A 41,065-nucleotide genomic window follows, 5' to 3' on the forward strand; every position below is an offset into this window, starting at 1 on the left:
TGGCCCGTGATCAGCAGGTACGGATAGGACTTGTCGTCGCGAAACAGGATGTTGTAGCGCGGCTTCAGGCTCTTGATGAGGTTGTTTTCCAGGATCAGCGCTTCGGCTTCCGAGCGCGTCACCGTGACCTCCAGCCGCGCCACCTTCGCCACCATCTGGGCGATGCGCGGGCTGGCCAGGTTCTTCTGGAAATACGACGAGACGCGCTTTTTCAGGTCGCGCGCCTTGCCGACATACATGACCTCGCCGGCCGCATCCAGGTGCCGGTACACGCCCGGCAGATGCGGCAGGTCAGCCAGGAACGATTTGAGATTGAAGTCGTCGGGCATTCTGATAACGGCTTTCCGCCTGCAGGGAGTCCCAGTCCAGCGCGTCGAAACGCGGCATCAGGCGGCGGATACGGGCCACGGACTCGGGGGCGTGGTCGACCTTCAGGCGGGCCAGCAGCTCGTCGGCCAGGTCGGGCCGGTTGCACACCAGCACCATGTCGCAGCCAGCGCCCAGCGCGGCATTGGCTCGCGCCAGGATGTCGCCGGCAACCGAGGCGCCTTCCATGGTCAGGTCGTCCGAGAACACCACGCCGTCATAGCCCAGGCGGGTACGCAGGATGTCCTGCACCCAGCGCTTGGAAAAGCCGGCGGGATGCTTGTCGACCTTGGGGTAGATGACGTGGGCCGGCATCACCGACGGCAGCACGGCGTCGCCCAGCCAGGCGTACGGCGCGGCGTCGTCCTTCAGGATGCGCTCGAGCGGTCGCGGATCGATGGGGATTTCGTGGTGCGAATCCGCCCCCACGAAACCGTGCCCCGGGAAATGCTTGCCGCAGGCCGACATGCCGGCCAGCGCCAGGCCCTGGATCAGCGCGCGCGACAGCATCGTGACCACGCGCGGGTCGTGGTGGAAGGCGCGGTTGCCGATCACCTTGCTGACGCCGTAATCCAGGTCCAGCACCGGGGTGAAGCTCATGTCCACGCCGCAGGCGCGCAGCTCGGCGGCCAGCACGTAGCCGGCTTCGGTGGCCAGGCGCATGGCCGTCAGGGGATCGCGGTCCCACAGGGCGCCCAGGTCGCGCATCGCGGGCAAGGCGGTGAAACCGTCTTCACGAAAGCGCTGCACCCGGCCGCCTTCGTGGTCGACCAGGATCAACAGGCGCTCTTTGCGCGCCTTGTGGATCTGGCGGGTCAGCTCGGTCAGCTGGCGGCGGTTTTCGAAATTGCGCGCGAAAAGAATCACGCCACCCACCAGCGGGTGGCGCAGGCGCTTCTTTTCTTCCTTGGTCAGCACGGTGCCGGCCACATCGACCATCACGGGACCGGGCGGCAGCGCACGGGATTTCTTCTTGGCCATCGGCTTGTCCTTCTGTATGTGTCTGGCAGACCCGCCGGCGCGGTCAGGGCTTGCGTTCGACCACCACGTAGGCGGCGGCCATGTCGGATTCATCGGTAATCGACACGTGCGCGGCGCCAAAGCGCTGCACGTACCATTCCAGCAGTTCAGGGGCGATCACCAGCACCGGCCGCCCGCCCGGGGCGTTCAGCGTCTGTACCCGGCGCCACGTCATCGGCATGCGCATGCCCAGGCCCACCGCCTTGGAAAAGGCTTCCTTGGCGGCAAAGCGGGTGGCCAGGAAACGCACCCCGCGCACCGGATCGCGGGCCCGCCGCGCGTGGAACTTCAGCAGTTCTTCGGGGCCCAGGATCTTTTCGGCGAAGCGATCGCCGTGGCGTGCCAACGCACGCTCGATCCGGTCGATGCGCAAGAGGTCCATGCCGATGCCGCCGATGGCGGCGGGCGACGGAACGACAGGGGCGGAATCAAGTTGGGACATGGCGCCCGCGCACCGCTTCCAGGCGCGCCTGCACCATCAGGGCCTTCATGTCGCGCACCGCTTTTTCCCAGCCGTCGAACACCGCCTGCGCCACGATGGCGTGGCCGATGTTCAGTTCGGAGATGCCGTCCAGCGCTGCCACCGGCTTGACGTTGCCGTAATGCAGGCCGTGGCCCGCATTGACGCGCAGGCCGTGGCGCAGGCCCTCGGCCACCGCCACGCGGATGCGCTGCAATTCGGCCAGGGCGGCCTCGCCTTCGCTTTCGGCGTAGGCGCCGGTGTGCAGTTCGATGACCGGCGCACCCGCGCGGGCGGCGGCTTCGATCTGCACGGGGTCCGGATCGATGAACAGCGACACCCGGATGCCGGCTTCGGTCAACAGGCCCACGGCGTCCGACACGGCGGCGAATGCGCCGGCCACTTCCAGCCCGCCCTCGGTGGTGAGCTCGGTACGCTTTTCAGGCACCAGGCAGACGTCGCTGGGCTTGACCGCGCAGGCGATCTCGAGCATTTCGGCCGTGACCGCGCATTCCAGGTTCATGCGGGTGCGCAAGAGCGGCCGGATGGCGTAGACGTCGGCGTCCTGGATGTGGCGGCGGTCTTCGCGCAGATGCAGCGTGATCAGGTCGGCGCCGGCGTCTTCGGCGCGCAGCGCCGCCGCTACCGGGTCGGGGTAAGCCGTGTGGCGCTGCTGCCGCAGCGTCGCGACGTGATCGATATTTACACCAAGTTCTATCATTGCACTTTCGTCGTTTCTTCCCAGCCGCCGCCCAACGCCTTGTAGAGTTCCACACGGTTGATCAGCGCGGCCAGGCCGGTTTGCACCAGCGCGAGCTGGGCATTGAAAAGGTCCACTTGCGCGGTCTGCACCTGCAGGTAGCTGTCGATGCCATTGGTATAGCGCAGGTTCGACAGTTCCAGCGTGCGGGCCGATGAATCCTGCAGCGCCCGCTGGGCGTCCAGCTGCGCACCGTAGGTGGCTTCGCCTGCCAGTGCGTCCGAAACTTCCCGGAACGCCTGCTGGATGGTCTGCTCGTACTGCGCCACCGCGATATTGTCGCGCGCCTTGGCCAGGTTCAAGCCTTCGCGGATGCTGCCGCCGGCAAACAGCGGCGTGGTGATCGACGGCGAGAAGCTCCAGTAGCCCTGCCCGCCCTTGAACAGCGTATCCAGCGACGGGCTCGACACGCCCAGCAGGCCGGTCAGCGAAATGGTCGGGAAGAACGCCGCGCGCGCCGCGCCGATGTTGGCGTTGGCCGACAGCAGCTGGTTTTCGGCGGCCAGGATGTCGGGCCGGCGTTCCAGCAGGTCGGACGGCAGCCCGGCCGGCACGCTGGCCAGCAGCTGGTCGCGGCCGAACACGGCCGGCGCCGGCAGATCTTCGGGCAAGGGCGTGCCCAGCACCAGCACCAGCGCATTGACGGCCTGCGCCTTGGCGCGCGCCAGCTGCGCCAGATCGGCCGAGGCCGTATCCAGCAGCGACTTGGACTGGTTCAGGTCAAGCTCGGACGCCACGCCGCCATCGAAACGGCGCTTGACCAGGTTGTAGGACTCTTGCCGCGACGCCAACGTGCGCTGCGTCAGTTCCAGCTGGACTTCGGCGGCGCGCAGGTTGAAATACGACTGGGCCACCGAACCGATCAAGGTGATGTGGGTGGTCTTTTGCGCCTGCTCGGTCGACAGGTATTGCTGATACGCCGCTTCGGACAGGTTGCGCAAACGGCCGAACAGGTCGATCTCGAACGTGGTCAGGCCGATGCCGGCCTGGTACGAACTGCTGATCGACGTGGAGTCGGGCCCGCCCGGACGCATGTTGCGCGGCAGATGTTGGCGCTGGCCTTGAATGCCGGCGCCGATGCTGGGCCACTGCGCGCCGCGCTGCACGCCGTACTGGGCGCGCGCCTCTTCGACGCGCTGCACGGCCACGCGCAGGTCGCGGTTGTTGACCAGCGCCAGTTCGATCAGGCGCTGCAGGCGCGCATCGCGGAAGAATTCGCGCCAGCCCAGGTCGGCCGCGGGCGTGCCCGTCTGCGGCGCCACGGCATCGGCGGGCTGCGTGCCCAGCGACATGGGGTTGGCGTACGCACCGTACTGCACCTTGGGTTGGTCCGGGAACGTGCCGGACACCGGCGCGTCGGGACGCTTGTAGTCGGGGGCCAGCGAGCAGCCGGCCAACGCCACCGCCACAAAGGCGGACAAGGCGGTCTGTTTGAACATCAGGGCGCTCATTCCTTGCCCTCCTGGCCACCGTTGTTGGGTTGTGCGGGCACGGGCGTTGCCGGCGGCGCATCGGGCGGGGTCTGGCCCGCCGCCGCCTTCTTGGCCGCCTGCTCTTCTTCGAAGGCGCGCAGTTCGGCGCCCAACAGGCGCGGCTTGGTCTTGAACAGACCCAGCACCACCACGAAGAAGGTCGGCACGAAGATCACCGCGAAAGGCGTGGCGGCCAGCATGCCGCCCAGCACGCCCAGGCCCACGGCGCGTTGGCTGGCAGCGCCGGCGCCGGTGGCCATGGCCAGCGGCACCACGCCCAGGATGAACGCCAGGGAGGTCATCAGGATCGGCCGGAACCGCAGGCGCGCGGCTTCCACCGCGGCCTCGTAGAGACCCATGCCACGCGCGTACTGGTCCTTGGCGAATTCCACGATAAGAATGGCGTTCTTGGCCGCCAGCCCGATCACGGTCACCATGCCCACCTGGAAGTACACGTCGTTGGACATGCCCAGCGCGCTGACCAGCGCCACCGCGCCCAGCATGCCCAGCGGCACCACCAGCATGACCGAGATGGGAATCGCCCAGCTTTCGTACAGCGCGGCCAGCACCAGGAACACGATCAGGAGCGACAGGCCCATCAGGATCGGGGCCTGGTTGCCGGCCTGGCGTTCCTGGTAGGACAAGCCGGTCCATTCATAGCCGAAGCCCTGCGGCAACTGCGCCACCAGCTTCTGCATTTCTTCCATGGCCTGGCCGGTGGTGTAACCCGCCGCGGCGCTGCCGCCGATACGCATGGATTCATAGCTGTTGTAGCGCACCACCTGCACCGGGCCCTGCGACCACTTGGCCGACACGAACGTCGACAGCGGCACCATGCCGCCCTGCACGTTGCGGGCGTTCAGCTTGAGCACGTCGGACAGCTGCATGCGGTACGGCGCATCGGCCTGCACCCAGATGTTCTGCATCCGGCCCAGGTTGGGGAACTTGCTGAGATAAGCCGAACCCACTGCCGTGGAAATCAGCGAGGCAGCCTCGTCGAAGTTCACGCCCAGCGCGGCGGCCTTGTCGCGGTCGATGTCCAGCGTCAGCTGGGCGCCGGCCGACAGGCCGGTGATGCGCACCTGCGACAGCACTGGGCTCTTCATGGCCATGCCCATCAGCTGGCCGGTGGCCGCGGCCAGCGCATCGGTACCCGCCGAGCCGCGATCCTGCAAACGCAGGTCAAAGCCCGTGGCGTTGCCCAGCGACGAGATCGCGGGCGGCACCAGCGTGAACACCATGGCGTCATGCACGCCCATGAGCTGCTTCTGGAAGGCGTTGAATGCGATGGCGCCGGCGGAATCGCCCTTGCCCTTGCGGTCCTTGAAGTCCTTGAGCGTGGTGAACGCGATGGCGGCGTTCAGGCCGTTGCCGTTGAAGCTGAAGCCCTGCACGGTGATGATGTTTTCCACCGCCGGAATGTCGCGGAAGTAGGCTTCGACCTCTTCGATGACCTGCACCGTGCGGTTGGCGCTGGCACCCGTGGGCAGTTCGATGTTGCTGATGACGTAGCCCTGGTCTTCTTCAGGCAGGAACGACGACGGCAGGCGCAGGTACAGCCAGCCCAGCAGCAATACCAGCACCAGGAAGGCCAGCATCATGCGCCCGCCCTTGTGCAGGATGCGGGACACCCAGTTCTGGTAACCGTGCGTGGTGGCGTCGAACTTGCGGTTGAACCAGCCGAAGAAGCCCTTCTTGTCGTTGTGGTGACCCTTGGGCACCGGCTTCAGGATGGTCGCGCACAACGCGGGCGTGAAGGTCAGGGCCAGGAGCGCCGAGAAGAAGATCGACACGGCCATGGCCACCGAGAACTGGCGGTAGATCACGCCCACCGACCCGCTCATGAAGGCCAGCGGCAGGAACACCGTCACCAGCACCAGGGTGATACCGATGATGGCGCCGCTGATCTGCGGCATGGCTTTCTTGGTGGCCTCTTTGGGGGGTAACCCTTCCGTGGCCATGATCCGTTCGACGTTCTCGACCACCACGATGGCGTCGTCGACCAGAATCCCGATGGCCAGCACCATGGCGAACATGGTCAGCACGTTGATCGAGAACCCCAGCCCCAGCATGACCGCGAACGACCCCAGCATGGCCACCGGCACGACCAGCGCCGGGATCAGGGTGTAGCGCACGTTCTGCAGGAACAGGTACATCACCAGGAACACCAGCACCATGGCTTCGGCCAGGGTGTGCAGCACCTGCTCGATCGAGACCTTGACGTAGGGCGCGGTGTCGTAGGGGATGGCGTAGGTGATGTTGCCGGGGAAGTACTTGGACAGCTCGTCCATCTGCTGGCGCACGCCCTGGGCGGTGGCCAGCGCGTTGGCGTCGGGCGACAGCACGATGGCGAAGGCCGCCGTGGGCTTGCCGTTCAGGCGGGCGCCGAACTGGTAGTTGTCGGCGCCGACCTCGATACGGGCGACGTCGCGCAGCAGCACTTTCGAGCCATCTGTGTTGGCGCGCAGCACGATCTTGCCGAAGCCGTCGACCGTGCTCAGCTGGCCATTGGCCACCACGGTGGCGGTGATGCGCTGCGACTCGGGGTTGGGCGGCGCGCCGATGCTGCCGCCGGACACCAGCACGTTCTGCGCCGAAATGGCCTGGTTGACCTCGGCCATGCTCAGGCTGAAGCCCACCAGCTTGGCGGGGTCGACCCAGATGCGCATGGCGCGCGGCGCCGCGAACAGCTGGAACTGGCCCACGCCGGCCACGCGCGACACCGGGTTCTGCACGTTGCGGGTGATGTAGTCGGCCAGCGCGGTCTGGTCCAGCGAGCCGTCGGTGGACGACAGCGTGACGATCATCAGGAAGCCGGTACTGGTCTGCTCGTACTTCAGGCCCTGCTGCTGCACGGCGGCGGGCAACTGCGCGATCACGTTGGACACGCGGTTCTGCACGTCCACCTGCGCCAGGTCAGGGTCGCGGCCCGGGGCAAAGGTGGCGGTGATGGTCGAGGTGCCGTACGAATCGCTGACCGACTCGTAGTAGATCAGGCCCTTGGCGCCGTTGAGCTTGTCCTCGATGATACTGGTGACCGATTCGGCCACTTCCTTGGCCGACGCGCCCGGGTAGGTCGCGGTGATGGTGATGGCCGGAGGCGCCACGTCGGGGTACTGCGACACCGGCATGTTCGGAATCGCCAGCACCCCGGCAAGCAGGATGAACAGGGCGACTACCCAGGCGAAAATTGGTCGATCAATAAAAAATTGCGGCATGTGGGCTGACTCTTAAAGCGATGCTCACTAAAGAGGAACGCAGCGCGATGCGCTGCGGGCCGCTTACGATTTCTGCTGGCCTGCGGCCTTGTCCTGGGGGGCCGGCTGGGCTGGCTGGGCGCCCGGCTCAGCGGGCTTGGCCCCGGGCTGCGCGGGCGGCTGCCCCCCCGCGGCGGGCTTGCCGCCGTTCTTGCTCCAGGGGCTGGCCTGCACCGGCGCGCCGGGACGGATCTTCTGGAAGCCTTCGACCACGACGACGTCGCCGGCCTTCAGGCCGCTGGTGATGATCCAGTTGTTGTTGACGGCGCCGCCGGTGGTGACGGGCAACTGCTCGATCTTGTTGTCCTTGACCAGCATCAGGCTTTGCGAGCCGTCGGCGGTGCGTTGCAGCGCCTGCTGCGGCACCACCAGGGCCTGGTCGTCCACGCCCTGCTCCAGCCGCACGCGCACGTACATGCCGGGCAGGAGGATGCCGTCGGGGTTGGGCACTTCGGCGCGCAGGTTGACCTGGCCGGTGGACGGGTCCACCGTGATGCCGGTGAACAGCAGCTTGCCGGGCTTGTCGTATTCAGAGCCGTCTTCGAGCACGACCGTGGCACGGGCGGCGTCCTTGCCCACTTGCTGCAGCTTGCCGCTGGCGAACGCGCGGCGCAGGCTGGCGAGGTCGGCGGTGGACTGGGTGAAGTCGACGTAGATCGGGTCCAGCTGCTGCACGGTGGCCATCTGCGTGGCCTGGGTGGCGTCGACCAGCGCGCCTTCGGTCACCAGCGGCTTGCCGATGCGGCCCGTGATGGGCGAGGTGACGTCGGTGTAGCCCAGGTTGATGGACGCGTTGTCCTGGGCGGCCTTGGCGGCCGCCACGTTGGCTTCGGCCTGGCGGTAGGACGCCACGGCGTTGTCGTATTCCTGCTTGCTGACGGCGTTGGCCTTGACCAGCGGGGCGTAGCGGTCGGCCAGCAGCTTGGCGCTGAACAAGGTGGCCTGCGCCTGCTTGAGCTGAGCGGTGGCCTGATCGTAGGTCGCCTTGTAGGGCGCCGGATCGATCTTGAACAGCAGCTGGTTTTCCTTGACGTCGCCGCCTTGCTCGAAGGTGATCTTCTGGACGATGCCGGTGACCCGCGAGCGGATCTGGGCGTCGCGCACCGCGTCGACGCGGCCGGGCAGTTCGGCGACGATGGGCGTGCGTTGCGGCTGCACGGTGATGACGCTGACCTGGGGCATGCCGGGGTTCATTTGCGGCTTTTCGCCGCAACCCACCAACAACAGCGCGAGGACGCCGCCGGAAAAAGCCAGACCTGAGACACGTTTAGGCGAAAACCGCATTGAAACCCCCGCGAAGTTAACCGCGTCAAGCGACCGCAACAATGTGACGGCGATAGCGTATCGCCGCGTCTGGTTGCCGAAGCCGGCCACAGGTTTCGAAGGCCGACTCCGACCGCCGTATTTGACCGCAATACCCGCCTGCGATCAAAACAAAACGCTGCGCGCCGTGCGTGACACGTGAATAGCCCGTTAATGTAACTCAGTTATTGGGGAAATCACTGATTTTCACAGCATCGCGGGGGAGTCGACGGGCGGATTCGCCACGCGGAAATCACAGGTCGGATACCTCTCGTAGATTGCCCAGAAATACATAGCCCGCGCCATGCACCGTATGCAGGGGCAGGCGGGCTTCGAGATGTCGCACTTTGCGGCGCAGCCGGCAGATGGCGACGTTGAGCGTGCGCAGGTTGGTGCCCTGGCGAATGATCATGAGTTCTTCGCGCAGCAGCTCGCGGCGCGGGTTGCGCAGCAGGCACTGGAAGCAGGCCCGCTCGACCTCGGTCAGGTCCAGGCGGGCGCCGCCGGGGGTCAGCAGGGTCCAGCCGCGATAGGCCAGGCTCCACCAGCCGTCTGACGGGAAGGCCGGCGGGGCGGCGATGGGCTCGGAATCAGGCTTGGGTTCGGCCGGGCGCTTGCGGCCAGCGGGCGACCGAGGTGCCCCGGCGGTCGTGGCCGAGGCAGCGGGAAGGACAGAAGAACGGGGTACGGGAACAGTCATGCCGGAGTCTCCACCGGGCAGGCCACCGCCCGGGGGAGCGGAGCCTCGCTTCCGGAACAAGGTTTTGCTGATCTTGCCGAAAGACTACCGGGCTTGAGGGCGCTGTGCCGCTCGGTCAAAGGCGAATCAGACTGATCCTACGAAGATTGCCCCCAATTCGCCCTTTTTTGCGGCAAACCACATTGCGGGTGACCGCAAGGCAAGCCCCTACGCGGTGTGCGTGCCGTTGCGGTGGATGTCGTGCGCGACGAAGCAGCTGTCCTGCGTGGGCCGCGCCAGGATGCCCGGTTTGGCCAGCGTCTTGCGGATGTCGGCCAGGCCGGACTCCCAGTGTTCGCGCATGGCTTCGGTACCGAATTCGTAGTCCTTGGAAAAGCGTTCGCGGTGCTTGGACTCGTAGATCAGGTTGATGATGTTGGTGGCCGGGGTGTTGGCCAGCTTGCGGATCTCGGCCAGGTCGGACGCGTTGCGCTCTTTTTCCGGCAGCCGGTCCAGCAATTGCTGCAGGCCATGGCGCAACTTCAGCACCCGCCGCAACTGGTCGGTGACCATGCGGGTACGGCTGGAATACTGGATGTCTTTCTGGCGCTCGGCCACTTCTTCCAGCGTCGTGGGCAGCCCCCCTCGCGCGGGCCAGAGATCCACCTGGAACGCCAGGGTGTCCCGCATGGTGTCGGTGGTGAGCACCTGCGCCAGCGGCGTGTTGGACACCACGCCGCCGTCCCAGTAGTGCTCGCCGTCGATTTCCACCGACGGAAAGCCCGGCGGCAAGGCCCCCGAGGCCATGATGTGCTCGGGGCCGAGCGTGTGCTTCTGGCTGTCGAAATAGGCAAAGTTGCCGCTACGCACGTTCACCACGCCAAAACTGGCGCGCACCTTGCCGGTGTTGAGCAAGTCGAAATCCACGTATTCGCGCAAGGTGGCGGCCAGCGGCGTGGTGTCGTAGAAACTGGTGGACGCCGCGCCCTTGCCATGCACCCAGTACGGCGGCGGAAAGCGCGGCTTGAAAAAGCCCGGCTGCCCCGAAAACAGCGCCTGGAAGGCCGACAGCTGGCCGTTCATGGCCGGCGAGCCGAAGCCGAACGGAATGCCTTCGAACATGCCGGCCAGCGTATCGCCCCAGGGCACCGACGCAAACCCCGTGGGCCGGCAGATGCTTTCCCAGAAGCCGCGCAGCCGCTCGATGCGCTCGTCTTCGGGTGAGCCAGCGATGATCGCCGCGTTGATCGACCCGATGGAAATGCCGGAAATCCAGTTGGGCCGGATGCCCGCCTCGTGCAGCCCCTGGTACACCCCCGCCTGGTAGGACCCCAGGGCGCCCCCGCCCTGCAGGACCAGGGCCACGGTTTCGTAGGGCGGCGTAGCGCCGGTGTCGGGGGTCGAGGCCTTGCGGCGTGTACTCATGCGGCGGTCCTTTTCAAAACAGCAGGCGCTACGGCTTGCTCTTGTCCGGCAACTGCGGGGCGGCGACGCCGGCCCGGAACGGATACTTGGCGAATATCAGCGCGACGGCCTTGTCGACGCTTTGCGCCGACGTCGCCATCTCGGGGTTCTGGACTTCGCCGACGGCCACGCCTTCCCACACCAGCTGCTTGCGGCGTGGATCGACCAGGTCGATGTTGAGGGTGCCTTCGGTGTACTGGTAGACGGTGTCGCCCCAGCCGTAGCCAGGCCAGCCGCCGTAGAAGCCGCTGCGGTAGCCGTAGTAGGGCATGGGCGGCGGGGCTTCGGTGACCTGGGTCTTTTGCTGCAGCTTGCCGCTGAAATTGATCAGCAGGTCGGGGTTGGACGCGCTGTAGACGTAGCCGCGCATTTCCATCTGGCCGCGGGTGGCGTCTTTCAGCCGTTCGGTCAGCAAGGTGCTGTAGCCGGCCTTGTCGGTGCCCAGAGGCGACATGTAGCCGAAGGTGCGGTACTGGGCGAAATCGGCCTGGTGATCGTAATCGCCCTTGACGGTGGGGCCCGAGGCGCAAGCCGCCAACAAGCCCGTCAGGGAACCCACGGCCAGCATTTTGAACGCGTTCATGTCGATCTCCGAGAGAGGGGCCGGCGAAGGCTGGCCCAAGTGTCAACAGGCGTCAGGCGCATTCATAGTGCCGCGAAGCGGATAAAGTTTCAACAAGGAAGCATTCTCATTGGATCGAGATCAAACCGCGGCGGGCGCGGGCTCCATTACACTCGGGGATTATTCCAGACCCAGACCAGAAGATACCCCCATGTTGGAACTCGACGGCTCGATTTGGTTTCGTTCCGGCGCCCAGAACTGGGGCGGAAAGAACCGCATAGACCTGCTGGCCCAGATCGACGCCACTGGCTCGATCACGGCCGCCGCCCGCGCGGTGGGCATGAGCTACAAGGGGGCCTGGGACGCCATCGACGCCATGAACAACCTGGCGGGCGAACCGCTGGTGCTGCGCGCGGCCGGCGGCAAGGGCGGCGGCGGCACGCGCCTGACCGACCGGGCGCGCAGCCTGATCGCCACCTTCCGGGCGCTGGAAGCCGAGCACCGTAAATTCATGGACAACCTGACGCGCGCCGGCCTGACCGCCAGCGGCGACATCGACTTGATGAGGCGATTTATGTTGAAGACCAGCGCACGCAACAAACTCATGGGCACGGTGATGGAAGTGCGCACCGGAGCCGTCAACGACGAGATCCTGCTGCGCATTGCCGGCGGCCAGGTCATCACCGCCACCATCACCCGCGAAAGCACCCAGGAACTGGAACTGGCGCCGGGCAAGGAAGCCCTGGCGCTGGTGAAGGCTTCTTCGGTCATCGTCGGCGCCCCCGGCCCCGGCCTGCGGCTGTCGGCCCGCAACCAATTGCCCGGCACCATCGCGGCGGTGCGCACCGGCGCGGTCAACAGCGAAATCCTGATCGACCTGGAAGGCGGCACCACGCTGGTGGCGATCGTCACCAATGAAAGCGCACAAGACCTGGGGTTGGGCGAAGGCGCCCCGGCGGTCGCCATCTTCAAGGCGTCCAGCGTGATCCTGGGCGTGCTGGACTGAGTCCGCTGTTCTCTGCCGGGCGATGACGGCGGCACGCGGCGCCGCCCTGCCCTCTACAGGCTAGACGCCCACATCCTCGTCGCGCCGGCGCACCTTGCCTTCGCGCACTTCGAAGACCTCGTCGGCCAGGGCGTCGACGTCGGCCGGATCGTGGGTGATCAGCAGCATCGGCACGTCCAGCTGACGCTGCAAGGCATTCAATTCCTGACGCATCTTGCCGCGCAGTTGCGAATCCAGGGCCGAAAACGGCTCGTCCAGCAAGAGGATATCCGGCTTGAGCATCAGCGCGCGCGCCAGCGCAACCCGCTGCTTCTGGCCGCCAGATATCTCGTTGGGGTAGCTGCCCACGATGGCGCCCAGTTCGAAGGCGTCGACCCAGCGCCGCGCTTCGTCCGAAACCGCGCGCCGGGGCGGATTGAGCCAGCCGCGGCGCGAGCCGAAAGCGATGTTCTGCGCCACCGTCAGGTGCGGAAACAACGCGTAGTCCTGGAACAGGTAGGCCACGCGGCGGGCCTGCGGCGCCACATTGACGCGCGCGTCGGTATCGAACAGCACCCGGCCGTTGACGACGATACGGCCGCCATCCGGCCGCAGCAGGCCGGCCACGGCCCGTAGCGTCAGGCTTTTCCCCGCCCCCGACGGCCCGAACAGCGCGATGCGCTTGGAGGCCGACGAAAAGGCCACGTCCAGCGAAAAATGCCGGTCGCCCGAGACCATCTGTTTGCGGATACGCAGGTCGACGCTCATCATTCGCCTCCACTGCGGCGGTTCGAGCGTATGGGCACCAGCTTGCCCGCCGCCAGCAGCACGGCAATGCAGGTGATGGACGTGACCAGCACCAGGAAGTTGGCCGTGGCATCGTCGCCCGCCTGCACGGCTTCGTAAATGGCCACCGACAGCGTCTGGGTGCGACCCGGCAGGTTGCCGGCGATCATCAGCGTGGCGCCGAATTCGCCCAGTGCCCGGGCAAAGGCCAGCAGCACGCCGGCCACGATGCCACGCGCCGCCAACGGCAGCGTGACCCGGAAGAACACGCCGGCCTCGCATACGCCCAGCACGCGAGCGGCGTTTTCCAGCTGCGCGTCGACGTTTTCAAACGCGGCGCGCGCCGACTTGAACACCAGCGGAAACGCCACCACCGACGCGGCAATGACAGCGCCCTGCCAGGTGAACACGAGTTCGATGCCCCAGGCCGCCAGCTTTTCGCCCAGCACGCCGCGCCGGCCCAGCAAGACCAGCAGGTAATAGCCCAGGACCGTGGGCGGCAGCACCAGAGGCAGCGTCAGAATGGCGTCCAGCAGGTCCCGCCCCGGCCAGCGCCAGCGGGACAAGCCATAGGCGGCCGCGGTGCCGGCCACGGTTGCCAACAGCGTTGCCCAGCCTGCCACTTTCAAGGTCAGCAGCAGGGGCACCCATACTGGATCGCTCATGACGCCTGCGATTCAAGATTCAACATTCAAGCCCGGCGCGGCCTCAGGGCTTCTGGAAGCCGTAGCGCGACAGGATTTCCTGGCCGGCCGGCGACATCACGTAGGCCACGAAGCTCTTCGCTTCCTTGGCGGCGGTGTCGCGCGCGGTGACGGCAATAGGATAGGTCACCGGCGTTTGCGAAGGCACGCGCACGGCGACCTTGACCTTGTCCGGCATGACGGCCGCGTCGGTGGCGAACACGAAGCCCGCATCCACCTCGCCGCGCGACACGTAGTCCAGGCTCTGGCGCACGTTCTGCGCCAGCACGCTCTTGGCCTGAACGGCATCCCACAGCCCGGCGGCCCGCAAGGCGCCCTGCGTGTAGCGGCCCACCGGCACCGACGCCGGGTTGCCGTAGGCGATGCGCTTGACGTCGTCGCGCGTCAGGTCTTTCAGCGCGGTGATGTTGGCTTTGCTGTCGGTTGGCACGATCAGCACGATCTGGTTGGCGGCGAAATCCACCCGCGATTCGGGCTTGACGGCCTTTTCCTCGACGGCCTTGTCCATGGCCTTCTGGTCGGCGGACGCGAACACGTCGGCGGGCGCGCCCTTGACGATCTGCTGCAGCAGCACGTCGGAGGCGCCGAAGTTCAGGACCACCTTGGTGCCGGCATGTTCCTTTTCGTAGGCCTGCGCCACTTCCTTGAACGCGTTGGTCAGGCTGGCAGCGGCGGACACCACCAGGTCGGCGGCCTGGGCGCTGGGGCCCCAGACGGCGGCCAGGGCCAGCGACACGGCCAGGATCGGGTGTTTGCGGAACATGGCACTCTCCTCGGACAAGATCAATATCGGTAACGAAATATATATAGGTATATAACGCTCGTCAATTTGCGTCCTGCACGGGCTTGCGCCAGGTCAAACCTAAGGCGATGAAGGCAGAGGCAGGCGCTCAGCCGCGGTCGACGGTGGTGACGCGCACCGTCAGGGGGGCCAGGGCCGCGCGCAGGCGCTCCAGCGCCTGTTCCGGCCGGGCCGCGCCGCACATGAAGATGTCCAGCGCCGCGAACTGGTGTTCGGGCCAGGAATGCACGCTGATGTGGGATTCGCTCAGCATGACCACGCCAGTCACGCCCGCACCGGCGCCGAAATGGTGGAAATGGGCGCTGAGCACCTGGGCGCCAGCGGCCTGGGCGGCGGCAACCAGTTCGCGTTCCAGCGCGGCGACGTCTGCCAGCAGGCCGGCGTCCACGCCGCGGAAATCGGCCAGGATGTGGCGGCCCGGCGTGGCGTAGGGGGTGGCACCTGGGCTGCCATGCGGGCTCGTCTGCGAAGTTGCAGACGAGGCGACAGGCTGCGCCAGGTCGTTCTGCGTGGCATCGCGCGGCATCACTTGTGCGATCCGCCCGACGACCAGCCGGAGCTGCCCGAAGAACCGCCGCCCCAACTGCTGCTGCTACCGCTGCTGCTGCCCCCGCCCCCGCTGGTGAAGCGAGCGCCCGGCGAACTGGCCCCGGTGGCGGCCATGACCACGATCACGGCGTAGATGGCATAGAGAAACTTGCCCATCGGCTAGTCGTCCTTTGCGGACATCTTGTCCGCGAGGCTGGCCGGCAGCCACAGAAACGCCAGGCCGATCACGATCGGCAGGAGGCGGCCGTTGAAGATATTGCCCAGGTTCAGGAAGCCCATGGCGATGGTCGCGAACCAGGCCCACTTGCGATAGCCGCCCGGCGTGCTCGCCCGCGGCATGGCTTTCTGCTTGGCCAGTTCGGGGTTGCCGAACCATTCGGCCAGTTGGGCGGGCGCCACGGGCCCCGACGCGGACCAGCCCAGTTCGGCGGCCCCCCGTTCGCTGGTCAGCTTGAGGTTGCCGGCCTTGTAGTCGGTGATCTGGGTGCTGTCGCCCACCTTCACGCGCCAGTTGAAGGCGCCCAGCGCCAGCTCGACCCGCGAGGTGTAGTCGTACAGCTTCTGATAGAGCTTGTTGCGCCAGCGCACGCTGGTGGCGTTGTTGCGGCTGGGCCAGGTGTCGCAGACCTGCACGCGTTCCCAGCCCTCGTCCGTTTCCACCAGCCAGATGAAGCCCTTGACCGGATTGAATAGCAGGTATTCGATCCAGTCGGACGGTTCTTCGGGGTCCGGGTCGGCGCATTTCATCAGGCCGATCAGGGTGAAGGCGGCGCCGTCGATCTTGGCGGTGGCACCCAGCGCCAGCGTGGTCTTGATGGTCTTGAGCTTCTGCGCCTTGGCGATGACCTGGGCGGTATCGCCCGCGCAGTCGACCGTGGCGGCGCATGACGGGCACACCACCTGGGTGGCCATGGCCGCGACAAAGCTGATGGGCGCGCCGCAATTGGGGCAATCCAGCGCCTTGATCTGGCCACGGAAGCGCCCCGCGGTTTCCTCGACCTGCTCGTTCGAGCGCAGCGTGGCCGCCTGCATGCCCGCCAGGTCGAAGGCCTTGCCGATGTACAGCTCGGGCTCGGGGCCGTCGGAAAAATCCAGGGTCAGGAAGGCATCGATGCTGCGGTAGTCGGCCACCTTGGCTTCCCAGCCATCGCCCGGCACGAACGGCAGTTCGCCCTGTGCGCCGCCGGCGCGGCAACTGCGCACGTCCGACGCCGAAAAGCGCTGGCCGTCCAGCTTCAGTTCATCGCCCGGCGAGATGTCGGCGAACGCCGGCATGCCCTGGGTCGACTTGACCTTGCGGCGGCGGGTGATGGCGTACTGGCCCGACGCATCCGACAGCCAGCCGTCGGAACCGTCGTCGAACCACAGGTACCACTCGTTCCAGAAGCCGTCTTCATAGCGCAGCTGGATGCGGCCGATCAGGTCGAAACGCTTGCCCTCGAACTGACCGGCGGCGCCCAGGCACAGCGGCGAGTAGTCTTCCAGCACATCCGCGGTTTCGCCGATGCGCTTGACCGATTCGGCATCCTTGAGCAGCGTGCTGCGGCACGCGCCGCACACCGCCATGACCGACGCCGTGGACGTGAACTTGACGGGCGCTCCGCATTGCGGACACAGGACCTGCTGCATGGGCGTTCGGCGCTCAGCTGGTGAGTTTCTTGAGCACCTCGGCCTTGGCCGAGTCGTAGTCGGCCGGCGTGATCAGGCCCTTGTCCAGCAAGTCCTTGAGCTGCTGCAAGCGCTGCACGGGGTCGCCCCCGGCGGTTGCGCCTGCCGCGGCGCCCGCCGCGGCTGCGGCCTGCACCGGCTGGCCCTGGCCCGCCGCCTGCCCGACGCCCAGCCCGGCCGCCATGGTCTGGCCCAGCGCCGCGCCGGCCGCCAGGCCCGCGCCGATGCCGGCGATGCCGCCTTCGTTCTGCGCCGCCAGCGGAATGGACGTGGCCGTCTGGTACTGGGTGAACTTACCCAGGTCGCCGGCCATGCCCATCGAGATCCGGGTATCCAGCGCCTTTTGCAATTCTTCGGGCAACGACACGTTTTCAACGGTGAAGTTGTCGAGCTTGACGCCGTAGCGGTCGAACACCGGGGCCAGTTGCTCGCTGATGCTTTGTGACATCAGGCCCTGGTTGCCGGCGATATCCAGGAACGGCACTTTCGAGCCGCCCAGCGCCGTCGTCATGGCGGCGACCACCATGTTGCGCAGCTGCAGTTCCAGGTCGTCGACGGTATAGACGTCGCGCGTGCCGCTGATTTCGCGGTAGAACTTGGCCGGGTCGGTGATCTGGTACGAATACACGCCGAAGGCGCGCAGGCGCACCATGCCGAATTCGCTGTCGCGCAGCGTCACCGGCTGCGCCGTGCCCCAGCGCCGGCCCAGTTGCAGGCGGGTGCTGAAGAAGATGACGTCCGACTTGAAGGGCGACTCGAACAGCTTGTCCCAGTTCTTCAGGTACGTCAGGACCGGCAGCGTCTGCGTCGTCAGCTTGTACATGCCGGGGCCGAACACGTCGGCCACCTTGCCTTCGTTGACGAACACCGCCATCTGCGACTCGCGCACGGTCAGGCTGGCGCCGTACTGGATTTCGAAATCCTGCATCGGATGGCGCCAGGCCAGCACGCCGTCGCCGTCCTCGTTCCATTGCAGGATGTCGATAAACTGCTTGCGGATAAATGAACCGAGACTCATGGCAAGTTCTCCTGTGTCAGATCGGAATCAGCGCGCCCGGCCGGATCAGGTCAGGCAGGCGGCGTTGACCACGCCGGCGGCCAGCGAGATCGATCCGATCAGGCCGCCCATGGCGATGTTGTTTTCTTCGATGGCCTCGTTCAGGCCGCGGATGGCCTGCGCCATGACCGCATAGACGACCAGCTGCACCACCATGGCGGCCACGCCCCAGACCACGAACATGATGAAGCTGGCGTGAATGGCGATGCTGGAGCACAGCGTGAAGGAAAAGCCCACCAGCGCGCCGCTGTAGGACAGCACCGCGGCGATATTGCCTTCGCGGATCAGTTCGAATTCCTTGTAGCGCGTCACGGTGGTGTAGACCGCGGTGAACACGCCAAGCATGACCAGTGCCGAGACGATATAGATCAGATAGGTCACGGCCGGATGCATCGCTTCTCCCATATTCGCCCCCTTCAGGCCCTAATTGCGCGCAGTATATACGGCGGCTTCGATATACTGCGAACGCATTTTCTGAGTCGGAACCCCCATGCGCGACCGCGTTCTCATCCTGTCGGTATTGATCGTCGCTTCGTGCGGCTTGGGCTACGAGCTCATCAGCAGCGCGCTGGCCAGCTATCTGCTGGGCGATTCCATCCTGCAATTCTCGTCCGTCATCGGCTGCTATCTGTTCGCGATGGGCATCGGATCGTGGTTGTCAAAATATGTAAAAGACGACGACGTTTTGAATCGATTCATCGATGTCGAGCTGGCCGTCGCATTATTGGGGGGAGTTTCCGCCGCCGTCCTGTTCCTGGTGTTCGCCTGGCTGTCGGCGCCCTTCCGCGCCGCCTTGTATGTCGGCGTCTTCATCATCGGCCTGATGGTGGGCATGGAAATCCCGCTGGTGATGCGCGTCTTCAACCAGCGCAAGACGGAATTTCGCGAGATCGTCAGCCGCGTGCTGACCTTCGACTACCTGGGCGCGCTGGCCGTGTCGCTGGTCTTTCCGCTGTTGCTGGCGCCCAAGCTGGGCTTGCTGCGCACCGGGTTCCTGTTCGGCATCCTGAACGCCAGCGTGGCGCTCTGGACCACCTGGCTGTTTCGCGCCGAAGTGCGCCGCCCGGCCGAGAAAGCCATCCGCGGCAGCGTGGTGCTGGGCCTGTTGGCGCTGGGTTTCGCGTTCTCGGGCCAGATGACCGGCTGGGCCGAAAAAGGCCTGTACGGCGACGACGTGGTGCATGCCGAGACCACGCCCTACCAGCGCCTGATCGTGACCCGCTGGCACGACGACCTGCGCCTGTACATCAACGGCAACCTGCAGTTCTCGTCGCGCGACGAACATCGTTATCACGAGTCGCTGGTGATCCCGGGGCTAGAGGCGCTGCCGTGGGCCCGCAACGTGCTGGTGCTGGGCGGCGGCGACGGCCTGGCGGTGCGCGAGATCCTGAAATTCAAGCACGTCGAGCACGTGACGCTGGTGGACCTGGACCCGGCCATGACGGGCCTGTTTTCGCGATCCGAACCGCTGACGCGGCTGAACCAGAATTCGCTGACGGATCCGCGCGTCACCGTCATCAACGACGACGCGGGCCGCTGGCTGGAAAGCCACGCCGAGGTCTATGACTACATCGTGGTCGACTTTCCCGACCCGTCCAACTTCGGGCTGGGCCGGCTGTATTCGGTGCCCGTCTACCACCTGATGGCGCGCCACCTGGCCGAGAACGGCTACATGGTCATCCAGTCCACCTCGCCCTACTTCGCGCCGCGCTCATTCTGGAGCGTGGACGCCACGCTGAAGGAAGCCGGCCTGAACACCTGGCCGTACCACGCCTACGTGCCGTCGTTCGGCGACTGGGGCTTCATCCTGGCCGGCAAGCGGCGCGACTACACGCCGCCCACGACGATTTCGGTGCCCACCCGCTACCTGGACCCGGCGACGCTGCGCGAGCTGTTCCACTTTCCCGCCGACATGCCGGCGCTGGCCATGCCGCCGAACCGCCTGAACGAGCAATCGCTCGTGCGCTACTTCGACGAGGACTGGCGCAAGGTCATCCGCTGATGCGCCGCCGCACTTTCCTGTTGGGCGCGGCCACCGCCGCGGCGGCGGGCACGGCGGGCTATTACCGGTCACGCATCGTCGAGACCACGCCCGAGGTGCGCTACCCCGGCATGCTGGCGGGCCACGCACTGCGCGACGGCGCCGCGCTGCCGGCGTCATCAAGCACCCGCCAAAGCCAGGTGGCGATCCTGGGGTCCGGCGTGGCCGGCCTGTCCTGCGCCTGGAAACTGGCGCGCGAGGGCTACACCGATTTCGTGGTGGTGCAAGGCCCGGAATACGGCGGCAACGCTGCGGCCGGCGTGCGCGACGGGCTGGACTATCCGCTGGGCGCGCACTACCTGCCGCTGCCCTCGATGCAGTCCACCCACGTGCGCGAGATGCTGGCCGACTTCCGCATTGCCGAGCGCGATGCCTACGCCGCGCGGCCGTATTACGACGAAGCCATCCTCGCGCATTCACCGCAAGAGCGCCTGCTGCGCGGCGGACACTGGGAAGACGGCCTGCTGCCCATGAGCGGCCTGCCCGACGGCCACGCCGAACAGCATCGCAAGTTTTTGGCGCTGGTGGATGCGCTGCACGGGCAGATCGGCAACGATGGCCGCAAGGTCTTCTGCATTCCCATCGCCCTGTCGTCGCGCGACCCGGCCTGGCGGGCACTGGACACGCTGACCTTCAAGGCCTGGCTGGAACGCGAAGGCTATACCTCGCCCGCCCTGCACTGGTACCTGAACTACTGCTGCCGCGACGACTACGGCGCCCAGTACGACGTGGTCTCGGCCTGGGCCGGCCTGCACTACTTCGCCAGCCGCGACGGCCATGCGGCCAATGCCGCCGAAGGCGCGGTGCTGACCTGGCCCGGCGGCCTGGCGCCGCTGGTGCAGCGCCTGCACGATGCCATCAGCGCCCGCCTGGGCCACGGCAACTGGCTGCTGCCCGGCACCGCCATGCGGCTGCGCGAAACGCCCGCCGGCCCGCAGATCGACTGCCTGGCGCCCGGCCCCACCCCAGCCGTGTACACGCTGCAAGCGCGACGCGCCGTCTGTGCCATGCCGCTGTTCGTGGCCCAGCACGTGCTGCCGGACATCCGCGCCTATGGCTACGATCCGGCGGTGCATGCCTCGCCGCACGCACCCTGGCTGGTGTCCAACTTCGTCATGGATGGCTATCCGCGCGAGGCGCCCGGCGAACCGCTGTCGTGGGACAACGTGGTCTACCAGGGCCAGGCGCTGGGCTACGTGGTATCGACGCACCAGTTGCTGCGGGTGGCGCGGTCGCCGCGCACGGTCTTCACCGCCTACGACGCGCTCAGCGGCAAGACGCCGCAGGCCACGCGCCAATGGCTGGCCAGCGCCCGCCCCGAGGCCCTGCGCGACGAGGTGGCGGCCGACCTGGTGGCCGCCTACGGCGACGAGTTCTGGCGCCATGCACGCCAGCTCGAGATCACGGTGCGCGGCCATGCCATGGCTTCGCCCTATTGCGGCTACCTGTCCAACCCCGGCCTGGCGGCGCTGCGCGACGTGGACGGCCCGGTGTTGTTCGCACATGCCGACCTGTCCGGCTATTCGGTCTTCGAGGAAGCGGCGTGGTGGGGCGTGACGGCGGCCGGACGGATTCTGGGGCAACGGCCGGCGGCCTGATCGTCGTGCGCCCCGCTCGGGCCGCCAGCGTCCACGCCTCTGCCTGATCTGCTTGCAGGCCGCCCCGGCTGCCCTACAATCGCCAGCGGGTCCCCTTGACCCTAGCCTGAGACCTAAAAAAACGATGGGAAAGCCAGTCATTGTGCTTGGCGCCGGCATGGTCGGCGTTTGCTGTGCGCTGGAACTGCAGCGGCGCGGCATGGATGTCACCCTGGTCGACCGCCAGGCCCCCGGGCTGGAGACCTCGCACGGCAATGCCGGCGTGCTGGCCCGCAGTTCCCTCATGCCGTTCAACCATCCCGGCCTGTGGCGCCAACTGCCCCGGCTGCTGCGTAACGACACGGTTCAATTCCGCTACCGTCCCGGCTACCTGGCCCGCAACCTGGGCTGGGCCGCCGGCTTCCTGTGGCGCGCCCGGCCTTCCGTGTTCGAGGAAACGGCCACGGCCCTGGACGGCCTGATCCGGCTGTCCGCCCCCGAACACCAGCGCCTGCTGGCCGAGGCGGGCATCAGCCATCGCCTGCGCGATACCGGCTGGATCTTCCTGTTCCGCAGCGAAGCGGCCTGGCAAGGCAGCGCCCTGGCGCGCGCCGCCTACGCCCGCCACCAGGTGCCGACGCAGGCGCTGGACCCGGCCGAACTGGCCCGGCTGGAACCCGCCCTGGCCCCGATATTCGCCCGCGCCCTGTGGATACAGGGCTCGTATTCCGTGGACGATCCGCGGGCGGTGGTGCAGGCCTATGCCGACCTGTTCCGCCGGTCGGGCGGCACGTTCACGCAACTGCGGGCCACCGCCATCCGTCGCGACGGGCAAGACTGGACCGTGCAGGGCGACCAGGCGTCCGAGGCGCTGACGGCGCCGGCCCTGGTGCTGGCGCTGGGCCCGTGGTCCAAGGCGCTGCTCAAGACCACCGGCATCGACCTGCCGATGGCGTTCGAACGCGGCTATCACATGCATTACGCGCCTGGCAGCGGCCCGGCGCTGGGCCGGCCCGTCTATGACACGGGCGGCGGCTACGTGCTCTCGCCCATGGCCCGCGGCCTGCGGCTGACCACCGGCGTGGAACTGGACGACTGCGACGCCCCCGCCCGACCCGACCAGCTGGACCTGGCGGAAAGCCGCGCCCGCGAAGCGCTGGCCCTGGGCGCCAGGCTCGACCCGCAAGCCTGGCTGGGCCGCCGCCCCACCCTGCCGGACAGCCGCCCGATGATCGGCCAGGCGCCGCATCATCCCGGCCTGTGGCTGGCGCTCGGGCACCAGCACATCGGTTTCAGCACCGCGCCAGGAACGGCGAAGATACTAGGCGAGCTGATGGCCGGCGAAGGCGGTGAGCGTCATTGCGCCTTCCGCCCCGACCGGTTCATCTAAGACAACTTAACGACAAGACGGGCCGCCCGCGGCCCGATACTGAACAGACCCCAAGGAGAAGCCCATGAACACCAAGCGCAAATTCGTCGCGTCCGTCCTGGCGCTGGCCGGCCTGGCCTTTGCCGGCGCCGCGCACGCCCAGTCCGCCAACGAGACCGCCATGGAGCGCATCATGCGCACCAAGACGATCCGCATCGGCGCCATCGCCGGCGCCATCCCCTACTTCAACAAGAACATCAACACCGGCAAGTGGGAAGGCTTCGGCCCCGATTTCGCCGAGATGTTCGCCGCCCGCCTGGGCGTCAAGACCGAATACCTGGAAACCACCTGGGGCAATTCGGTGCTGGACGTGCAGACCAACAAGATCGACCTGATGTTCGGCATGGCACCCACCCCGGCGCGCAAGGAAGTCGTGAATTTTTCCGACACCCTGTTCCAGAACACCTACACCACCGTCTGCCGCAAGGGCTTCCCCGCCAAGTCGTGGGCCGAACTGAACGCCCCCGAGAACCGCGTCGTGGTCGACGTGGGCTCCAGCCATGACCAGCTCGCCACCCGCGTGCTGACCAAGGCCACCGTCACCCGCCTGGAAAATTCCGGTTCGGCCACGCTGGCATTGTCATCCGGCCGCGCCGATTGCCAGATCCTGGTGGTGCTGCTGGCCAAGCCGCTGCTGGAAAAGCGTCCCGGCATCGGCGTCATGTCGATCCCCAGCCCGGTCGAAACCGCCCCGGTCAGCATCGGGCTGCGCAAGGAAGCCGACGATTCCCTGCAAAAGGCCGTCAACGCCTGGCTAGCCGACATCCGCGCCAAGGGCGAGGTGCGCGGCGTGATTCTCAGCAACATGCAGAAGCTGGCCGGCGTACCGCCCGAGGCCTTCCCGCCCGAAATCCAGTTCTAAGGCCGCGGCAATGAACGACCAGAACGAAACCCTGCCCCGCTCGCGGGCAGGCGCCTGGCTGCTGGGCGCGGCGGCCCTTGTCGCCGTGCTCGCGATCATCCTCAAGCGCGAAGCCATCTTCGGCGCGGCGGTGCAGTACGACTGGGACTTCAGCGTGCTGTGGGAATACCGCAAGCTGATCGCCGTCGGCGTCCTGAACACCATCCTGTTCACCATCCTGTGCGTGTTCCTGGGCCTGGCGGTGGGGCTGGTGACCGGCCTGGGCCGGCTGTCGCGCAACGTGCTGGTCACCGCCCCGATCCGCGCCTACATCGAGGTGTTCCGCTGCACCCCGGTGCTGGTGCAACTGGTCTGGTTCTATTACGCCCTGCCCGTGGTCACCGGCATCGAGATGTCGCCGGTGGCCGCGGCCACGCTGTGCCTGGCGCTGTACGGCGGCGCGTTCTATTCCGAGATCATCCGCGGCGGCATCATTTCCACCGACGCCGGCCAGACCGAGGCAGCCAAGGCGCTGGGCATGACGCCCGCGCAGGCCCTGCGCCGCGTGATCCTGCCGCAGGCGTTCAAGAAGATGGTGCCGCCCCTGATGAACCAGTCGATCATGCAGTTGAAGAACACCTCGCTGCTGTCGGTGCTGGCGGTGCCCGACCTGCTCTACCAGGGCCAGGTGGTGGCGCACGAAACCTATCGGCCGCTGGAAATCTACACCTTCATCGCGGTGGCGTATTTCGTGATCCTGCTGCCCTTCACCCTGTGGGCCAAGAAGCTCGAATTCGGCAGTACCGCCAAAGAGGCATGACCATGGGCAATCCCCTCATCAGCATCCAGGGCCTGCGCAAGTCGTTCGGCGGCCACGAGGTGCTCAAGGACATCAACCTGCAGGTCGAGCGCGGCCAGGCCGTGGCCCTGATCGGGCCGTCGGGTTCGGGCAAATCCACGCTGCTGCGCTGCATCAACCTGCTGACCATTCCCGACGGCGGCCGCATCGCGGTGGGCGACCAGTCGCTGGCGTTCCAGGGCGCCGCCACCCGCCTGCCCAGCGAGAAAAAGCTGGCCAGCTTCCGGGCCTCGGCCGGCATGGTGTTCCAGCACTTCAACCTGTTCCCGCACATGACGGCGCTGCGCAACGTGATGGAAGGGCCGGTCACGGTGCTGCGCCTGCCCAGGAAAGAAGCCGAGGAACGCGCCCGCGACCTGCTGGGCAAGGTCGGCCTGGCCGAACGCGCCGACTACTACCCCGACAAACTCTCCGGCGGCCAGAAGCAGCGCGTGGCCATCGCCCGCGCCCTGGCCATGCAGCCGGCCGTGATGCTGTTCGACGAAGCCACCTCGGCGCTGGACCCCGAGCTGGTAGGCGAAGTGCTGAACGTGATCAAGGGCCTGGCCCGCGACGGCATGACCATGATCCTGGTCACCCACGAAATCGGTTTCGCCCGCGAAGTGGCCGACCAGGTCGTGTTCATGCGCGACGGCGTGGTGGCCGAAAGCGGGCCGCCGGAAGTGGTCATCGGCAATCCGCAGCACGAAGCCACCCGCGCCTTCCTGGCACGCTTTCATCGCACGCCGGGGCTGGAGTCCGCCGTATGAGCACGCCCGGCTTTCTAGGCGTGCTGATGCTGGACACCCGCTTTCCACGGCCGCCCGGCGACGTCGGCAACGCCCTGACCTACGAACGCGCCGGCATCCCGGTGCGCTTTGTCACGGTGCAGGGGGCCTCGCCGCGCAAGATCGTGCAAGAGGCCGATCCCGCCTTCCTGCAGCCCTTCATCGATGCCGCCGTGGGCCTGGCGCGCGACGGTGCCGCGTTGATCTCCACCAGCTGCGGCTTCCTGGCCAGGTATCAGTCGGCGCTACAGGCCGCCGTGCCCGTGCCGGTGGTGACGTCCAGCCTCCTGCAGTGCCGCGGCCTTACGCGCGTGGGCATCGTCACCTTCGATGCGCAATCGCTGTCGCGCGGCATCCTGGACGCGGTCGAGGTGCCGGCCAACGCCATCGTCGAAGGGCTGGCGCCCGGCTGCGAAATGCATGCACGCATCCTGGAAAACAACCCCGTGATGGACCTGGCCGAGGTCGAGCGCAACGTGGTGGATGCCGCCGCCCGCCTGGCGGCGCGGGCGCCCGGCCTGACCGACATCGTGCTGGAATGCACCAACATGCCGCCCTACCGCGACGCGGTGGCGCGCGCCACCGGCCTGCCGGTGCACGACATCGAAACGCTGCTGATCAAGACCTGGCGGGGCCTCGCGGCCTGATCAGTCCGCCATGAAAAACGCCCGCTGCGGGCCTCGGGTCGAGGCTTGCAGCGGGCGTTTTGCCGACCAGGTCGGCGCGCCGGTCAGCCGAGCAGCAAGGCGTCGTCAGACAGCTTTTCGCCGCGCACGCGCTCGAACATGGCCAGCAGGTCGGGCACGTCCATGCCGCGGCGTTCGTCGCCGGACACGTCCAGCACCACCTGGCCCTGGTGCAGCATCACCGTGCGGTCGCCCACGTCCAGCGCCTGGCGCATGCTGTGCGTGACCATCATGGTGGTCAGTTTGTTTTCGGCCACGATGCGGGCCGTCAGTTGCAGCACGAAATCGGCGGTGCGCGGGTCGAGCGCGGCGGTGTGCTCGTCCAGCAGCAGGATGCGCGACGGTTGCAGCGCGGCCATCAGCAGGCTCACCGCCTGGCGCTGGCCGCCCGACAACAGGCCGATGCGGTCGGCCAGGCGGCTTTCCAGGCCCAGGCCCAGCGTGGCCAGGCGTTCACGGAAACCGTCTTTCATCGACGCCTTGACCGCCCGGCTGTAGCCGCGGCGCGCGCCGCGCAACTGCGCCAGCGCCATGTTCTCTTCGATGGTCAGGTCTTCGCAGGTGCCTGCCATGGGGTCCTGGAACACGCGGGCCACGCGGCCGGCGCGGGCCCAGACGGGCTGGCGCGTGACGTCCACACCGTTGATTTCGATCTTGCCGGAATCGATCGGCAGGTCGCCCGACACGGCATTCAGGAAGGTCGACTTGCCCGCGCCGTTCGAACCGATGACGGTGACGAACTGGCCTTCGGGAATGTCCAGCGACAGGCCGCGCAGCGCGCGCGTTTCGATCGGCGTGCCCGCGTTGAAAGTGATCTTGAGGTCTTTTGCGGACAGCATATCAGCGCCCCTTCTTGCCGAGGAGCCGGCGCTTGAGCATGGGGATGACCAGGGCGATGGTGACCAGGACCGCAGTGACGAGGTTCAGGTCTTGCGCCTTCAGGCCGATGAAATCGCTATTGAGGGCCAATGCGATGAAGAAGCGGTAGACGATGGCGCCGATGATGACGGCCAGCGTGGCCAGCACCAGCTTGCGCGACGGCAGGATGCTTTCACCCACGATCACGGCGGCCAGGCCGATGACGATGGTGCCGATGCCCATGGAAATGTCGGAACCGCCCTGGGTCTGCGCGAACAGCGCGCCAGCCATGGCGACCAGCGCGTTGGACAGCGCCATGCCGAACAGGATCATGCGGCCGGTATTCACGCCCTGGGCGCGGGCCATGCGGCCGTTCGAGCCGGTGGCGCGCACCGCCAGACCCGTCTGGGTGGCGAAGAACCAGTCCAGCGCCAGCTTGGCCAGCACCACGATGACCACCAGGATCAGGGGCCGCGCCACGTAGTCCGACAGCCAGCCCGGCTGCAGGATGGTGAAGACGGTGGGTTCGGTGATCAGCGGCACGTTGGGCTTGCCCATGATGCGCAGGTTCACGGAGTACAGCGCGATCATCATCAGGATACTGGCGAGCAGATCCATGATCTTGAGCTTGACGTTGAGCCAGCCGGTGACCAGGCCGGCGGCCGCGCCGGCAAAGGTGGCCGCGATGGTGGCGATGAACGGGTCGGTGCCCGCGGCGATCAGCGTGGCACAGACGGCGCCGCCCAGCGGAAAGCTGCCGTCAACGGTCAGGTCCGGGAAGCGCAGCAGGCGAAAGGAGATAAACACGCCCAAGGCCACCAGGCTGAAGATCAGGCCGATCTCCAGTGCGCCTAACAACGAGAACAATGACATGGGTCAAATCCAATCAGGTAAGGAACGAGCATATTAGAGATTTGAAACGTCCAACTTCTTGCGTTTCGGCATCAGTTTTACCCGAGCTTTTGCAATAAACGTTTCTTGCCGCGTGATTTTCTCTCGATTCCTGCCAAGGCGTCGCCAGGCTTGGCGGCCAGGGCCGCAAGCGGGCTGCTTGATGGACGCTCCGGGGGAGCAAAACGCAGCGTGGCGGCCAGAAGCCGACATGCCGTTCAAGACCAACGCCATCGCGCCGGGCCGCGTGCACCTTGTGGATGCTGCCGCCCTGTGGACCCCGCCTGTCGGCCGGGCAAACAAGAAAACAAGATAAAACAAACCCCGCTCGCGCCGGGTAGGCACGAGCGGGGCGAACCAGCCGATACTTTACTTCACGACCACCGCGGCCGACTTGATGACCGCGTCGGACAGCGTCACGCCTTGCTTGGCGGCCGCGCCCGGGTTCACGTAGAGCTCGAGCTTGTTGATGGTTTCGGACGGGATGGCGCCGGGCTTCTCGCCCTTCAGGATGCGCACCACCACCTTGCCCGTCTGCACGCCCAGGTCACGGTAGTTGATGCCCAGGGCGGCGATGCCGCCGCGCTTGACGCTGTCGGTATCCGAGGCGATCAGGGGGATCTTGGCGTCGTTGCCGACCTTCACCAGCGACTCGTAGGCCGAGACCACGTTGTTGTCGGTGTTGGTGTAGATGACGTCGACCTTGCCGATCAGGCTGCGCGCGGCGGACGCCACGTCAACCGAACGCGGGGCGGCGGCTTCGACCAGGCTCATGCCCGACTTGGGCAGGATTTCCTGCAGCTTCTTGACCACCACGACCGAGTTGGCTTCGCCCGGGTTGTAGACGATGCCGACGCGCTTGGCGTTGGGAACGATCTTCTTGATCAGGTCGACCTGCTTGTCCAGCGCCAGCAGATCCGACACGCCCGTCACGTTGGTGCCCGAGGCGTCCATGCTGGACACGAGCTGGGCGGCAACCGGATCGGTCACGGCGGAATACACCACCGGCACGTCCTTGGTGGCGGCCACGACGGCCTGGGCCGACGGGGTGGCGATGGCCACGATGGCGTCGGGCTTGTCGCCGACGAACTTGCGGGCGATCTGGGCGGCGGTGCCGTTGTTGCCCTGCGCGCTCTGGTACTGCCACTTCAGGTTCTTGCCCGGCTCGTAGCCGGCGGCCTTCAGGGCGTCCTGCACCCCGTCACGCACGGCATCCAGCGCCGGATGCTCGACGATGGCGGTGACCGCCACCGACTTCTGCTGCGCCGACACGGGCGCGGCGATCGCCATCGCCAGCGCCATGGCGCCCACCGTCAGAAAATGTTTTTTCCCGATCAGCATAGATAAGCTCCTTGAACCCTTGGTATTTGTTCATTGTTACGGCTGTTCCGCAGGCTTCCCTGCGGTTCCGGTCCAGCCGTAAAGCCGTATAGTCTAACGTGTCGCAACACAAATTAACTTGGGGGGAATCCCTGAAATGGTGCATGCGCAGCACGCCTGCCCCATGTCGGGGCGAGCGGCGCCAATATACTAAAAGCGCCGCCCCCGCGCGACACGACATCCGCGACATCGCCGTCGCGGCACCTGATTGGCGCCACCCAAAGGCCTTACCATGATCAAACGCGCACTGGGCCGTTCCGGCCTGCAGATCCCTCCCCTGACTTTCGGCGGCAACGTCTTCGGCTGGACCGTCGACGAGGCCGGCACGTTCTCGCTGCTGGACGCCCTGGTTGACGCGGGCCTGAACTTCATCGACACGGCCGACGTGTATTCGCGCTGGGTCCCCGGCAACCAGGGCGGCGAATCCGAAGCCCTGATCGGCAAATGGCTCAAGCGCTCGGGCAAGCGCGACCAGGTCCTGATCGCCACCAAGGTCGGCATGGAGATGGGCCCGGACGCCAAGGGCCTGGCGCCGGCCTACATCCGGCGCTCGATCGATGCGTCGCTGGCACGCTTGCAGACCGACCACGTCGACCTGTACCAGTCGCACAAGGACGACCCGGACACCCCGCTGACCGATACGCTGGGCGAATACGCCAAGCTGATCGCGGCCGGCAAGGTGCGCGCCATCGGCGCGTCCAACTACACGCCGGTGCGCTTGTCCGAAGCGCTGATCGCGGCCGAACGGCACAACCTGCCGCGCTACGAAAGCATCCAGCCCGAATACAACCTGTACAGCCGCGAGCCTTTCGAGGCCGGCTTGCAGGCGCTGGTGAAAGCGCAGGACATGGGCACCATCAACTACTACGCGCTGGCCAGCGGCTTTCTCAGCGGCAAATACCGCAGCCCGGCCGACGTCGGCAAGAGCGCGCGCGGCAAGAAGATCGTCGACACCTACCTGAACGACCGCGGCTACCGCATCCTGAAGGCGCTGGACGAAGTCGCCGAAGACGCCGGCTGCACGCCTGCTCAGGCCGCGCTGGCCTGGCAGATCGCGCAGCCGGGCATCACCTCGCCGATCGTCAGCGCCACGTCGCTGGCGCAACTGGATGAATTGGTGAAGGCGGCCAGCCTGACGCTCACGCGAGACCAGCTGGCCAAGCTCAGCCTGGCCAGCGACTGGCGCTGAAGGGCGATGCCCCGGTGCGGGCCACGGCCCGCGCCGGGTGCATCAGAAGCGCTGCGTCAACGTCACCAGCGCGCTGCGGCCTTCGCCGTAGAACACCGAGTTGTAGAAGCCCATCGAACGGTAGTACTTCTTGTCGGCCAGGTTGCGCACGTTCAACTGCACCTGCGTCTTGTCGCTGAAGTTGTACTGCGCCATCAGGTCGAACAAGGCATAGGGCTTCTGCACGATCGATCCCGACTGCAGGCCGTAATAGGTCTGCGCGCTGGTCTGGCTTTGCCAGCGCACACCGCCGCCCACCGTCAGCTTGTTCCATGCGCCCGGCAGGCGGTAGGCCGTGCTCAGCTTGAGCAGCTGTTCGGGCTGGGTGGTCAGCACCTTCTTGCCGGCGTTGTCCTTGGACTGGCGGTAGGTGTAGCCCAGGAACACGTTCCAGCCCGGCATGACCTCGCCCGCCAGCTCGGCTTCGAAGCCGCGCGTGCGGGTTCCGTCTAGGATGTAGTACCAGCCCTCGTCGTGCGCATAGTCATAGCCGCCGTACTCGGCCACGTCCTTCTGGTCGGTCTGGAACACCGCCACCGACGCGTTCAGGCGCCCGTCCAGGTACGAGGCCTTCACGCCGGCCTCGTAGTTGTGGCCATAGGCCGGGCCCGCCATGCTCCAGTCCCGCGTCTTCACCATCTGCGGCTGGAAGATGTTGGTGTAGCTGACGTAGGCGGTGTAGGTGTCGTTCAGGTCGTAGGTCAGGCCGACGTAGGGCGTGACCTCGGAATACGTATGCGAATAGCCGGTCACGCCGCCGCTGGTCTCGGTGGATTCCCAGCGGGTCCAGCGCGCGCCGGTCAACAGGTGCAGGCTGTCGGTCAGCCCCAGGCGCAGCGTGCCGTACACGCCCGTCTGCTTGTCGCGGTGGGTCTGCGACAGCGCCAGGATGTCCCAGTTGGGGGTGGGCCAGTCACCCGTCCAATGCTTCACGTCGGGAATCGGATAGGTGGCCTGATCGCTGGTGTCCCAGCTCTGGTTCCAGGCATTGATGACCGAATGCGAAAAGCCCAGGTTGAACTGATGGCGCCGGCCAAAGGCGTCAAAGCCGCCGTCCATGGAGCCGCCGTACACGTCCTGGTCGCTGCCGCCCTTGAACTTGCGAAGCAGTGGCGCCGACGAAAAGCCGTCGATCGTCACGGGCACATCAGACGTGAACAGCAGCGGCGCATTGAAGGTGTTTTCCAGCCGCGTGTACGACAGGCGGGCATTCCAGCCGTTGGCAAAGCCGTGCTCGATCTGGGCGAAATATTCGTGCGAATCGGTGTCCCAGCGCGACCACTTGGCGCCCATGGCCTGGCCCTTGGGCCAATCGATGGGCTTGCCGTCGGCATCCAGCGCGGGCAGGCCGCCCCAGCTGATGCCGCTGGGGCGGGTGCGCTGCACCGAGCCGCCGACGCTGACCGTAGTGGCTTCGGCCACATCCGCCTCGATGATGCCGTACAGCACGTCGCGCTTTTTCTTGTACAGGTCCATGGTGTCGCCGCGACGCTCCTTGGCCCCCACCAGGCGGCCGCGCACCGAGCCGGATTCGTTGAACGGCGTGGACAGGTCGATCTCGCCGCGATAGGTGTCTTCGGTGCCGGCCGCGATCTTGGCAATGCCCTGGAATTCACGCGTGGGCCGCTTGCGGATGAAGTTGACCGAGCCGCCCGGATTGCCGGTGCCGCTCATCAGGCCGGTCGCCCCGCGGATGATTTCCACGTGGTCGTAGATCACCGGATCCAGGTTGCCGTCGCCGAACTGGTACAGCCCGTTCAGCGGCTTGACCACACCGTCGAACTGGAAGGTATCCAGCGAAAAGCCGCGTGAATAGTAGGTCAGGCGTTCGGATTCGGCCTGCTGCACGTTCATGCCGGTGGCGTTCTCCATCACGTCGCGCACGCTCGTGATCGAGCGGTCGTCCAGTTGCTGGCGCGTCAGCACGCTGGTGGATTGCGGCGTTTCGCGCTGCGACAGCACCAGGCCGTTGGCCGAGCGCATCCAGTCGGCGGTGTACAGGCCGGAGCCTTCCGTGGTGGCGCCCGCACCCAGCACCACCACCGGCGCCAGTTGCGTGGCCTGCTGGCCCGTGCGTTGCAACAGATAGTCGCCATCGCCTCGGCGCAACGCTTCCAGCTGGGTACCGGCCAGCAGCGCGGCGAAACCCTGATCGATGCCGTAGGCGCCCTGCAGGCCGGGGCTTTGCAGGCCTTCGGTCAGGGCGGGATCGAACGACAGCAGCACCCGCGCCTGCTGCGCGTAACCGGCCAGCGCCGCGCCCAGCGGCCCGGCGGGAATATCGACCACGCGGCCGGCTGCGGCGGGCGGTGCGGCCTGCGCCTGCACGGCTTGCGGGGCCAGGGCGCCGCCGGCCAGGGCGGCCAGCACCAGCGCGGCAAACGCCTTCATGCGCAGGCTGGCCGGCGCGGCGGGATGGGAAGGGGCAAACGGCAAAGACATGATTGGTCAGGGTTCCAGGCAAAGAAAGTCGGGGCTACACCCGTATGCCAATCGAAACCGCGAAAGTGACAGTCCCGCCTGAGATTTTTTTCTAACGGCCCTACGGCCTGGCGCGCAGCGTCACCCAATAGCGCGTATAGCGCTGCGCCTGCACCGGCAGCGCGCGTTCCACCGCCGCCAGGATGCGGTCGGTGTCGCCCAGGGGGAACGAGCCCGAAATCCGCAACCCGGCCACCGCCGGATCGCAGGCCAGCCGGCCGGGCCGGTGGCGGCCAAGTTCGTCGATGAAATCGTCCAGCCGCATATTGTCGGCATACAGCGCGCCCTGCACCCAGGCGGCGGCGTGCGGCGCCGGCCGGGCCGGCTGCACCGCGCCGCCGTCGAAATAGGCGGAAAAGCCGGCCGGCACCGTTTCTGCCGCCTCGGCGCTGGCATGGATGGGCTGGATGCGCACGGCGCCTTCGGTCACGGCCGTCCAGGCCTGGCCGTCCAGCAGCCGCACGGTATAGCGCGTGCCCAGCGCAGTCACCTGCCCCTGCGGCGTCACCACTCGCAGCGGCCGCGGCGGCTGGCGTGCGTCCGGGCGCGACGCCAGGTGCAATTCGCCACGGCGCAGGATGACCAGCCGTTCGGTCGCGGTAAAGCGCACGTCGGCCGCGCTGTCGGTGTTCAGGGTCAGCACACTGCCGTCATCCAGCGCCACGCTGCGGCGTTCGCCCACGCGGGTAGAAAGCGCCGCCGTCCAGGTCTGCCATTGCAGGCCGGCGGCGGCCAGGCCGCCCGCGCCCAGCGCCAGCGACAGGACCTTGAGCGCCTGGCGACGGCCGCGCGAACGCGGCCGGTCCAGCGCGGCAATGCCGGCCTGGCGGTCCACCTGGCCGAACTGGCGCCCCAGTTGCTCGACCCGATCCCACGCCGCGCGGTGCTGCGGGCTGGCGTCCACCCAGCGGCGCCAGGCCGCCGTGTCGGCCGCGCCGGCATCATCCGCGCCCAGCCGCACGAACCAGAGGCTGGCCTCGCGGATCACATCGTCGGAAAGCCTGCCCACCTGGCCGCTCACCACGCCGTCAGGCAATGCTGCATGGCACGCGCCAGGTATTGGCGCACCGAGCTGACCGACACCTGCAGGCATTCGGCGATCTCGGCGTGGCGCAGCCCTTCCAGTTGCGACAACAGGAAGGCGCGGCGCACCTTGGGCGGCAGGCCGTCGAGCAGGCGGTCGATTTCGATCAGTGCTTCCAGCGCCAGGGCCCGGCGTTCGGGCGACGGCGACAGCCCGTCTTCCTGGGCGGCCAGCGTGTCCAGGTAGGCGCGTTCGATGTCGCGGCGCCGGAACAAGTTGACCATCAGGCCGTGGGCGATGGTGACCAGGTAGGCGCGCGGCTCGCGGTAGGCCCGCGCATCGCCGGCCCGCAGCAGCACTTTCAGGAAGGTGTCCTGCGTCAGGTCGGCGGCATCGAACGGGCAGCCGGTCTTGCGCCGCAGCCAATCGCGTAGCCAGGACTGATGCTGCTGGTAAAGCCCCTCGACAGGCGCTTGAGAACCGCTGTGATTCATGGCCATGCGACGGACCGGGTGGATTCATTAATGATAATAGTTATCAATTGTAATCCAATCCGGCCCGCCCGACCATCAATCCAGCTTCACCCCCGAATCGCTGACCACCTTGGCCCAGCGCGAGACTTCGCTGTCGACGAACTTGCCGAACTCGGCGCCCGTCAGCGTCGGCACCGACGAGCCGTTGCTTTCCCAGGTTTCCTTGATCTTGGGCGCGTTCAGGGCCTTGGTGATTTCGGCCGTCATGCGGTCCACAGCCTCGGGCGGCGTGCCGGCCGGCGCCCAGATCGCATACCAGGTCGACACCACGTAGTTCGGCACGCCGGCCTCGGCCGCGGTGGGCACGTCGGGCAGCGACGGCGAGCGCTTGTCGGCGGCCACCGCCAGCGGCTTGATGGTGCCCGAGCGGATGTGGCCGGACGAAGACCCCAGCCCGTCGAAGGCCAGGTCCACCTGGCCGCCGATCAGCGCGGTCAGCATGGGGCCGGCGCCCTGGTAGGGCACGTCCACCAGCTTGATGCCGGTCTGCATGGCGAACAATTCGCCGGCCAGATGGTGCGTGCTGCCCTTGCCGGCCGTGCCGAAGTTGATCTCGCCCGGATGCTTCTTGGCGTAGTCGACGAATTCCTGCACCGTCTTGACCGGCAGCTTGGTGGCATTGATGACGACCACCTGCGGCGGCTGCGCCACCAGCGCGACCGGCACGAAGTCTTTCTGAATGTTGTAGTTCAGGCTCTTGTACAGCGACGGCGCCAATGCGTGGTGCGCCCCGCCCATGAAGAAGGTGTAGCCATCGGGCCGGGCCTTGGCCGCCACGCCCGCGCCGACGGTGCCACCCGCCCCGCCCTTGTTGTCGATCACGACAGACTGCCCCATCTGCAGGGTGAGCTGCTGGGCCAGCGGGCGGGCAAAGGTATCCGTGCCGCCGCCTGCGGGGAAAGGCACGATGAGCGTGATGGGCCGTTCCGGCCAGGATGCGGCGCCGGCGGCGCCGCCAAACCCTGCGGCCGCCGTGGCCAGCAAGGCCGTGGCGAGTATGCGGTATTTCATATTGTCTCCTCTTGCTGCAGCGTGGGGACGGCGCGTTTCCCGCGTCTCGTCTCTTGTGTTTTCTGGATCGGGTGCTGCCAGGGTATTGCGGGGGGTTATGGACTGGCGTGGGGATCGGGCTCCTTGAAAAAAAATGCCGGTCCCCAGGGACCGGCACGGCTTCGCAGCGCTACAGCGTCTGATAGGTTTCGCGGAGCACGTTCTTTTGCACCTTGCCCATCGTGTTGCGGGGCAATTGGTCAACGATGTGCAGCCGCTTGGGCACCTTGAAATTGGCGATGCGCGCCTTCAGTTCGGCCTGCATCGCGGCCGCGTCCAGCGACACGCCTTCCTTGGGCACCACCACCGCCACCACCGCTTCGCCGAAGTCCGCGTGTGGCACGCCGATCACGGCCGATTCGGCCACGCCCGGCATGTCGTCGATCAGGGTTTCGATTTCCTTGGGGTAGACGTTGAAGCCGCCGGAAATGATCAGGTCCTTGCTGCGGCCCACGATCGACAGGTAGTCGGCCGGCACGTCGCGGCCCGCGGATTCGCCGCCCCAGCGGCCGACGTCGCCCGTCTTGAACCAGCCGTCGGCGGTGAATTCCTCGCGCGTCTTTTCCGGCATGCGCCAGTAGCCCGAGAACACATTGGGCCCGCGCACCTGCACGTTGCCGATCTCGCCCGGCGCCAGCGCAATGCCGGCATCGTCCACCACCCGCACCTGCACGCCCGGCAAAGCCCGGCCCACGGTGCCCGCCAGGCGTTCGCCATCGGCCGGCTCATAGGGGTTGGAGGTCAGCATCACGGTTTCGCTCATGCCGTAGCGTTCGAGAATGGCGTGGCCGCTGCGCTGGGCGAAATCGGAAAAGGTCTCGGTCAGCAGCGGCGCCGACCCCGAGATGAACAGGCGCATGTTGGCGCACAGTTCACGGTTGAAACGCTTGTCGGCCAACAACCGCACGTAATACGTGGGCACGCCCATCATCACCGTGCTTTGCGGCAGGTAGCGCAGCGCCAGGTCGGCATCCAGCTTGGGCAGCCAGATCATCTTGGCGCCTGCCAGCAAGGCGCCGTGCGACGCCACGAACAGGCCATGCACGTGGAAGATCGGCAGCATGTGCAGCAGCACGTCGTCCGAACGCCAGCCCCAGTATTTGTGCAGCACCTGGGCGTTGGATGCCAGGTTGCCATGCGACAGCATTGCGCCCTTGCTGCGGCCGGTGGTACCCGACGTGTACAGGATTGCAGCCAGGTCATCCGGCTTGCGCACCACGGTCTTGAACGTCTGGGGCAGGCCGCCCGCGGCATCCAGCAGCGTGCCGCTGCGGTCTTCGTCCAGCGTATAGACATGGGCGCAGCCGGCCTTGTCGGCAGCGCGTTGCACCCAGTCGCGGTTCTTGCTGGCGCACACCACCACGGCGGGTTCCGCGTTGCCCAGGAAGTACTCGATCTCGGCTTCGCGATAGGCCGTGTTCAGCGGCAGGTACACCAGCCCCGCGCGCAGCGTGGCCAGGTACAGCAGCAGGGCCTCGGGCGATTTCTCGACCTGCACCGCCACCCGCGCGCCCTCGGGCAGCTTGAGCGAACTGAGCAGATTGGCCAGGCAGGCGGTGGCCCGGTCGATGTCGTCCCAGGTGTAGGCAAGGTCGGGCGTCTCCAGCGCGACCTGCTTGCGGTTGGCGGGAAATCCGCCTTGCAGCACAGCGTATAGGTTGGCGTTGCTCACCGTATTCAATCTCCGGAAAAAAGAGGGTCTACGCCGGCCAGGAAGGCACGCACGCCTTCCTTGTGGTCGCGGCTGTCGGCGTAGGAGAAATAATCCTGGTATTCGTCTTCGGTCAAGGCGCCGCCACGGGCCAGCCGGGCGGACAGGCGCTTGTTGATGCGGGCGGCCAGCGGCGCGCCCTGGGCGATGCGTTCGGCGCTGCGGCGCGCCTGGGCGGCCACATCGGCATCGGCCACGATGCGGGTCAAAAGGCCCAGTTCGCGGGCCTCGGCGGCGCCGAACACGCGGCCTTCCAGCAGGATGGCAAGCGTGGCCGCGCGTCCCGCCAGCGCCAGCAGGCCGCGCATTTCATCGGGCGCCATGGGAAAGCCCAGCCGGTTGATCGGCACGCCGAAGCGGGCGGATTCCCCCGCGATGCGCAGGTCGCACTGGCTGGCGATTTCCAGCCCGCCGCCCACGCACACGCCTTCGATCTGGGCCACCACCGGCTGCGGACATTCGGCCACCGCCCGCAGCGCGGGCGCCAGCACCTCGCGGTGGTAACGCTGCACACCCGCGGCGTCGGCGCGTTCGACCGGAAATTCGCGAATGTCGGCGCCCGCAGCAAAATTGCCGCCCTCGCCGCGGACCACCACGCAGCGCAGCGCGTCGTCCTGCGCGATGCGTGTGAACACATCGCGCAGCTCGTGCCACATGGCCACGGTGATGGCGTTCAGGCGGCCCGGGTGCGATAACGTCACCCAGGCCAGATGGCCTTCGCGCTGCAGCAGCACGCGGCCGGCCACGTCGTCTGTCATGTCCCCTCCCGAGTTTGTCTGCGGGCCTGCCGGCATGGCACAGGCCCGCGCTCTTCTGTATTTATTACCGGGCGGCGCGGCCGTCAGGCCACGCGCCCCACGCTGCGGCTGACCTGGGGCTTGCCATCGTGCAGCCGCGCCAGGTTGTCGTCGAGTTCATCCAGGTCGTACAGGTAGTTGACCATCAGCGCGCACGACTGCTTGAGTCCCTTGGCCGAGGTATCGGCCGCCCAGTTCAGGCGTTCGATGCGCGCGCCGTTGCCCAGGTGAAAGCGCGCCACCGCGTCCACCGGCAGGCCGTTCTTCATGGATTGCAGGTAGTGCGCGGCCAGCCGGAAGGCGGCGCGCTTGACCACATCGGGCGTCTTTTTCGCCTGCGCGGCTCGCGCCAACCGGGCCACCCAGCGCTGGCCATCGGGCACACCGGCACGCTTGCGCGCCTTGGCCCGCGCCTTGTCTTCGCGCACGATGGCTTCGACCGCGTCGGCGTCCAGCTTGCCCAGCCAGTCGGCAAAGCCGGGAATCGGCGACAAGGTCGCGAACGACTTGAGCTTGGGCAGCTCTTCCAGCAATTGCTCGACCACGCGCTTGAGCAGGAAGTTGCCGAAGCTGATGCCCTTCAGGCCCGGCTGCGTGTTCGAGATGGAATAGAAGATCGCCCAGCGCGCCTTGTCCAGGTCCTGGCTGGGCGCATCGCTGTCCAGCAGCACCTGCACGTTGTCGGCCATCTGGCTGGCAAAGGCGACTTCGACGAAGATCAGCGGCACGCCCGGCATCTGCGGATGGAAATAGGCGTAGCAGCGGCGGTCGGGCGCAACCCGGTGGCGCAGGTCGTCCCACGATTTGATCTCGTGTACGGCCTCGTAGATGATCAGTTTTTCCAGCAGCGACGCGGGCGAATCCCAGGTCAGCGGGCGCAGTTCGAGCAGGCCCACGTCGAACCAGGCCGACAGCAGGCCTTCCAGGTCTTTGTCCAGCGCCTGGATGCCCGCCACCTGCTTGCGCCAGCGCAGCATGTCGGCGCGCAGTTCCACCAGGAAGCGCAGGCCCAGCGGCTGCGCATTGAAACGCTTGAACAGGCGCACGCCTTCGCCGGCCTCGCCCGCGAAACTGCCGCGCACCTGCGCCAGCGCGGCCAGCATCAGGCGGCGGTCCTTGCCGTCGGCCGCGCCGTATTGCTCGCACCAGCGCCGCGCCAGCTTGTTGGCGGCCACGTCGGTCAGGCGCGCCTCGAACAGGCGCCGCACTTCGGATTCGCTGGGCAGGCGGCCGCGTTCCCACAGGCGCCCCAGGCGCGTGATCAGGCTGCCGGCCTCGTTGGCGGCCGACTCCACGGTGTCGGATTCGGGCTCAGGCGTGCGTGCGCCGCGCGCGGGCGCGAGATTGGCGGGTGCGTTCATGGGCGGGTTCCTCAGCAACGGGAAGGTCGGAAAACGGCGTGTCCTGCGGATCGTCGGCGGCCAGGGCGCGCAGCACTTCAAGTTGGCGCATCAGGTGGTGGCGGGCCAGCGCTTCCGCGCGTTCGCCATCGCGGGCGCGCAGGGCCTCGAAGATGGCCAGGTGCTCGCCGCAGGATTCCTGGATGCGGCCGGGCCAGGCCAGGCTGCGGTGGCGCGACAGGCTCAGCACCTTGCGCAGGTTGCCCACCATGTCCACCAGCCATTGGTTGCCGGCCAGCGCCTGCACGGCCTCGTGGATCAGGTAGTTGGTCTGGTAATAGGCGTCGATGCGGCCGGCGGCGGCATGGCCGGCCAGCGCCTCGTGCAGCGGCGCCAGCGCCGCCAGTTGCGCATCGGTGGCCTTGCGCGCGGCTTCGAAGGCGCAGCGGCCTTCCAGCATGGCCATCAGCGGAAAGATGTCTTCGAGGTCTTGCGGGGACAGTTCATTGACGAAGCACCCGCGGCGCGGCTCCAGCCGCACCAGGCCTTCGGTGGCCAGCACCTTCAGCGCCTCGCGCAGCGGCGTGCGGGAAATGCCGAGTTCGCCGGCCAGTCGCAGCTCGTCGATCCATTCACCGTTGCTGAGCGCGCGGGCGTGGATCATGCCCCGCAGGCGATCCGCGACTTCCAGGTACAGGGCTTGCCGGACGATGGGTTGGGTCATGGGCTGACGGCCGGAATGCGCCGTAATTCATAATTATGAATAAGCCCATCATATCCCTGGCGGTCGGATTCCGGCTAGCCGGACAGCTAAGGATTTGCCCTAACCCGCCGCGACAGAACGCGCGGGCGGGCCGGGACTTTCGGGGAATCAGAAGTGCAGAATCCCGTCGACGGCGTGGCGGGTCAACGAACGCGCCCAGCGGCGGGCCGGCAGGCCGTACCTGGACTCGACCACCTCGGCGCGCGCCAGCAGCTCGGCCGGCGTGATCGCCAGGCGCGGGCCGGAAAACGCCAGCACGATCTGGTTGCCCGCGTCGATTTCAGGCAGCAGCACGATGCGGTCGTCAAAGGCCTTGGACAGGTTGTCGATGTTCTTGCCGAAGCTTTCGTGGCGGCCGAACAGGTTCACCGCCACCACGCCGACCTCGCCCAGCACCCGGCGGCAGTCGCGATAGAACTTGACGCTGTCGCGCACCGGACCGGCGGCGGACGCGTCGTACAGGTCCACCATCAGCACCGGGCAGCGGCCGGCGTTGGCGGGGTCGGCCGCCCAGACGGCGGCATCGTCGTGTTCGACCGTGAGCCGGTTTTCGCCGGGCAGGCGGAAGAACATATGGCAGGCGGCGGTCACGCGCGGATTCCATTCCACCGCCAGCAAGGGGCTGCGCGTGTGCTTGACGCAGAAGCGCGCCAGCGACCCCGCGCCCAGGCCGAACATGCCGATGGCCTCTTCCTTGGGCGGTTCCAGGAACAGCAGCCAGGCCAGCATCTGGCTGGTGTATTCCAGCACCAGTTCCGACGGGTTCTTGATGCGCATGGCGCCCTGGACCCATTCGGTGTTGAAGTGCAGATAGCGCACGCCGTCCACTTCGGACAGGGTCGGCTGGTCCAGTTCAGAGGGGAATTTGGATTTGTACATGGCGCGATTGTAGGGCCGGCGGGCGGGGCCGGCCCCG

The 41,065-nt window shown here is 67.0% G+C and carries 39 protein-coding genes (1 of these 39 cut by a window edge); 10 read left to right on the forward strand and 29 right to left on the reverse strand.

Annotated elements, in window-relative coordinates:
• From uvrC to U858_RS0114380, 10 genes are all read right to left on the reverse strand, one after another.
• Positions 1 to 329, reverse strand: the 5' portion of a protein-coding gene (gene uvrC, locus U858_RS0114335) for an excinuclease ABC subunit UvrC (protein WP_025137843.1). The gene continues 1,501 nt to the left of window position 1, outside the view; only the first 329 of its 1,830 coding nucleotides appear in the window; the start codon lies at positions 327 to 329; its stop codon lies off the left edge, out of view.
• On the reverse strand, positions 292 to 1,347 hold the full coding sequence (gene nagZ, locus U858_RS0114340) for a beta-N-acetylhexosaminidase (RefSeq protein WP_025137844.1): 1,056 nt from the start codon (positions 1,345 to 1,347) through the stop codon (positions 292 to 294). Before nagZ ends, uvrC begins: the two co-directional genes overlap by 38 nt.
• Positions 1,348 to 1,390: 43 nt before the next feature.
• Entirely contained in the window at positions 1,391 to 1,828 is a 438-nt protein-coding gene (gene acpS / locus U858_RS0114345; protein WP_025137845.1) for a holo-ACP synthase, read from the reverse strand.
• Complete coding sequence (gene pdxJ, locus U858_RS0114350) at positions 1,815 to 2,567, reverse strand: pyridoxine 5'-phosphate synthase (protein ID WP_025137846.1); 753 nt, start codon at positions 2,565 to 2,567, stop codon at positions 1,815 to 1,817. The genes acpS and pdxJ overlap by 14 nt, the downstream gene beginning before the upstream one ends.
• Complete coding sequence (locus tag U858_RS0114355) at positions 2,564 to 4,057, reverse strand: efflux transporter outer membrane subunit (RefSeq protein WP_025137847.1); 1,494 nt, start codon at positions 4,055 to 4,057, stop codon at positions 2,564 to 2,566. Before U858_RS0114355 ends, pdxJ begins: the two co-directional genes overlap by 4 nt.
• Entirely contained in the window at positions 4,054 to 7,296 is a 3,243-nt protein-coding gene (locus tag U858_RS0114360) for an efflux RND transporter permease subunit (protein WP_025137848.1), read from the reverse strand. Before U858_RS0114360 ends, U858_RS0114355 begins: the two co-directional genes overlap by 4 nt.
• A 63-nt stretch (positions 7,297 to 7,359) precedes the next feature.
• Entirely contained in the window at positions 7,360 to 8,619 is a 1,260-nt protein-coding gene (locus U858_RS0114365) for an efflux RND transporter periplasmic adaptor subunit (RefSeq protein WP_025137849.1), read from the reverse strand.
• 271 nt (positions 8,620 to 8,890) lie between these two features.
• Positions 8,891 to 9,337 carry a helix-turn-helix domain-containing protein gene (locus U858_RS0114370; RefSeq protein ID WP_025137850.1) on the reverse strand — a complete coding sequence of 149 codons (447 nt, stop codon included), beginning with the start codon at positions 9,335 to 9,337 and terminating at the stop codon, positions 8,891 to 8,893.
• Between the two features lie 207 nt (positions 9,338 to 9,544).
• On the reverse strand, positions 9,545 to 10,741 hold the full coding sequence (locus tag U858_RS0114375; protein ID WP_025137851.1) for a patatin-like phospholipase family protein: 1,197 nt from the start codon (positions 10,739 to 10,741) through the stop codon (positions 9,545 to 9,547).
• A gap of 28 nt (positions 10,742 to 10,769) precedes the next feature.
• Complete coding sequence (locus U858_RS0114380; RefSeq protein WP_025137852.1) at positions 10,770 to 11,363, reverse strand: DUF4136 domain-containing protein; 594 nt, start codon at positions 11,361 to 11,363, stop codon at positions 10,770 to 10,772.
• 190 nt (positions 11,364 to 11,553) lie between these two features.
• On the opposite strand from U858_RS0114380, the gene U858_RS0114385 reads away from it, so the two are divergent.
• Positions 11,554 to 12,348, forward strand: a complete 795-nt coding sequence (locus tag U858_RS0114385; RefSeq protein WP_025137853.1) for a TOBE domain-containing protein — start codon at positions 11,554 to 11,556, stop codon at positions 12,346 to 12,348.
• Positions 12,349 to 12,408: 60 nt separating this feature from the next.
• On the opposite strand, the gene U858_RS0114390 is transcribed toward U858_RS0114385, so the two are convergent.
• The 4 genes from U858_RS0114390 to speD all read right to left on the reverse strand — a co-directional run bounded on the left by U858_RS0114390 (position 12,409) and on the right by speD (position 15,028).
• The gene (locus tag U858_RS0114390; protein ID WP_025137854.1) at positions 12,409 to 13,095 is read right to left on the reverse strand and encodes a sulfate/molybdate ABC transporter ATP-binding protein; all 687 of its coding nucleotides are present in this window, start codon (positions 13,093 to 13,095) and stop codon (positions 12,409 to 12,411) included.
• Entirely contained in the window at positions 13,095 to 13,778 is a 684-nt protein-coding gene (modB, locus tag U858_RS0114395; protein WP_025137855.1) for a molybdate ABC transporter permease subunit, read from the reverse strand. Before modB ends, U858_RS0114390 begins: the two co-directional genes overlap by 1 nt.
• 43 nt (positions 13,779 to 13,821) lie before the next feature.
• Positions 13,822 to 14,580 carry a molybdate ABC transporter substrate-binding protein gene (gene modA / locus U858_RS0114400; RefSeq protein WP_025137856.1) on the reverse strand — a complete coding sequence of 253 codons (759 nt, stop codon included), beginning with the start codon at positions 14,578 to 14,580 and terminating at the stop codon, positions 13,822 to 13,824.
• A gap of 127 nt (positions 14,581 to 14,707) precedes the next feature.
• A complete protein-coding gene (gene speD / locus U858_RS0114405) occupies positions 14,708 to 15,028 on the reverse strand; it encodes an adenosylmethionine decarboxylase (RefSeq protein WP_029953871.1) in 321 nt (106 codons plus the stop codon).
• A 120-nt stretch (positions 15,029 to 15,148) separates the two neighbouring features.
• Here speD and U858_RS35645 point away from each other — a divergent pair, with 120 nt between their 5' ends.
• Positions 15,149 to 15,301, forward strand: a complete 153-nt coding sequence (locus tag U858_RS35645) for a hypothetical protein (RefSeq protein ID WP_157838802.1) — start codon at positions 15,149 to 15,151, stop codon at positions 15,299 to 15,301.
• Between the two features lie 26 nt (positions 15,302 to 15,327).
• On the opposite strand, the gene U858_RS0114415 is transcribed toward U858_RS35645, so the two are convergent.
• The 3 genes from U858_RS0114415 to U858_RS0114425 are packed head-to-tail and all read right to left on the reverse strand — an operon-like array spanning position 15,328 to position 18,286.
• Complete coding sequence (locus tag U858_RS0114415; protein ID WP_025137858.1) at positions 15,328 to 16,797, reverse strand: DUF4178 domain-containing protein; 1,470 nt, start codon at positions 16,795 to 16,797, stop codon at positions 15,328 to 15,330.
• 13 nt (positions 16,798 to 16,810) lie between these two features.
• Positions 16,811 to 17,854 carry an SPFH domain-containing protein gene (locus U858_RS0114420; RefSeq protein ID WP_025137859.1) on the reverse strand — a complete coding sequence of 348 codons (1,044 nt, stop codon included), beginning with the start codon at positions 17,852 to 17,854 and terminating at the stop codon, positions 16,811 to 16,813.
• 45 nt (positions 17,855 to 17,899) lie between these two features.
• On the reverse strand, positions 17,900 to 18,286 hold the full coding sequence (locus U858_RS0114425) for a DUF350 domain-containing protein (RefSeq protein WP_025137860.1): 387 nt from the start codon (positions 18,284 to 18,286) through the stop codon (positions 17,900 to 17,902).
• A gap of 97 nt (positions 18,287 to 18,383) precedes the next feature.
• On the opposite strand from U858_RS0114425, the gene U858_RS0114430 reads away from it, so the two are divergent.
• The 7 genes from U858_RS0114430 (at position 18,384) to U858_RS0114460 (ending at position 26,054) form a co-directional block, all read left to right on the forward strand.
• Positions 18,384 to 19,895, forward strand: a complete 1,512-nt coding sequence (locus U858_RS0114430) for a polyamine aminopropyltransferase (RefSeq protein WP_025137861.1) — start codon at positions 18,384 to 18,386, stop codon at positions 19,893 to 19,895.
• Entirely contained in the window at positions 19,895 to 21,532 is a 1,638-nt protein-coding gene (locus tag U858_RS0114435; protein WP_025137862.1) for an NAD(P)/FAD-dependent oxidoreductase, read from the forward strand. Before U858_RS0114430 ends, U858_RS0114435 begins: the two co-directional genes overlap by 1 nt.
• A 124-nt stretch (positions 21,533 to 21,656) precedes the next feature.
• Positions 21,657 to 22,901: an FAD-binding oxidoreductase gene (locus U858_RS0114440; protein WP_025137863.1), complete on the forward strand. Its 1,245-nt coding sequence runs from the start codon at positions 21,657 to 21,659 to the stop codon at positions 22,899 to 22,901.
• Positions 22,902 to 22,965: 64 nt separating this feature from the next.
• Positions 22,966 to 23,802: a transporter substrate-binding domain-containing protein gene (locus tag U858_RS0114445; RefSeq protein ID WP_025137864.1), complete on the forward strand. Its 837-nt coding sequence runs from the start codon at positions 22,966 to 22,968 to the stop codon at positions 23,800 to 23,802.
• 10 nt (positions 23,803 to 23,812) lie between these two features.
• On the forward strand, positions 23,813 to 24,601 hold the full coding sequence (locus U858_RS0114450; RefSeq protein WP_025137865.1) for an amino acid ABC transporter permease: 789 nt from the start codon (positions 23,813 to 23,815) through the stop codon (positions 24,599 to 24,601).
• 2 nt (positions 24,602 to 24,603) lie between these two features.
• Positions 24,604 to 25,389 (forward strand): amino acid ABC transporter ATP-binding protein, encoded by a 786-nt coding sequence (locus U858_RS0114455; protein WP_025137866.1) that lies wholly within the window; start codon positions 24,604 to 24,606, stop codon positions 25,387 to 25,389.
• Positions 25,386 to 26,054 carry a hypothetical protein gene (locus tag U858_RS0114460; RefSeq protein WP_025137867.1) on the forward strand — a complete coding sequence of 223 codons (669 nt, stop codon included), beginning with the start codon at positions 25,386 to 25,388 and terminating at the stop codon, positions 26,052 to 26,054. The genes U858_RS0114455 and U858_RS0114460 overlap by 4 nt, the downstream gene beginning before the upstream one ends.
• Before the next feature lie 83 nt (positions 26,055 to 26,137).
• Here U858_RS0114460 and U858_RS0114465 read toward each other — a convergent pair whose 3' ends face one another.
• The 3 genes from U858_RS0114465 to U858_RS0114475 all read right to left on the reverse strand — a co-directional run bounded on the left by U858_RS0114465 (position 26,138) and on the right by U858_RS0114475 (position 29,183).
• Positions 26,138 to 26,932 (reverse strand): ABC transporter ATP-binding protein, encoded by a 795-nt coding sequence (locus U858_RS0114465; RefSeq protein ID WP_025137868.1) that lies wholly within the window; start codon positions 26,930 to 26,932, stop codon positions 26,138 to 26,140.
• 1 nt (position 26,933) lies between these two features.
• The gene (locus U858_RS0114470) at positions 26,934 to 27,824 is read right to left on the reverse strand and encodes an ABC transporter permease (protein WP_025137869.1); all 891 of its coding nucleotides are present in this window, start codon (positions 27,822 to 27,824) and stop codon (positions 26,934 to 26,936) included.
• A gap of 387 nt (positions 27,825 to 28,211) precedes the next feature.
• Complete coding sequence (locus tag U858_RS0114475) at positions 28,212 to 29,183, reverse strand: ABC transporter substrate-binding protein (protein WP_025137870.1); 972 nt, start codon at positions 29,181 to 29,183, stop codon at positions 28,212 to 28,214.
• A 271-nt stretch (positions 29,184 to 29,454) separates the two neighbouring features.
• On the opposite strand from U858_RS0114475, the gene U858_RS0114480 reads away from it, so the two are divergent.
• Positions 29,455 to 30,411, forward strand: coding sequence for an aldo/keto reductase (locus tag U858_RS0114480; protein WP_025137871.1), 957 nt, complete (start codon positions 29,455 to 29,457; stop codon positions 30,409 to 30,411).
• 42 nt (positions 30,412 to 30,453) lie between these two features.
• On the opposite strand, the gene U858_RS0114485 is transcribed toward U858_RS0114480, so the two are convergent.
• The 9 genes from U858_RS0114485 to U858_RS0114525 all read right to left on the reverse strand — a co-directional run bounded on the left by U858_RS0114485 (position 30,454) and on the right by U858_RS0114525 (position 41,028).
• Entirely contained in the window at positions 30,454 to 32,892 is a 2,439-nt protein-coding gene (locus U858_RS0114485; protein WP_025137872.1) for a TonB-dependent receptor, read from the reverse strand.
• Between the two features lie 100 nt (positions 32,893 to 32,992).
• Positions 32,993 to 33,940 (reverse strand): FecR domain-containing protein, encoded by a 948-nt coding sequence (locus tag U858_RS0114490; RefSeq protein ID WP_232786536.1) that lies wholly within the window; start codon positions 33,938 to 33,940, stop codon positions 32,993 to 32,995.
• Between the two features lie 8 nt (positions 33,941 to 33,948).
• Positions 33,949 to 34,455 carry a sigma-70 family RNA polymerase sigma factor gene (locus U858_RS0114495; protein ID WP_369797672.1) on the reverse strand — a complete coding sequence of 169 codons (507 nt, stop codon included), beginning with the start codon at positions 34,453 to 34,455 and terminating at the stop codon, positions 33,949 to 33,951.
• A gap of 69 nt (positions 34,456 to 34,524) precedes the next feature.
• Positions 34,525 to 35,499, reverse strand: a complete 975-nt coding sequence (locus tag U858_RS0114500; protein WP_025137875.1) for a tripartite tricarboxylate transporter substrate binding protein — start codon at positions 35,497 to 35,499, stop codon at positions 34,525 to 34,527.
• A 169-nt stretch (positions 35,500 to 35,668) separates the two neighbouring features.
• A complete protein-coding gene (locus tag U858_RS0114505) occupies positions 35,669 to 37,210 on the reverse strand; it encodes a malonyl-CoA synthase (RefSeq protein ID WP_025137876.1) in 1,542 nt (513 codons plus the stop codon).
• Between the two features lie 5 nt (positions 37,211 to 37,215).
• Positions 37,216 to 38,007, reverse strand: a complete 792-nt coding sequence (locus U858_RS0114510) for an enoyl-CoA hydratase/isomerase family protein (RefSeq protein WP_025137877.1) — start codon at positions 38,005 to 38,007, stop codon at positions 37,216 to 37,218.
• A gap of 83 nt (positions 38,008 to 38,090) precedes the next feature.
• Complete coding sequence (locus tag U858_RS0114515) at positions 38,091 to 39,407, reverse strand: malonyl-CoA decarboxylase domain-containing protein (RefSeq protein ID WP_029953875.1); 1,317 nt, start codon at positions 39,405 to 39,407, stop codon at positions 38,091 to 38,093.
• Positions 39,358 to 40,110 (reverse strand): GntR family transcriptional regulator, encoded by a 753-nt coding sequence (locus U858_RS0114520; RefSeq protein WP_025137879.1) that lies wholly within the window; start codon positions 40,108 to 40,110, stop codon positions 39,358 to 39,360. The genes U858_RS0114515 and U858_RS0114520 overlap by 50 nt, the downstream gene beginning before the upstream one ends.
• Positions 40,111 to 40,257: 147 nt before the next feature.
• Entirely contained in the window at positions 40,258 to 41,028 is a 771-nt protein-coding gene (locus U858_RS0114525; RefSeq protein ID WP_025137880.1) for a spermidine synthase, read from the reverse strand.
• Positions 41,029 to 41,065: the final 37 nt, after the last annotated feature.

The organism is Achromobacter sp. DH1f, assembly GCF_000633435.1.
Taxonomy (GTDB): Bacteria; Pseudomonadota; Gammaproteobacteria; order Burkholderiales; family Burkholderiaceae_B; genus Achromobacter; species Achromobacter deleyi.

What these genes read in the sequence shown, in the direction of transcription:
- nagZ (WP_025137844.1), bottom strand. Translation starts at nt 1,347, where the DNA reads ATGGCCAAGAAGAAATCCCGTGCGCTGCCGCCCGGTCCCGTGATGGTC.
- acpS (WP_025137845.1), bottom strand. Translation starts at nt 1,828, where the DNA reads ATGTCCCAACTTGATTCCGCCCCTGTCGTTCCGTCGCCCGCCGCCATC.
- pdxJ (WP_025137846.1), bottom strand. Translation starts at nt 2,567, where the DNA reads ATGATAGAACTTGGTGTAAATATCGATCACGTCGCGACGCTGCGGCAG.
- U858_RS0114355 (WP_025137847.1), bottom strand. Translation starts at nt 4,057, where the DNA reads ATGAGCGCCCTGATGTTCAAACAGACCGCCTTGTCCGCCTTTGTGGCG.
- U858_RS0114360 (WP_025137848.1), bottom strand. Translation starts at nt 7,296, where the DNA reads ATGCCGCAATTTTTTATTGATCGACCAATTTTCGCCTGGGTAGTCGCC.
- U858_RS0114365 (WP_025137849.1), bottom strand. Translation starts at nt 8,619, where the DNA reads ATGCGGTTTTCGCCTAAACGTGTCTCAGGTCTGGCTTTTTCCGGCGGC.
- U858_RS0114370 (WP_025137850.1), bottom strand. Translation starts at nt 9,337, where the DNA reads ATGACTGTTCCCGTACCCCGTTCTTCTGTCCTTCCCGCTGCCTCGGCC.
- U858_RS0114375 (WP_025137851.1), bottom strand. Translation starts at nt 10,741, where the DNA reads ATGAGTACACGCCGCAAGGCCTCGACCCCCGACACCGGCGCTACGCCG.
- U858_RS0114380 (WP_025137852.1), bottom strand. Translation starts at nt 11,363, where the DNA reads ATGAACGCGTTCAAAATGCTGGCCGTGGGTTCCCTGACGGGCTTGTTG.
- U858_RS0114385 (WP_025137853.1), top strand. Translation starts at nt 11,554, where the DNA reads ATGTTGGAACTCGACGGCTCGATTTGGTTTCGTTCCGGCGCCCAGAAC.
- U858_RS0114390 (WP_025137854.1), bottom strand. Translation starts at nt 13,095, where the DNA reads ATGAGCGTCGACCTGCGTATCCGCAAACAGATGGTCTCGGGCGACCGG.
- modB (WP_025137855.1), bottom strand. Translation starts at nt 13,778, where the DNA reads ATGAGCGATCCAGTATGGGTGCCCCTGCTGCTGACCTTGAAAGTGGCA.
- modA (WP_025137856.1), bottom strand. Translation starts at nt 14,580, where the DNA reads ATGTTCCGCAAACACCCGATCCTGGCCGTGTCGCTGGCCCTGGCCGCC.
- U858_RS0114415 (WP_025137858.1), bottom strand. Translation starts at nt 16,797, where the DNA reads ATGCAGCAGGTCCTGTGTCCGCAATGCGGAGCGCCCGTCAAGTTCACG.
- U858_RS0114420 (WP_025137859.1), bottom strand. Translation starts at nt 17,854, where the DNA reads ATGAGTCTCGGTTCATTTATCCGCAAGCAGTTTATCGACATCCTGCAA.
- U858_RS0114425 (WP_025137860.1), bottom strand. Translation starts at nt 18,286, where the DNA reads ATGCATCCGGCCGTGACCTATCTGATCTATATCGTCTCGGCACTGGTC.
- U858_RS0114430 (WP_025137861.1), top strand. Translation starts at nt 18,384, where the DNA reads ATGCGCGACCGCGTTCTCATCCTGTCGGTATTGATCGTCGCTTCGTGC.
- U858_RS0114435 (WP_025137862.1), top strand. Translation starts at nt 19,895, where the DNA reads ATGCGCCGCCGCACTTTCCTGTTGGGCGCGGCCACCGCCGCGGCGGCG.
- U858_RS0114440 (WP_025137863.1), top strand. Translation starts at nt 21,657, where the DNA reads ATGGGAAAGCCAGTCATTGTGCTTGGCGCCGGCATGGTCGGCGTTTGC.
- U858_RS0114445 (WP_025137864.1), top strand. Translation starts at nt 22,966, where the DNA reads ATGAACACCAAGCGCAAATTCGTCGCGTCCGTCCTGGCGCTGGCCGGC.
- U858_RS0114450 (WP_025137865.1), top strand. Translation starts at nt 23,813, where the DNA reads ATGAACGACCAGAACGAAACCCTGCCCCGCTCGCGGGCAGGCGCCTGG.
- U858_RS0114455 (WP_025137866.1), top strand. Translation starts at nt 24,604, where the DNA reads ATGGGCAATCCCCTCATCAGCATCCAGGGCCTGCGCAAGTCGTTCGGC.
- U858_RS0114460 (WP_025137867.1), top strand. Translation starts at nt 25,386, where the DNA reads ATGAGCACGCCCGGCTTTCTAGGCGTGCTGATGCTGGACACCCGCTTT.
- U858_RS0114465 (WP_025137868.1), bottom strand. Translation starts at nt 26,932, where the DNA reads ATGCTGTCCGCAAAAGACCTCAAGATCACTTTCAACGCGGGCACGCCG.
- U858_RS0114470 (WP_025137869.1), bottom strand. Translation starts at nt 27,824, where the DNA reads ATGTCATTGTTCTCGTTGTTAGGCGCACTGGAGATCGGCCTGATCTTC.
- U858_RS0114475 (WP_025137870.1), bottom strand. Translation starts at nt 29,183, where the DNA reads ATGCTGATCGGGAAAAAACATTTTCTGACGGTGGGCGCCATGGCGCTG.
- U858_RS0114480 (WP_025137871.1), top strand. Translation starts at nt 29,455, where the DNA reads ATGATCAAACGCGCACTGGGCCGTTCCGGCCTGCAGATCCCTCCCCTG.
- U858_RS0114485 (WP_025137872.1), bottom strand. Translation starts at nt 32,892, where the DNA reads ATGTCTTTGCCGTTTGCCCCTTCCCATCCCGCCGCGCCGGCCAGCCTG.
- U858_RS0114495 (WP_369797672.1), bottom strand. Translation starts at nt 34,455, where the DNA reads ATGGCCATGAATCACAGCGGTTCTCAAGCGCCTGTCGAGGGGCTTTAC.
- U858_RS0114500 (WP_025137875.1), bottom strand. Translation starts at nt 35,499, where the DNA reads ATGAAATACCGCATACTCGCCACGGCCTTGCTGGCCACGGCGGCCGCA.
- U858_RS0114510 (WP_025137877.1), bottom strand. Translation starts at nt 38,007, where the DNA reads ATGACAGACGACGTGGCCGGCCGCGTGCTGCTGCAGCGCGAAGGCCAT.
- U858_RS0114515 (WP_029953875.1), bottom strand. Translation starts at nt 39,407, where the DNA reads ATGAACGCACCCGCCAATCTCGCGCCCGCGCGCGGCGCACGCACGCCT.
- U858_RS0114520 (WP_025137879.1), bottom strand. Translation starts at nt 40,110, where the DNA reads ATGACCCAACCCATCGTCCGGCAAGCCCTGTACCTGGAAGTCGCGGAT.
- U858_RS0114525 (WP_025137880.1), bottom strand. Translation starts at nt 41,028, where the DNA reads ATGTACAAATCCAAATTCCCCTCTGAACTGGACCAGCCGACCCTGTCC.